General features: G+C 36.4%; 44 protein-coding genes (1 of these 44 running past the window's edge). 37 read left to right on the forward strand and 7 right to left on the reverse strand.

The genetic code is table 11. The annotated features are described in order from the left end of the window. Positions 1 to 135: 135 nt before the first annotated feature. On the reverse strand, positions 136 to 1,389 hold the full coding sequence (gene metK, locus IPZ78_RS02210; protein WP_225551299.1) for a methionine adenosyltransferase: 1,254 nt from the start codon (positions 1,387 to 1,389) through the stop codon (positions 136 to 138). 268 nt (positions 1,390 to 1,657) lie between these two features. Between metK and IPZ78_RS02215 the strand changes: the two genes are divergently transcribed. The 25 genes from IPZ78_RS02215 to IPZ78_RS02335 all read left to right on the forward strand — a co-directional run bounded on the left by IPZ78_RS02215 (position 1,658) and on the right by IPZ78_RS02335 (position 26,840). Then, positions 1,658 to 2,536 (forward strand): diacylglycerol/lipid kinase family protein, encoded by an 879-nt coding sequence (locus IPZ78_RS02215; RefSeq protein WP_225551300.1) that lies wholly within the window; start codon positions 1,658 to 1,660, stop codon positions 2,534 to 2,536. Between the two features lie 12 nt (positions 2,537 to 2,548). Further along, positions 2,549 to 2,896 (forward strand): translation initiation factor, encoded by a 348-nt coding sequence (locus tag IPZ78_RS02220; RefSeq protein WP_225551301.1) that lies wholly within the window; start codon positions 2,549 to 2,551, stop codon positions 2,894 to 2,896. A gap of 401 nt (positions 2,897 to 3,297) precedes the next feature. After that, positions 3,298 to 4,128 carry a MotA/TolQ/ExbB proton channel family protein gene (locus IPZ78_RS02225; protein ID WP_225551302.1) on the forward strand — a complete coding sequence of 277 codons (831 nt, stop codon included), beginning with the start codon at positions 3,298 to 3,300 and terminating at the stop codon, positions 4,126 to 4,128. Positions 4,129 to 4,227: 99 nt separating this feature from the next. Next, on the forward strand, positions 4,228 to 4,884 hold the full coding sequence (locus IPZ78_RS02230; protein WP_225551303.1) for an ExbD/TolR family protein: 657 nt from the start codon (positions 4,228 to 4,230) through the stop codon (positions 4,882 to 4,884). A 13-nt stretch (positions 4,885 to 4,897) separates the two neighbouring features. Further along, complete coding sequence (locus tag IPZ78_RS02235; protein WP_225551304.1) at positions 4,898 to 5,455, forward strand: ExbD/TolR family protein; 558 nt, start codon at positions 4,898 to 4,900, stop codon at positions 5,453 to 5,455. A gap of 33 nt (positions 5,456 to 5,488) precedes the next feature. Then, positions 5,489 to 6,367, forward strand: a complete 879-nt coding sequence (locus IPZ78_RS02240) for an energy transducer TonB (protein ID WP_225551305.1) — start codon at positions 5,489 to 5,491, stop codon at positions 6,365 to 6,367. Positions 6,368 to 6,681: 314 nt separating this feature from the next. Next, positions 6,682 to 7,563, forward strand: coding sequence for a PstS family phosphate ABC transporter substrate-binding protein (locus IPZ78_RS02245; protein WP_225551306.1), 882 nt, complete (start codon positions 6,682 to 6,684; stop codon positions 7,561 to 7,563). 26 nt (positions 7,564 to 7,589) lie between these two features. Beyond that, the gene (locus IPZ78_RS02250; protein WP_225551307.1) at positions 7,590 to 9,326 is read left to right on the forward strand and encodes a tetratricopeptide repeat protein; all 1,737 of its coding nucleotides are present in this window, start codon (positions 7,590 to 7,592) and stop codon (positions 9,324 to 9,326) included. 119 nt (positions 9,327 to 9,445) lie between these two features. Further along, positions 9,446 to 9,817: an NADH-quinone oxidoreductase subunit A gene (locus IPZ78_RS02255; protein WP_225551476.1), complete on the forward strand. Its 372-nt coding sequence runs from the start codon at positions 9,446 to 9,448 to the stop codon at positions 9,815 to 9,817. An 89-nt stretch (positions 9,818 to 9,906) separates the two neighbouring features. After that, positions 9,907 to 10,461, forward strand: coding sequence for an NADH-quinone oxidoreductase subunit B (locus tag IPZ78_RS02260; RefSeq protein ID WP_225551308.1), 555 nt, complete (start codon positions 9,907 to 9,909; stop codon positions 10,459 to 10,461). Then, positions 10,454 to 10,957, forward strand: a complete 504-nt coding sequence (locus tag IPZ78_RS02265; RefSeq protein WP_225551309.1) for an NADH-quinone oxidoreductase subunit C — start codon at positions 10,454 to 10,456, stop codon at positions 10,955 to 10,957. The genes IPZ78_RS02260 and IPZ78_RS02265 overlap by 8 nt, the downstream gene beginning before the upstream one ends. 14 nt (positions 10,958 to 10,971) lie before the next feature. Beyond that, positions 10,972 to 12,207, forward strand: a complete 1,236-nt coding sequence (locus IPZ78_RS02270) for an NADH-quinone oxidoreductase subunit D (protein WP_225551310.1) — start codon at positions 10,972 to 10,974, stop codon at positions 12,205 to 12,207. Further along, positions 12,200 to 12,724, forward strand: a complete 525-nt coding sequence (locus tag IPZ78_RS02275; RefSeq protein ID WP_225551311.1) for an NADH-quinone oxidoreductase subunit NuoE family protein — start codon at positions 12,200 to 12,202, stop codon at positions 12,722 to 12,724. Before IPZ78_RS02270 ends, IPZ78_RS02275 begins: the two co-directional genes overlap by 8 nt. A gap of 5 nt (positions 12,725 to 12,729) precedes the next feature. Continuing rightward, positions 12,730 to 14,085 carry an NADH-quinone oxidoreductase subunit NuoF gene (nuoF, locus tag IPZ78_RS02280; RefSeq protein WP_225551312.1) on the forward strand — a complete coding sequence of 452 codons (1,356 nt, stop codon included), beginning with the start codon at positions 12,730 to 12,732 and terminating at the stop codon, positions 14,083 to 14,085. A 19-nt stretch (positions 14,086 to 14,104) separates the two neighbouring features. Then, complete coding sequence (locus IPZ78_RS02285) at positions 14,105 to 15,121, forward strand: 2Fe-2S iron-sulfur cluster-binding protein (RefSeq protein ID WP_225551313.1); 1,017 nt, start codon at positions 14,105 to 14,107, stop codon at positions 15,119 to 15,121. Between the two features lie 6 nt (positions 15,122 to 15,127). Next, positions 15,128 to 16,168: an NADH-quinone oxidoreductase subunit NuoH gene (gene nuoH, locus IPZ78_RS02290; RefSeq protein WP_225551314.1), complete on the forward strand. Its 1,041-nt coding sequence runs from the start codon at positions 15,128 to 15,130 to the stop codon at positions 16,166 to 16,168. A 7-nt stretch (positions 16,169 to 16,175) separates the two neighbouring features. After that, positions 16,176 to 16,694 (forward strand): NuoI/complex I 23 kDa subunit family protein, encoded by a 519-nt coding sequence (locus tag IPZ78_RS02295; RefSeq protein WP_225551315.1) that lies wholly within the window; start codon positions 16,176 to 16,178, stop codon positions 16,692 to 16,694. A 5-nt stretch (positions 16,695 to 16,699) separates the two neighbouring features. Then, the gene (locus tag IPZ78_RS02300) at positions 16,700 to 17,197 is read left to right on the forward strand and encodes an NADH-quinone oxidoreductase subunit J family protein (RefSeq protein ID WP_225551316.1); all 498 of its coding nucleotides are present in this window, start codon (positions 16,700 to 16,702) and stop codon (positions 17,195 to 17,197) included. Next, positions 17,197 to 17,526 (forward strand): NADH-quinone oxidoreductase subunit NuoK, encoded by a 330-nt coding sequence (gene nuoK / locus IPZ78_RS02305; RefSeq protein WP_225551317.1) that lies wholly within the window; start codon positions 17,197 to 17,199, stop codon positions 17,524 to 17,526. The genes IPZ78_RS02300 and nuoK overlap by 1 nt, the downstream gene beginning before the upstream one ends. Positions 17,527 to 17,546: 20 nt before the next feature. Next, on the forward strand, positions 17,547 to 19,466 hold the full coding sequence (gene nuoL, locus IPZ78_RS02310; protein WP_225551318.1) for an NADH-quinone oxidoreductase subunit L: 1,920 nt from the start codon (positions 17,547 to 17,549) through the stop codon (positions 19,464 to 19,466). 25 nt (positions 19,467 to 19,491) lie between these two features. Then, the gene (locus tag IPZ78_RS02315) at positions 19,492 to 20,937 is read left to right on the forward strand and encodes a complex I subunit 4 family protein (RefSeq protein WP_225551319.1); all 1,446 of its coding nucleotides are present in this window, start codon (positions 19,492 to 19,494) and stop codon (positions 20,935 to 20,937) included. Positions 20,938 to 20,961: 24 nt separating this feature from the next. Continuing rightward, positions 20,962 to 22,347 carry an NADH-quinone oxidoreductase subunit N gene (locus IPZ78_RS02320; protein WP_225551320.1) on the forward strand — a complete coding sequence of 462 codons (1,386 nt, stop codon included), beginning with the start codon at positions 20,962 to 20,964 and terminating at the stop codon, positions 22,345 to 22,347. A gap of 106 nt (positions 22,348 to 22,453) precedes the next feature. Then, positions 22,454 to 24,976 (forward strand): DUF5686 family protein, encoded by a 2,523-nt coding sequence (locus IPZ78_RS02325; RefSeq protein ID WP_225551321.1) that lies wholly within the window; start codon positions 22,454 to 22,456, stop codon positions 24,974 to 24,976. A 3-nt stretch (positions 24,977 to 24,979) separates the two neighbouring features. Further along, entirely contained in the window at positions 24,980 to 25,759 is a 780-nt protein-coding gene (locus IPZ78_RS02330; protein WP_317197565.1) for an enoyl-CoA hydratase/isomerase family protein, read from the forward strand. 31 nt (positions 25,760 to 25,790) lie between these two features. Then, the gene (locus IPZ78_RS02335; RefSeq protein ID WP_225551322.1) at positions 25,791 to 26,840 is read left to right on the forward strand and encodes an AI-2E family transporter; all 1,050 of its coding nucleotides are present in this window, start codon (positions 25,791 to 25,793) and stop codon (positions 26,838 to 26,840) included. Between the two features lies 1 nt (position 26,841). Here IPZ78_RS02335 and IPZ78_RS02340 read toward each other — a convergent pair whose 3' ends face one another. Next, the gene (locus tag IPZ78_RS02340; protein WP_225551323.1) at positions 26,842 to 27,480 is read right to left on the reverse strand and encodes a 4'-phosphopantetheinyl transferase family protein; all 639 of its coding nucleotides are present in this window, start codon (positions 27,478 to 27,480) and stop codon (positions 26,842 to 26,844) included. Positions 27,481 to 27,603: 123 nt separating this feature from the next. On the opposite strand from IPZ78_RS02340, the gene dcd reads away from it, so the two are divergent. Then, positions 27,604 to 28,140, forward strand: a complete 537-nt coding sequence (dcd, locus tag IPZ78_RS02345) for a dCTP deaminase (protein ID WP_225551478.1) — start codon at positions 27,604 to 27,606, stop codon at positions 28,138 to 28,140. A gap of 70 nt (positions 28,141 to 28,210) precedes the next feature. On the opposite strand, the gene IPZ78_RS02350 is transcribed toward dcd, so the two are convergent. Genes IPZ78_RS02350 through uvrA form a run of 3 tightly spaced genes read right to left on the reverse strand, consistent with a single transcriptional unit; the run spans position 28,211 to position 33,164 of the window. Then, positions 28,211 to 28,654 carry an RrF2 family transcriptional regulator gene (locus IPZ78_RS02350; RefSeq protein ID WP_225551324.1) on the reverse strand — a complete coding sequence of 148 codons (444 nt, stop codon included), beginning with the start codon at positions 28,652 to 28,654 and terminating at the stop codon, positions 28,211 to 28,213. Positions 28,655 to 28,694: 40 nt separating this feature from the next. Then, entirely contained in the window at positions 28,695 to 30,335 is a 1,641-nt protein-coding gene (gene pafA, locus IPZ78_RS02355) for an alkaline phosphatase PafA (RefSeq protein ID WP_225551325.1), read from the reverse strand. Positions 30,336 to 30,368: 33 nt separating this feature from the next. Next, a complete protein-coding gene (uvrA, locus tag IPZ78_RS02360; RefSeq protein ID WP_225551326.1) occupies positions 30,369 to 33,164 on the reverse strand; it encodes an excinuclease ABC subunit UvrA in 2,796 nt (931 codons plus the stop codon). Between the two features lie 209 nt (positions 33,165 to 33,373). Here uvrA and IPZ78_RS02365 point away from each other — a divergent pair, with 209 nt between their 5' ends. The 4 genes from IPZ78_RS02365 to IPZ78_RS02380 are packed head-to-tail and all read left to right on the forward strand — an operon-like array spanning position 33,374 to position 41,128. After that, positions 33,374 to 36,094, forward strand: coding sequence for a TonB-dependent receptor (locus IPZ78_RS02365; protein ID WP_225551327.1), 2,721 nt, complete (start codon positions 33,374 to 33,376; stop codon positions 36,092 to 36,094). A gap of 8 nt (positions 36,095 to 36,102) precedes the next feature. Beyond that, a complete protein-coding gene (locus IPZ78_RS02370) occupies positions 36,103 to 37,314 on the forward strand; it encodes a DUF4876 domain-containing protein (RefSeq protein WP_225551328.1) in 1,212 nt (403 codons plus the stop codon). A gap of 2 nt (positions 37,315 to 37,316) precedes the next feature. Then, the gene (locus IPZ78_RS02375; protein WP_225551329.1) at positions 37,317 to 38,873 is read left to right on the forward strand and encodes a DUF6850 family outer membrane beta-barrel protein; all 1,557 of its coding nucleotides are present in this window, start codon (positions 37,317 to 37,319) and stop codon (positions 38,871 to 38,873) included. Positions 38,874 to 38,908: 35 nt separating this feature from the next. Then, entirely contained in the window at positions 38,909 to 41,128 is a 2,220-nt protein-coding gene (locus IPZ78_RS02380; protein ID WP_225551330.1) for a hypothetical protein, read from the forward strand. 157 nt (positions 41,129 to 41,285) lie between these two features. Here IPZ78_RS02380 and IPZ78_RS02385 read toward each other — a convergent pair whose 3' ends face one another. Continuing rightward, on the reverse strand, positions 41,286 to 41,873 hold the full coding sequence (locus IPZ78_RS02385) for an RNA polymerase sigma factor (protein WP_225551331.1): 588 nt from the start codon (positions 41,871 to 41,873) through the stop codon (positions 41,286 to 41,288). A 210-nt stretch (positions 41,874 to 42,083) separates the two neighbouring features. On the opposite strand from IPZ78_RS02385, the gene IPZ78_RS02390 reads away from it, so the two are divergent. The 4 genes from IPZ78_RS02390 to IPZ78_RS02405 all read left to right on the forward strand — a co-directional run bounded on the left by IPZ78_RS02390 (position 42,084) and on the right by IPZ78_RS02405 (position 49,442). Further along, positions 42,084 to 43,286, forward strand: coding sequence for a FecR family protein (locus IPZ78_RS02390; protein ID WP_225551332.1), 1,203 nt, complete (start codon positions 42,084 to 42,086; stop codon positions 43,284 to 43,286). A gap of 145 nt (positions 43,287 to 43,431) precedes the next feature. Beyond that, entirely contained in the window at positions 43,432 to 46,980 is a 3,549-nt protein-coding gene (locus IPZ78_RS02395) for a SusC/RagA family TonB-linked outer membrane protein (RefSeq protein ID WP_225551333.1), read from the forward strand. A gap of 17 nt (positions 46,981 to 46,997) precedes the next feature. Further along, complete coding sequence (locus IPZ78_RS02400) at positions 46,998 to 48,506, forward strand: RagB/SusD family nutrient uptake outer membrane protein (RefSeq protein WP_225551334.1); 1,509 nt, start codon at positions 46,998 to 47,000, stop codon at positions 48,504 to 48,506. A 27-nt stretch (positions 48,507 to 48,533) separates the two neighbouring features. Further along, complete coding sequence (locus tag IPZ78_RS02405; protein WP_225551335.1) at positions 48,534 to 49,442, forward strand: hypothetical protein; 909 nt, start codon at positions 48,534 to 48,536, stop codon at positions 49,440 to 49,442. 31 nt (positions 49,443 to 49,473) lie between these two features. Here IPZ78_RS02405 and IPZ78_RS02410 read toward each other — a convergent pair whose 3' ends face one another. Beyond that, positions 49,474 to 50,667, reverse strand: coding sequence for an MFS transporter (locus IPZ78_RS02410; protein WP_225551336.1), 1,194 nt, complete (start codon positions 50,665 to 50,667; stop codon positions 49,474 to 49,476). A gap of 492 nt (positions 50,668 to 51,159) precedes the next feature. On the opposite strand from IPZ78_RS02410, the gene IPZ78_RS02415 reads away from it, so the two are divergent. The 3 genes in view from IPZ78_RS02415 to IPZ78_RS02425 are tightly spaced (at most 21 nt apart) and all read left to right on the forward strand, a layout consistent with a single transcriptional unit that may run on beyond the window. Beyond that, complete coding sequence (locus IPZ78_RS02415) at positions 51,160 to 54,327, forward strand: SusC/RagA family TonB-linked outer membrane protein (protein WP_225551337.1); 3,168 nt, start codon at positions 51,160 to 51,162, stop codon at positions 54,325 to 54,327. A 21-nt stretch (positions 54,328 to 54,348) separates the two neighbouring features. Next, positions 54,349 to 56,160: a RagB/SusD family nutrient uptake outer membrane protein gene (locus IPZ78_RS02420; protein WP_225551338.1), complete on the forward strand. Its 1,812-nt coding sequence runs from the start codon at positions 54,349 to 54,351 to the stop codon at positions 56,158 to 56,160. 10 nt (positions 56,161 to 56,170) lie between these two features. Then, on the forward strand, positions 56,171 to 57,671 hold the 5' portion of the coding sequence (locus IPZ78_RS02425) for a DUF4957 domain-containing protein (RefSeq protein ID WP_225551339.1). The gene runs 44 nt beyond the window's last position; only the first 1,501 of its 1,545 coding nucleotides appear in the window; the start codon lies at positions 56,171 to 56,173; its stop codon lies off the right edge, out of view.

Genomic DNA, 57,671 nt, shown 5'->3' on the forward strand with positions numbered 1-57,671 from the left:
ATTGTACTTTCATATCGTTTTTTGGGTGCACCTCAATTTACAAAAAATTGAGGACAAAAAACATAAGCCCCGCCATTATTTTTTAATGACGGGGCTCTTTAATTAACAGACCTTTTTAGACAGCCTCTTTTATGCTTAAATATTAAAAGCTTCTTTAATTTTATCAACGTAATCTAACTTTTCCCAAGTAAATAAATCTACTTCTATAGTTTTAGATTCTCCGTTTGAATTTTCAAAAGTCTTAGTTACAGTCTTATTTGTTCTACCCATGTGGCCATACGCGGCTGTCTCTGAGTATATAGGATTGCGTAAACCTAAGCGAGTCTCGATGCCATAAGGCGTCATATCGAATACTTCAGATATTTTGTTCGCTATTTCCCCGTCGGTTGCACTTATTTTGCTTGTTCCGTAGGTGTTCACGTAAATTCCCATTGGGTCTTTAACGCCAATAGCATAAGATATTTGTACTAATATTTCATCAGCAACGCCAGCTGCAACTAGATTTTTCGCAATATGACGAGTTGCATATGCTGCAGATCTATCTACTTTTGATGGATCTTTACCCGAGAAGGCACCACCGCCGTGCGCGCCTTTGCCACCATATGTATCCACGATAATTTTTCGACCAGTAAGCCCCGTGTCACCGTGAGGACCTCCAATTACAAACTTTCCAGTAGGGTTTATATGGAATTTGATATTGTCTGTAAATAAAGCTTGAAGTTCAGGCTTCAGTTGTGCCTTTACACGCGGTATCAAGATGTTTTTGATGTCTTCTGTGATCTTCGCTAGCATAGTTGCTTCCGTGTCAAAATCATCATGTTGTGTTGAAATGACAATAGTATCAATACGTTGAGGCTTATGGTCATCACTATATTCTAGCGTGACTTGTGATTTCGCATCTGGACGCAAATATGTGATTGCATCGTTTTCACGTCTCAAATTAGCCAATTCGTATAATAAACGATGAGATAAGTCTAATGCCAATGGCATATAGTTCTCAGTTTCGTTACTTGCATATCCGAACATGATCCCTTGGTCTCCAGCGCCTTGGTCTTGTCTCGTAGTGCGGTCAACACCTTGGTTAATGTCTGCTGATTGCTCATGGATAGCGGATAATACGCCGCATGAGTTTGCTTCAAACATATATTCGGACTTTGTGTAGCCTATTTTTTCGATTACAGAACGTGTGATTTTCTGAACATCAAGATATATTTTTGATTTTACCTCTCCTGCTAATACAACTTGTCCTGTTGTTACCAATGTTTCTATCGCTACGCGGGCATCTTCGTCCCAAGCTAAGAAATTGTCAATTAGAGCATCTGAAATTTGATCGGCAATTTTGTCAGGATGGCCTTCCGATACAGATTCGGATGTAAATAAGTATGCCATATTTATTTTTTGTTTTAAAACACTAATAAAATGGAGGTGCTATCGAAAAGATAGAAGTGAAAAACGAATAGTAGAATGGTTTTTAGCACTTTTTTTTCGTGGTTGCAATCTCCCTTTTTACTTCAGATTTGTAAAATGCAAATCAGTCCACATTTTTATTTGGTCGCAAAGTTACAACTCTTTTATTATTATCACAATAAATGAATCCTATATTATTAATTTTTGTACGTTATTAAATTGGTTTATATTTACTGTGTTGAATATTGATATGGAAGAACAGAAGAAGATACTTTTTGTAATTAATCCTATTTCGGGGGGGAAGAAAAAGACAGCCTTTAATAAGAAAGTTTTGGAAGTCTTGGATATGGGAAAGTTCAAGCCAACATTTCAACATACATCTGGTCCTAATCATGCGTATGAATTAGGTCAAATGGCAATCAAGGAAGGCTATGATGCCGTGGTAGCAGTTGGTGGTGACGGGACAATTAATGAGTTGGGATCAGCTCTTCTGGGGACTAATATCCCCATGGGAATTATTCCAGAAGGTTCTGGTAATGGTTTAGCCTTGTATTTGGGTATACCTATGAACGAAACATCAGCAATTAATAGGCTGAATCGTTTTGAAACTGTTGACGTGGATTGCGGCCTCATTAATGATAAGCCTTTCTTTAATATTGCAGGAATGGGATTTGACGCCTCTGTATCGGATAGGTTTGCAAATGATTCTGTCAGAGGTCCAATCGGTTATCTTCGTTCGGCCATTAATGTCATAAGTAATTATAAGCCTTGTCGATATGAGTTGGTAATAGATGGTGTATCGTATGAAAGAGAGGCTTTTATGATCTCCGTAGCAAACTCTCCGCAGTATGGAAACAATGCCTATATAGCGCCAAATGCGTCTGTTACTGACGGGGTCTTGGATGTATGTATTGTGCATAAGTTCCCAATGTATACGTTACCCATGATGGTTTTTCATTTATTTAATAGATCGGCTGATCAATCTGAATATGTTGAAATTATTCCAGGAAGGGATATTAAAATAAAACGTAAGGAAGATGGCCCATTGCATGTCGATGGAGAGCCAATTACTATGGTTGGTGATTTGAATATATGTGTAAAGCCACGTTCATTAAAAATAATTTGTTAAGAATAAAATACAATGGCTAAGCAAAAGAAACAAAGGTTTGAAGGTATAGTATATTCGACAGATTCAACTTTTGAGTATGAATCTGATAATACTGAAATAATAGAGAGCTTACCCGCTAAGCAACAAAAACTTCGTGTTGAGCTGGATAAAAAGTCTAGAAAAGGAAAAGTAGTTACTTTAATTTCAGGTTTTATATGTACAGATGACGATTTACAAGATCTAGCAAAAATATTAAAACAAAAATGTGGGGTAGGTGGAAGTGCCAAAGAAGGCGAAATACTGATACAAGGTGACTTTAAACAAAAGATATTTGAATTATTGAAAAGTCTTGACTATCAAGTAAAACTTGTTGGGGGATAACAATATTGTCGTTCTTAAGTCGTTTATATAAAGAATGTTACAAAGTCCGGTTGTTTGTCCGAAGCGTAAGGTGTTAAAATTCAAAGTGAGTGTTTGGTTACTTATTTTTTGGTGTTAACTATTTATTAATTTGGATATGCAAAAAAAAATGGTTTTTATTGCATAATATTCAGTAGATGGATTTGGGTTTTTAATCACGCATGAGGATAGGATTACCGCGCTGATCGTTCTTATCGTAGTCCATAAAAGAATAATAAAAAACGGGTTGAAAAAATTTGAATTTTATATCAAAATAGTATATTTGTTTTGACAATAGTCAGAATGATGTCAATAATTTGCATTATTTTAATAGAATTAAACATAATAATTAAACAACAGTAAAAATCTAAAACTTAGTAAAAATGGCAAACGCACCAAAAACTACTAGCCCAGCACAGCAAGAAAGCGGCAATTCAGGTAATTTATTTGCGAGTTTAGCAATCGTTATTTGTTTCATAGTTGGTTATTTAATCTGGCAATATGTGATGGGAAATCCTTCAAATTTTGTCGATGGAAATCCTGAAAACCAACCTCTTCCAGGTAACTATGGTGGTATGGTTTACCATGCTGGTGTGATCGTACCAGTTCTTATCGGTTTATTTTTGATGGTATTTGTTTTCTCAATTGAGCGTTTTATCGTTATTGGTAAAGCTTCAGGTACAGGAAATGTAGGTAATTTCGTTAGAAAGGTACAATCATTATTAAAAACTGGAAACATTGATTCAGCTATCGCTGAGTGTGACAAACAAAAAGGTTCTGTAGCTAACGTAATCAAAGCAGGTTTATTGAAATATAAAGACGTTGAAGCTAATCCAGGATTAGACGCTGAAAAATCAGCTTTAGCTATCCAAAAAGAAATCGAAGAGACTACAGCATTAGAAATGCCAATGTTAGAGAAAAACTTAAACGTATTAGCTACATTAGTTTCTATCGGTACATTAACAGGTCTATTAGGTACAGTAACAGGTATGATCAAGGCCTTCTCTGCATTAGCAACAGGTGGTGCTCCAGATTCAGCTAAATTAGCAAACGGTATCTCTGAGGCCCTTATCAATACGGCTACAGGTATCGCATGTTCTACTTTTGCAATTGTATTCTACAATATCTTAACTGCAAAAATTGACAAATTAACTTATTCTATCGACGAGGCTGGTTTCTCAATCGTACAAACGTACGCTGCTAACCACAAGTAAGATGTTTTAAAAATTATTTCAATTTTTTTTATGGAAAATGAAATAATAAAGCATCATTAGATTAAGACATAGAGTTGTTAATATATAAAAGGTAAAGAAATGGGTAAAGCAAAAGTAAAAAGAGCCAGTACATCGATCGACATGACGGCGATGTGTGACGTGTCTTTCTTGCTTCTTACATTCTTCGTTCTTACAGCAACTGCTAGGACTCCTGAAACCCTGACGGTTGATACAGCGCCTTCATATTCACAAGCAAAATTGCCTGATGGTAATTTGGCTGTAATTACAGTAGGAGATGAAGGTAAAGTATTCTTCAGTATGAGTGATCCTAATGTACGTGTACAGACATTGCAACAAATGGCTAGCATTTACGGTGTAGAATTCACTCCAGAAGAGTACGGTAAGTTCAAAAATCTTGAGGATTTTGGTGTAAACATGAAGACAATGAAGACATTGTTGGCAGCAGATCAATCAGAAAGAACGGCAGAAAGACAAAGTGGAATTCCTGTTGACTCAACGCAGACTACTTCAAATGAGTTGTTTTCATGGGTTAAGCAGGCTCGTATAGCTTCAGCTACGATTTTGAAAGATAAGGCATTAGAGGATGGTAAAGATCCAGACGATATTGAACTAATGACTGTAGCAATCAAATCTGATGCGGATGAGAAATTTCCAAGTTTGAATTTAATAATTGAGACATTACGTAATCAGAAACAAAATAAGTTCAGTTTCGTTACTGGCCTTAAAGCTGATTAATAATAATATTTAAATGGCAGAATTAAATCAAGACTCCGGTAAAAAGGGTAAAGGTGGAAAGGTAAGAGCCAAGAAAAATGGGGGTAAGGTAGATCTTACAGCCATGGTGGATTTGGCGTTCTTATTGATTACATTCTTTATGTTGACAACATCCTTGAATAAGCCCCAAGCTATGGACGTAGCGATGCCAGACAAAAACGTTGAAACAGATAAAGATACTGATGTAGACGTAGATGAGCATCGTAGTGTAACATTGGTTTTAGGATCAGATGATAAGCTGGTGTGGTATCAAGGAGATGTTAAGAATCCACTTCAAGCTCCTGCAGTGATTGATTATAGCGCAGAAGGATTGCGTGCAGTATTAATGAGAATGCAAAAACTTGTTCCACAACAAGCTGGCGGCAAAGACATTATCGTTGTAATTCGTCCTAGTGAAAAATCAGTTACACGCAACATTATTGATGCGTTGGATGAAATGAAGATTGTAGACATTAAGCGTTATATGATATCTAACCGTATCATGAACGAAGAAATTGAGCTATTGAAAAAAGAAAATTTGTACAACGATTAGTTGTTGTATAGGTTCTCATAAACTAATAATAATATGTTTGGAAAATTAAATATATTTAAAAGTGAGTGGCTTGATGTTGTCTTCGAGAACAGGAATAAAGCTTACGGTGCTTATGAGCTACGTAAGATGGGTCCAAAAGCAACTAATACTGCACTAGCTATTGTAGTAGCTGTGGTGACCGTATTCAGTTTACCAAAAGCTTTGAATTTAGACCTTTTCAAAAGTGAAGAAGGTCCTAAGGAAGAAGTAGCATTTACTGAAGAAGTTACGCTAGAGGATTTGGCTGAAGAATTACCTGAAGAGGAAAAGCCGCCTGTACAAGAAGAAGCACCAAAGATTGCAGAATCTAAGCCCGCTTTAGATGTTGTAGCTCTTCCAGAGATTAAGCCAGTTCCTAAAGAAAAGGCTGTGACGGAAGAAGTAGCAACAGTAGAGGAAGCTACTGATAAGAAAAAACTCATCGGTCCAGTGGCGATGAAAGGTATGAAAGGCGGAAGTATCACTACTGAAGGTAAATGGGGTACAAAAGATGTAGCTGGTGCTGCAACTGGTAGTACGAAAGGCGTTGAAGGTGGTACAGGTACAGGTGAAGAGATTTTCCAATCCGTGGAAATTCAACCAGAGCCACCAGGTGGTCTAAATGCGTTCCGTAAATGGATCGGAGATAACTATCAATACCCTCAGTCAGCAATTGATGCTGGTGTGAAAGGAACAGTACAAGTTACTTTCGTTGTAGAGAAAGATGGTTCATTGACAGACATTAAAGTAGCGCGTGATTTATCATATGGTACAGGACAAGCAGCTATTAACGTTTTGAAAAGAGCGAAGAAGTGGAGTCCAGGTATTCAAAATGGTAGACCGGTACGTGTTGCGTATTCACTTCCTATTCGTTTGGATTTATCAAATATGTAATGAATAATTCAGAAATGAATACCAATAAATTTAGACAGAAATCGCCAACAAAGCGATTTCTGTCTATTTTAGGCCTATGCATGTTTTTCTTTTATTTCATTGTAGGGCTCCTAATAATCTTTTGGAAAGATTTTCCAATTGAAATTGACAAAACATATAAGAATATGTTTGGAATATTACTCATTGTATATTCTTTTATGCGTTTTGCTAGATTGTGGCAAAATAATTTTATACGTTAAAAAATGTTAAGGATTAATCCTTTTTTTCAAAAGTTAATCATATTGGTAATGAATTTGTTCTATAGAATAGTATATATGTTAACAGCTTTTATTTTTTTCATTTCTTGTAGTAACAATTCAAGAGATGAAAATAAGAAGGATGACATTTTATCAGGCAATATATCGGTTTTGGTAGATGAAACGTTAATGCCGATAGCTTTAGAACAAAAGGAGGTCTTTGAAAGCTCGTATTATAATGCGAAGATTGATTTAGTAGGCAAGCCAGAAGTCCAAGCCGTTAATGATTTAATTAAAGGAGACGCAGCCATGATCATATTATCGCGAGAATTGACATCGGAGGAGCGTAAATCGTTTGAACAACGATCTATTACGCCACGAATTTATTCGTTCGCTTATGATGCTGTAGTATTGATAGGTAGTTTGGATGTTGATTCAACAATAAAGAGTCAAGACATTATCGATTTAATGAGCGGTACTAATATCCGCAATACGAAATTGGTTATAGACAATCCGAATTCAAGTTTGGTTAGATATTTTAGAGAATATGGTAAGCTTCAAAAAATAGCTAATACATATTTGGAAGTAGCTAATGACGCTGAGGGTGTTTTGTCTACGGTAGCAGAAGGGAATGGTAAAATTGGATTACTAAGTTTTAATCAATATTTATCTTTGGAAAGAAGCTTTTTAAAAAAGGATAAAATTCGTATCTTGAGCGTGCTGAATGATACTTTGGGTTCACCAAAATATGTTAAGCCTTCGCAGGCATCTCTTTCTACCGGGGAATATCCCTTAAAAAGAGAGTTAAAAGTGTTAAATTACCAACCGAACTTAGGATTGGGGATGGGGTTTTCAGCTTTTATGACAGGAGATAGAGGGCAACGAATTGTATTAAAATCAGGTTTATTGCCTGCTATAATGCCAGGAAGAGAAATTATAATTAGAGATAACATAAATTAGTAAAATAACTAAGAAACATAAATATAATGATAACAAAAAGCAAATTGTTTTTGAGTTTATTAGCGGCAGGAGCTGTTGTAAGCACTGCTAGTGCTCAAAGTTTAAAAGACGCACAAGCAGCTATTGATGCAGAGCAATACGATAAAGCTAAAGGCATCTTACAGAATTTGGTAACAAAGAAACCAAAGGATGGACTGAATTATTTTTATTTAGGTCAAGTTTATCTAGTTAATGATAAATTGGATTCAGCAGCTTTGGCATTTAATAATGGTTTGACAAATGCTCCTAAAGAGGCTTTGAATACTGTTGGTTTAGGTATTGTTGATTTAGAAAAGAACAATGCGTCATCTGCAGAACAGAAATTCACACAAGCGGCTTCGGCATTAGGTAAAAAAGATTATTTGCCATTATATTATATAGGAAAAGCTTATGTTGAGGCGCCAAAGCCGGATTATGCAAAAGCTGTAGATTATTTATCTCAAGCGAAATCGAAAAACCCTAAAGATGCTTTAGTTCCCGTATCATTAGGTGATGCGTATTTAGGATTGGGAGAAAATAGTCAATCATACATTAGCTACCGTGATGCGTTGAATATTGATCCAAATTTGGTAAAAGCTAAAGTTCAACAAGCGTTAATCACTCGTCGTGCATTTGCATTTGACGCTGCATTGGAGTCATACAATTCAATAGCGACTGAATACCCGACTTATGGTCCTGTTTATCGTGAAATTGCGGAGACAGAATTACAAATCGCTAAACGTCTGCCAGATAATACAGATGAGCAAAAGGCTGCATACGAAGCTCAAGTAGCTAAAGCTGTAGGTAGTTATAAAAAATACCTAGAGGTGACAGGTGATAAATCATCTGATGCATTAGTGCGTTACGCTGACTTCTTGGTGTTTGGTCAAAAATACGATGAGTTAAAAACTGTAGCACTTCAATTGGAAAATGTACCAGGTGTGGATGCTAAAGTGTATCGTTATTTAGGTTTAATATCTATTAACCAAGATAAAGATGCTGCTAAAGCTGTAGGCTATTTCGATAAATTGTTTGCTGGAGCAGAAGAAAATCGTTTGATCGAATTTGATTACTTATTTGGTGGATTTGCAAACATTGAAGCAGGTGACAAAGCTAAAGGTCTTAACTATTTAGGTAAGGCATTAGAGATGAATGCTGAATTGATAAATGAAGTTGATGGTTACGGAAGAAATGCATTCAATGCTCAAAACTTCGAGGCTGCAGCTGCAATTTTTAATGTACCTGCTCAGCAAAAAGATAAGCCATGGTATTATGAAGCAAACTTCTTAGTTGGTGATGCAAGTTTCCGTGCTGGTAATAAGAAAAAAGAGGCTGGTGAAGACGCTACTAAAGAATTCAATGACGCTATTAAAGCTTTGGATGTTGTTATTAATTCAACAGATTCAGCTGCTGCAGACTACAAAGTTAATGCTATGTACATCAAAGGGTATAGCAACTATGGGTTAGATGTAATTGATCCTGAAAAACCTGAATTGCATAAAGGTTTGTATATTGCTGATTTTAATAATTTGGCTAAATTTTTAACAGACAAGCAATCTGCAGGTGCACAGTTGACAGAAGATGAGATAGTAAAATTAACTGACGTGTATAATGTTGTAGGTTATTCTTATATCTTAAAAGAAGATTATAAAGCTGCTGCAGAATTGTTTAAAAAGGCGGTTGCTTTAACTCCAACTGATGAGGTTGCGACACAATATTTAGAAGCATTGAAAGATGTAATCTAATTGAGTAACTATAAATACTTTATTAAAAGGGGAAACTGATTTCAGTTTCCCCTTTTATTTTTTGATAAAAGTTATATATTTGTTCCACAACTGATAAACTAAATTATATTATGGAAAATATGCAAGCTCAAAATCTTCCAATTGACTATTTACCGATATTAATTCAACTTTTTGTGGCAGCTGGTTTTGGTATTACAACAATTATTGGAACACATCTAATAGGACCAAAAGTACGTACTGAAAATAAGCTAACTGCATTTGAATCGGGGGTAGAAGTAATCGGTAATGCTAGACAACCATTCTCCATTAAATATTTTCTTGTGGCTATCCTTTTTGTAATATTCGATGTCGAAGTCATCTTTATGTACCCATGGGCAGTTAACTTCAGGGAGTTTGGATTTGAGGGCTTGATTGAGATGTTTATTTTCATGGGATTGCTATTGTTGGGCTTTATCTATGTAATTAAGAAAAAAGCATTAGACTGGGATTAGAACTGTTCTAAATAACATTCCGTTTATCAATTTAAGGAATAAAAATATTAAATTGAGACCTATATAAACTGAGGAAAGAATACTTTATTATGAGCAACGTCACCTTGTCCGAGGCGCCTCCAGGAGTGGAAGGAGCTGGATTTTTTGCCACTACGTTAGATAAAGCAATTGGATTAGCACGTGCTAATTCACTTTGGCCATTGCCATTTGCCACCTCATGCTGCGGTATTGAGTTTATGGCTACGATGGGATCTACTTATGATTTGGCAAGGTTTGGTGCGGAAAGACCAAGTTTTTCACCTCGTCAAGCTGATATGCTTTTGGTAATGGGTACTATCGCTAAGAAAATGGCGCCCGTACTTAAACAAGTTTATATACAAATGGCCGAACCTAGATGGGTCATTGCAGTGGGGGCTTGTGCATCAAGTGGAGGTATTTTTGATACATACTCAGTACTGCAGGGAATCGATGAAATTATACCTGTGGATGTCTACGTTCCTGGTTGTCCACCTAGACCAGAAGCAATTTTGGATGGTGTATTGAAATTACAAGAAATTGTAAAGAATGAGTCTTTAAATAGACGTAATACGCCAGAATACAAAGCATTGTTGGAGAAATATGGAATAGCGACGAGTAATGGATAAGTTAACTAATCAATTTATTGTAGATAATTTGACTGGAAAGTTTGGTCAAGATATTGAGATTTTGGGTGAACCATACGATCTATTGACTGTGTCAACGATTTCATCAAGGATAACTGAATTGTTGATTTATCTTAAGGATGAAGAATCATTACGTTTCAATTATTTGACTGATATTACTGCGGTACATTATCCAAAGCAAGATAAAGAATTTGCAGTAGTTTATCATCTTCATAATTTGTTTCAAAATATACGTATTCGAATAAAGGTATTTTTAGATGGTAGTAATCCTACTATTTCTACTGTTACAAATATTTGGAAGGGAGCAAACTGGATGGAAAGAGAGACGTATGATTTTTATGGAATAAATTTCGAGGGTCATCCTGATTTGCGTCGCATATTGAATATGGATGAGTTAGATGTTTTTCCAATGCGAAAAGAACATCCTTTGGAAGATCCAAATAGAGTAGATAAGAAAGATTTTTATTTTGGCCGATAATTGAATTTACTTAGATGAGCAGCCCGATAACCAAAATAACACCCAATAGACCTGTCTTCGAAGACAACGATCCACAAGACGAATTAATTACCCTTAATATCGGTCCTACGCACCCAGCAACACATGGTGTGTTTCAAAATGTAGTGCAGATCGATGGTGAGCGTATCGTGAGTGGGGTGTCAACAATAGGCTATATTCACCGTGCTTTTGAAAAAATAGCAGAACATCGTCCTTTTTACCAAATTACACCGTTAACAGATCGTTTGAACTACTGCTCTTCGCCAATAAATAATATTGGGTGGCACATGACGGTGGAAAAGTTATTAGGAATTGAGATTCCCAAGCGTGTGCAGTATATGCGTGTAATTGTGATGGAATTGGCACGTATTGCTGATCATATTATATGTAATGGTATTTTGGGGGTAGATACGGGTGCGTTTTCGGGATTTTTATACGTTATGCAAGAACGTGAATTCATCTACGAAATTTATGAAGAAATCTGTGGTGCGCGGTTGACAACAAATATTGGTCGAATTGGTGGTTTTGAACGTGATTTCAATGAAGTTGCTTTCCAAAAGATCGAAGAGTTTTTAGAACGATATCCTCCTGTATTGAAAGAGTTTGAGGAATTATTCGTTCGCAATAGAATATTTATAGAGCGTACAGCGGGTGTTGCAGGTGTTACCCCGGAGGAAGCGTTGGACTATAGCTGGTCAGGTCCCATTTTGAGAGCTACTGGTGTAGATTATGATGTGCGCGTTGTGTCACCTTATTGTTCGTATGAAGAATTTGATTTTGAAGTTCCGGTAGGTACAAATGGTGATGTGTATGATCGATTCATGGTGCGTAATGCAGAAATGTACGAATCTCTAAAGATTATTAGACAGGCATTGGATAAAATTGCTAAAGAACCTGCAGGTGTATTTCATGCTGATGTTCCCGAATTTTATTTACCTCCTAAAGAGCAAGTCTATAACAATATGGAGGCATTAATATACCATTTCAAAATTGTGATGGGGGAATGGGAAACACCGCAGTCTGAAGTTTATCATGCTGTAGAAGGTGCAAATGGAGAATTAGGATTTTATTTAATTCATGATGGTGGTCGTACACCATATAGACTTCATTTCAGAAGACCTTCTTTTGTAAATTATCAAATGTTTGCACCGATGAGTGCAGGAATGTTGCTGTCGGATGCAATTTTAAATATGAGTAGTTTAAACGTAATAGCGGGAGAATTAGATGCTTAGTGTACAAGAGAACCTTCCGGTAGAATTTTCTGCAACGCTCTTGGTAAAATGTGCCGAGATTGTTAGTCGTTATCCTGTAGGTAAGCAAAAGTCTGCTTTGTTGCCCATTCTTCATGAGGTGCAAGCAGAATTTGGATGGCTGAGTACAGATGCTATGGACAAAATAGCTAACTTTTTACAGATTAAACCGATTGAGGTGTATGAGGTAGCCACATTTTATACCATGTATTTTTTAAAACCGCAAGGCAAGTATGCATTGGAGGTGTGTCGAACGGGGCCATGTTGCTTAGTTGGGGCAGAGAAGATTATGAAGCATATCGAACAACGTTTGGGTGTTAAAGAAGGGGAAGTATCAGCTGATGGTTTATTTTCTTGGAGAGGAGTAGAGTGTTTGGCTGCTTGTGGCTATGGTCCAGTTTTGCAAATTGGCCCAGAATATACTTTTTATGAGAATTTAACTGAAGATAGTGTTGATCAATTGATTGATACATTACGTAATAAAGCTAAAGAGGCATAATCACTATGGGACGTAAATTATTATTAGAGCATATCAATGAGCCTGGAATCGAGACCTTTGACGTATATCGTCAAAAAGGAGGTTACCGTGCTGTAGAAAAAGCTTTGAAAACGATGTCTCCTGATGATGTTGTCGAAGAGGTTAAGAAATCAGGTTTACGCGGTCGTGGTGGTGCAGGGTTTCCTACTGGTATGAAGTGGAGTTTTTTGGCCAAACCAGAGGGGGTAGCTAGATATTTAGTTTGTAATGGAGATGAATCAGAACCAGGAACATTCAAGGATCGTTATTTAATGACTCATATTCCCCATGCTTTGATTGAGGGGATGATTGTATCGAGTTATGCTTTAGGTGCGAATACCTCTTATATCTATGTTCGTGGCGAGATGATGCCTCAAATCCGTATTTTGGAGAAAGCGATTGAAGAAGCTAAAGCTGCCGGATTTTTAGGTAATAATATTTTAGGAACAGGCTATAATTTAGAAATATATGTTCAGCCTGGTGGTGGAGCATACATCTGTGGTGAAGAGACAGCTTTGTTGGAATCTTTGGAAGGAAAGCGTGGTAATCCGCGTATTAAACCACCATTTCCGGCTATTGCGGGCTTGTATGGATGTCCTACTGTGGTAAATAATGTAGAGTCTATTGCGTCTATTGTTCCGATTGTAAATGATGGTGGTGAAGAATATGCTAAGATTGGTATAGAGCGTAGTACAGGAACAAAACTGATTTCAGCATCTGGAAATATTAATAAACCTGGAGTGTATGAGATTGAATTGGGTGTGCCTGTAGAAGAATTTATTTATTCAGATGAATACTGTGGTGGCATTGCGAACGGAAAGAGATTAAAAGCATTGGTAGCGGGGGGATCTTCGGTGCCTATTTTACCAGCTAATTTAATTTCAAAAACGGTTACAGGTAATCCACGCTTAATGACGTACGAGTCACTAGCTGATGGTGGATTCCAAACGGGTACGATGTTGGGATCTGGAGGTTTTATAGTTTTTGATGAGGATCAATGTATAGTACGTAATACTTGGAATTTCGCCCGTTTTTATCACCATGAAAGCTGTGGACAATGTTCACCTTGTCGTGAGGGTACAGGCTGGATGGAAAAGGTATTACACAAGATAGAACATGGTCATGGGACTATGGAGGATATTGACTTATTGTGGGATATCCAGCGTAAGATCGAAGGTAATACCATTTGTCCTTTGGGAGATGCAGCAGCATGGCCTGTTGCGGCGGCGATAAGACATTTCCGCGATGAGTTTGAATGGCATGTGTTGAATCCACAGGAATCGCAAACACGTAATTATGGTTTGGCTCATTATGCTGATCCTTTAGCGACTGTAGTTCAATAGATATTTAGAAGCAGATACGATGGCAGACGAAGTTGTAAATTTTAAAGTCACAATAGATGGTATTCCTGTAGAAGTAGCGCCAGGAACTACTATATTAAATGCTGCGCGTCAGATTGGTGGGGATATTGTGCCACCAGCGATGTGTTATTACTCTAAGCTAGAAGGTTCGGGCGGGAAATGCCGTACTTGTCTAGTGAAAGTTTCTAAAGGTTCAGAGAAGGATCCTCGTCCAATGCCAAAACTTGTGGCGTCTTGCCGTACAACGGTAATGGACGGCATGGAGGTCCAAAATATCACATCTCCAGAAGTGGTGGAAGCTCGTAAAGGTGTGGTGGAGATATTGTTAATCAATCATCCTTTGGATTGTCCAATTTGTGATCAAGCAGGTGAGTGTAAACTACAAGATTTGGGCTATGAACATGGTTCTGAAGGCACCCGTTATGAATTCGAGCGTCGTACTTTTGAACGTGTTGACTTAGGCGATAAGATTCAATTGCATATGAACCGTTGTATTCTGTGCTATCGTTGCGTGTATGTTGCAAATCAATTGACAGAACAACGTGAACATGGTATTTTGTATCGTGGTGACCATTCTGAAATAACAACACACATCGAAAAAGCATTAGATCATGATTTCATAGGTAATGTGATTGATGTGTGTCCTGTAGGTGCACTGACCGATAAAACTTTCCGATTTAAAAATAGGGTTTGGTTTACAAAACCAGTAGATGCACACCGTGACTGTCCAACTTGTTCAGGAAAGGTGACTTTATGGTACAAAGGTGAAGAGGTGTTACGTGTTACTGGACGTAAGGATGAATTTGGCGAAGTAGAAGATTTTATTTGTAATACTTGTCGTTTCGATACTAAAAACACTTCAGATTGGGTGTTGGAACATCCGACTGATGTGGAAAAAGAATCTGTAATCGGTGCAAATCATTACGAACAATTTAACCTTCCACCAGTAATTAAGGAAGATGAAGTATTACAACTTGCGAATGCTGAGCAATTGCAAAGAACAGAACGTTTAAAATAATATTCGATGGAAGTTGCTTTTATAGTAGAGAAACTTATACTTGTTGTGATTGTATTCACTGTCACATTGGTGATAGCGATGTATTCCACACTTGCAGAACGCAAAATAGCAGGCTTCATGCAGGATCGACATGGTCCTGATAGAGCGGGTATTTTTGGGATTTTGCAACCCTTATGTGATGGGGGTAAATTCTTTTTCAAAGAAGAGATTATTCCAGCAGGTGCACATAAAAGTTTATTCATTTTAGGTCCTGTTATTGCGATTATAACCGCTTGTATTAGTTCGGCAGTAATTCCTTGGGGGCAAAATTTGGTCATTGACGGAAGAAGCATTCCATTACAAGTTGCGGACGTTAACATAGGCGTTTTGTATGTATTTGGTGTAATTGCATTAGGTGTATACGGAATCATGTTGGGTGGTTGGGCTTCAAATAATAAGTTCTCGTTGATGGGGGCGATTCGTGCCGCTTCACAAAGTATATCCTATGAAATCGGAATGGGCTTATCATTGATTGCTTTGTTGATGGTTACAGGAACGTTGCAGTTGGGAGAAATTGTAGCACAGCAATCCGGTTTTGTAAATTGGAATATTTGGGTGCAACCCTTAGGCTTTTTGATTTTCATTACCTGTGCTTTTGCAGAATGTAATCGTGTTCCTTTTGACTTACCAGAATGTGAAACTGAATTAGTAGGAGGGTACCATACGGAATATTCTTCGATGAAATTAGGTTTATATATGTTTTCGGAATACATCAATATGTTTGTGTCATCGGCACTGATGGCAACATTGTATTTTGGAGGTTACAATTTCCCGTTCATGTATGACTTGGGCTTGTCCGAAAACTGGATTACTATTATAGGCGTACTTGTCTTTTTCTTAAAAATATTTGGTTTCATTTTCTTCTTCATGTGGATCCGTTGGACATTACCACGTTTCCGTTATGATCAATTGATGAATTTGGGATGGAAAATATTAATTCCATTGGCTATAGCCAATATTGTGTTGACAGGTGTGATAACATTAATTAAGGATACTTACTTTCAATAATCGGGATATGCAATCATTAACTAATCGAAAAAAAGTCATCGAGCAAAAGCCAATGAACATATGGGAACGTATGTACTTACCAGCTATTGCGAAGGGACTGGCTATTACAATTCGACATTTTTTCAAGAAAATTCCTACGATCAAATATCCCGAAGAAATCAGACCTTACTCAAAAAATTTTAGAGGTCAGCATTCGCTAAAGCGTGATGAGCAGGGAAGAGAACGTTGTACGGCTTGTGGTCTATGTGCATTGTCATGTCCTGCGGAGGCTATCACAATGACTGCAGCAGAGCGTGAAAAGGGAGAAGAGCATTTATATCGTGAAGAGAAATATGCAGCTGTATATGAGATTAATATGCTGCGTTGTATTTTTTGCGGATTGTGTGAGGAAGCTTGTCCAAAAGAAGCCATTTATTTGGATGGTTCGCATGTCACAGCTGAATATTTACGTAAGGATTTTATTTATGGTAAGGATAAGTTGGTCGAGCCAAAATTTGATATTACAAAACTTAATGTAAACGAATAAGCATAATGGGGATATTTTATTTTGTAGCATTTTTGTCAATTTTCTTTGCGTTGATGACCATCTTCACGAAGAATCCAGTACATAGTGTATTGTATCTTGTGATTACGTTTTTCACGTTTACAATTCATTACATTTTGTTGAATGCCCAATTCTTGGCGGTAGTAAACTTTATCGTTTATATGGGGGCAATTATGGTTTTATTCTTGTTTGTCCTCATGCTCCTTAACCTCAATAAAGATACCGAACCCATGAAATCAACTTTAGTGAAGGTCATTGGGGCGATTGCTGGAATGTGTTTGTTGGCGACTTTCTTAGGCGCATTTCGCGTATTGGAAGGGCAAGGTGAGTTGGTGACAGGCAATACAGATGTCGGGTTGGTAAAGAATTTGGGTAAAGTATTATTCGATGAATTTTTATTGCCATTTGAGTTGTCATCAATCTTGTTGTTGACAGCGATGGTAGGTGCCATATTATTAGCTAAAAAAGAAACTAAAGAAGGATAATGGATTTTATTATTCAAAATATACAAGGAATTCCACTGAATCATTATTTGATTTTCTGTAGTGTGATTTTTGCTATCGGTGTTATCGGTGTATTGATTCGTCGCAATGTGATTATCATTATGATGTCAATAGAATTGATGCTGAATTCGGTTAACTTATTATTGGCAGCATTTTCCGCATACTATGGAGATGCCAGTGGTCAGGTATTTGTGTTTTTTGTCATGGCGCTAGCTGCTGCTGAAGTTGCAGTAGGTTTGGCGATTGTTATTATGGTTTATAGAAACACAAAATCTGTAGATATTGAATCCTTGAGTAAATTACGTTGGTAAAAGAGTAAAACCTAAATTATATGATTGAACTAATCTGGCTGATCCCGTTGATACCTTTATTAGGTTTTATAATTAATGGACTAGGACAGTATAATTTTTCGAAGTTAGAGATTGGACTTATTGGGTGCGGTACTGTATTAGGCTCATTTATTTTGAGCTGTGTGCTATTCGGACAAGTTCTCCAAGCTCGTAGTGCTGGAGACGATGCAACTACAGTATTTCATTTGTTCGAATGGATATCTGTAGGTGGATTTAATTTGAGTTTTTCTTTTCTGCTGGATCCTCTTAGTTCCTTAATGCTTTTGATTATTACAGGAATTGGATTTTTAATCCATCTGTACTCATACTCATATATGCATACGGATGAGTCATTTGGACGATTCTTTGCATATTTGAATCTTTTCATCTTCTTTATGCTATTACTTGTATTAGGTTCAAATTACTTAATCATGTTTATCGGTTGGGAAGGTGTTGGATTATGTTCTTATTTGTTGATTGGTTTTTGGTACAAAAACTCTTCTTACGCAAGTGCTGCTAAAAAGGCATTTGTGATGAACAGAATTGGAGATTTAGGATTTCTAATCGCTGTTTTTGCAATTCTTGCAACATTCGGTACATTGGAGTATACAGAAGTATTTAATAAGGCTTCCCAATTTCCGATTGGAGATGCGACATTATTATTAATAACCTTATTATTATTTATAGCAGCTACGGGTAAATCTGCACAGGTTCCTTTATTTACTTGGTTGCCAGACGCTATGGCAGGACCAACCCCAGTTTCGGCTCTTATCCACGCAGCTACGATGGTCACGGCCGGAATTTACATGATTATTCGTTCGAATATTTTGTTCACCCTATCGCCTTTGACAATGCAAATTATCGCGGGTATTGGTGTTGCTACAGCACTAATTGCTGCATTTATTGCGATAACTCAAAACGATATTAAGAAAGTTTTGGCTTATTCAACAGTGTCTCAACTGGGCTATATGTTCTTAGGTCTAGGAGTTGGTGCATTTACAGGGGCTTTCTTTCATGTCATGACTCATGCTTTTTTCAAAGCTCTATTATTCTTAGGCGCAGGTTCTGTTATTCATGCTATGCATCATGAACAAGATATGCGCAAAATGGGCGGGCTGAAAAAAGCTTTACCTATTACATACGCTACGATGCTCATAGGCACAATCGCCATTGCAGGTATTCCGCCTTTGTCAGGTTTTTTCTCTAAAGATGAAATCTTAGCTTTTACATTTGAGTCTAGTCCAATATTGTGGTGCTTAGGTTTTATTGGAGCATTGTTTACTGCGTTTTATATGTTTAGAATGTTGTTTTTGACTTTCTTTGGTAAATTCAGAGGAACGGAGGTGCAAAAACATCATTTACACGAGTCACCACTTCAAATGACTATTCCATTGATAATTTTAGCTGTTCTTTCAGTGTTTGGAGGGCTTATTAATTTACCAGCAGCACTAGGAGGTGGACATTGGTTGGCAGACTTTTTAAGTCCAATATTTACGCATACTAACTCACGTATTCCAGAAATCCATTTGGATCATAGTACAGAATATGTTTTAATGGGAGCGTCGGCTATCGCAGCAATTATTATGGCGATTTTGGCTTACAATAAATATGTGAAAAGAGCAGATATACCTCAGGAAGATGGTGTCAAACAAGGTGCATTATATAATTTATCTTACCACAAATTGTATATTGATGAGGTATACAATACACTATTTGTAAAACCGATAAATGCTTTGTCAAAAGTACTGTATAAAGTAATTGATAAATCAGTTATTGATGGTTTAGTGAATGGCGTTGCGGATTTGGTAAGTGCGTCAGGCAGAGGAATCCGCCAGTTGCAAAGCGGCTATGTGGGTTTTTATATCTTTATGATGGTATTAGGTGTTGCGGCGATTTTGCTGTACGGACTTTTGAATGTTTAAATAGATTTGAAATAGAAGATAATCAATGAATAACCTTTTTATACTGCTATTACTACCTGTTGCGAGTGCTATTCTGTTAGCCTTTGCAAAGTCTTCTTCCACAGCGAAGTGGATTGCTTTAGTATTGTCTCTCGTTCAAGTTGCATTGACTATACCGTTCCTATGTGCATTTATTCCTGATGCGAGTGTTCAGTTTGAACAATCATTTGAATGGATTTCAAGTCTTAATATTCGCTTTCATGTCGGTCTTGATGGGATCAGTTTGCCTTTAGTCTTATTGACCAACGGTTTATTTCCATTAATCATTTTATCCACGTTTTCAAGAGATTATAAACACAGTTTCTATGCATTAGCAAGTTTCATGCAATTTGGTTTATTGCTTGTTTTTACAGCGCTGGATGCATTTACATTCTATGTAGGGTGGGAAGCGGCATTGATTCCAATCTATTTCATCTGTGCATTGTGGGGAGAGGGCGATCGAATTCGTGTAAATTTGAAATTCTTTATTTATACATTCTTCGGAAGTTTATTGATGTTGATTGCTATTCTTTATTTAGCACAACAAACTCCAAATAAGGACTTCGAATGGGCTTCATTTGCAGCGTTAGAAATCGGGGAGAATGCTCAACGCTGGTTATTTTGGGCATTTTTTATTGCTTTCGCAATTAAAATCCCTGTATTTCCATTCCATACATGGCAACCTGATACTTATACGAATGCACCAACCGCTGGTACAATGCTATTAGCAGGTATTATGTTGAAAATGGGTACTTATGGTGTAATTCGTTGGTTAATTCCAGTGATTCCTTTTGGCACAAGTGTATATGGAACCGTCGCATTAGTACTCTGTATTATTGGTATTGTGTACGCCTCGATTATTGCATTCAAACAGCAAAATGCTAAACGTCTAATTGCTTATTCTTCGATAGCTCACGTAGGGTTAATTACAGCAGGTATTTTTGCATGGAATCAAGATGGGTTACAGGGGGCTTTATTACAAATGGTAAATCACGGCATTAGTGTAATTGGATTATTCCTTGTGTTAGATATTATCAAATCTAGAACTTCTACACTTAACTTAAGTGAATTAGGAGGTTTAGCATACAATATGCCAAAACTTGCTGTTTTCTTTGTAATTATTATGATGGGGGCAGTCGGATTGCCACTTACTAATGGTTTTGTAGGTGAGTTTTTATTGTTAAAGTCATTGTATAGTATTGATATTTGGTACGCCGTATTTGCAGGTCTTACGTTGATTTTTGGTGCAGTTTACATGTTGCGTTTATTTCAAAAATCAATGCTGGGTGTCTTAGATTCAAAGTATGTAAACGTATATGATGTCCGTGGTACAGAAATTATCGTACTCTCTATTGTGTCGGCATTGATAATCTTATTGGGGATTTTTCCGAATGAATTATTAAAGTTATCAGAAGCGTCGGTCAATCAACTAATTCAATCAATAAAGTTTTAAAAAAGTCAAAATACACAATCATTTATGGGAGCGATTATTACACTGTCTCTGTTGGGAATCCTGGTTTTATATTTAGGCTTATACAAAGCAAAATCTTTATTGTTACCCGTGACTATGCTTGGTCTGCTGTTGGCATTAGGTTTCGAAATAGCAGCTTGGAACACAGGTGAAGCACCTATATATAACGGCATGGTGCTGTTCGATAATTTTGCTTTGGCTTTTTCTATTGTTTGTATTTTTATAACAGGTCTTGTCCTGTTGTTATCTAAGGAATATTTTAGTTCGATAAGTAAAAATGTAGCTGAGTATTATTGCTTGATACTGTTCTCATTATCTGGAGCATTAATGGTATGTTCTTATCATAATTTTGCAATGCTTTTTGTTGGTATAGAGGTTATGTCAGTGGCTTTATACATTCTTGTTGGTATCCGTAAGTCAGATTTTTCTTCTAATGAAGCGGCTTTAAAATATTTCTTAATGGGGGCATTTTCAACAGGATTTCTTCTGTTTGGAATTACATTGCTTTATGGAGCGACAGGTACGTTTGATATCACAGGTGTAAAAAATTATTTGTTGTCTAATCCTACGACTATTTCGCCGTTGTTCTACGGAGGTATCTTATTGTTATTGGTAGGTCTTTTGTTTAAAATTGGTGCCGCACCATTTCATTTTTGGACACCTGATGTGTATGACGGGGCTCCAATATTAATTACTACATATATGAGTACAGTAGTGAAGGTAGCATCTTTTGCAGGCTTCATTAAGTTATTCTCTTACGTATTTGCACCTTTACAAGATTTCTGGACACCAGTACTTCTGGTTATCATCGTTGTCACATTATTTATTGGTAATATCACAGCGATGAAGCAGACTAGCTTCAAACGTATGCTTGCTTATTCGAGTATATCACATGCAGGTTATATGCTTTTTGCTATAATTTCCTTGGGGGCAAACGCAAACTCTAGTATTCTGGTTTACGGTTTGGCTTACTCTTTGGCTAGTGTTGCAGCATTTGCGGGGTTGATATTGGTCAAGCGTAGTCATGGCTCAGATCAGTTTATAGCTTTTGATGGCCTAGGAAAGACAAATCCTTTGTTGGCATTGGTTATTACTGTAGCGATGTTGTCTTTGGCTGGTATTCCACTTACGGCGGGTTTTATTGGTAAATTTATGTTGTTTAGTGGAGCGATGGCTGATTATCATGTGATATTATTGGTAATGGCGGTTATTAATGCAGCCATAGGTATTTTCTATTATTTGAGGGTAGTTGTACATATGTATTTCTATCCAAGTACTGTAGGTCAGGACACACTAGTTGTACCCGTTAGTTTTAATGTGGTGCTTATAATTACACTTTTGCTTACGGTGCTAGTGGGGGTATATCCAAATTGTATTATATCCTTATTGTAAGAAATAAATATTTTTACTGTAAAGCTCTTCTTTAGAAGAGCTTTTTTAGTATAATAATTTTGAACTTTATATACAAATTGTATCTTTATGATAGACCTCAATACGAATGAAAAGAGCGGATTACTATCTGATACGATTTATTTATGCTACGATCTTGATGCTTATTTCAGTTTTGACTGTAGAAGGACAGGTACGTATCAAAGGAAGGATAGTAAATGCATCGACCAAGGAGCCTATATCTACTGCTACAATTAAATCTGAAGAGCATAATACCGGTGCATCAGCAACGAAAACGGGTGCATTTGAGTTGATATTAGATAAACCTATCAGTTCAATCTTAGTTACGGCACTTGGTTTTGTAGACAAAAGAGTAGAGATAGATACTTTTATAAGTTATCTTCAAATCGAATTAGACCCCAAAAATTTTGCGATAGAGGCTGTAGAAGTAAATCGAAAGCGTAAGTATAATAACCATAATCCTGCCGTAGAACTTATTGATTTAGTTATAAAAAATAGATCTCTAAATAAGTTGGAGAAAAAGGACAGTTTATATTTTGAATCCTACGAGAAGATTAAATTCGGATTAATGGATCCTAAGAATATTTTTGGGCGTCAAAGCAAGGATTTAAAATTTTTTTACTCTAATGTGGATACATCGATTGTGTCAGAAAAGGAGGCGCTAAGTGTTTTCATGCAAGAGACACTTTCCGATAATTATGTGCAACAAAGTCCAGCACGAACAAAAAAAATTGTCAAGGCAGAAGAAAAGACAGAATTCGATCCTCGATATGTCAATAATCCCAATATTGAATCTTTTATGGGCTTTATGTTTCAGCCTATAGATATTTATGAAGAGAGTATATATTTTCTCAATAAACAATTTTTAAGTCCAATAGCGAGTAATGCCAAACTGTATTATAAGTATTATATTAAAGATACATTACGTACGGAGAGGGACATATATGTTCGTATAGAGTTCGAGCCGAGAAACCCAGTTGATTTATTATTTAAAGGTGAATTGGCCATTTCCATGGATGGACAGTATGCTGTCAAATCAGCACAGATGAGATTGGATGAAAAGGTTAACGTAAGTTTTGTAAATGATTTACAGCTACAACTTTCATATTTTAAAGATGTGTCTGGTGTGATGTTGCAAGATACATCAGCGATCACGGTTACGTTTGGTCGTGGCACGAAGGACGCATTATTTGGCCATCGTATGAATGTGAATCAAAAGTATGATTTGAGGCATATTGCTGCCGATGGTATATTTATGGGATCACCTGTTGAAAAGAGATTGAGTGCAAGAAAAACTTTACAAGAACTTCGACCAATACAATTATCTTCATCAGAACAGAGCACCTATACTAATATCGATAGTCTAAACAATTTGACTTCTTTTCGTACAATGATGGCGATGGGTTATTTGTTGTCGCAGGGTTATTATTCTCTAGGTAAGTTTGAGTTGGGGCCTCTAGAGTATCTTTATCATCAAAATAATATTGAAGGCAACCGTATTCGTATAGGTGGCCGTAGTACTGCAGCGTTCTCAGAAAAAGTTTATTTGGAAGGCTATTTGGCTTATGGTATTAAGGATCAGGATTTAAAATATAATTTGCGAACGGCAGTTTCATTAAATGGCAAGTCCATCGTTGCCTTTCCAGCACATTATTTAGAGGCATCTGTACAGCATGATATATTTGAGCCAGGAAAAGGAATAGGTTTTTTGAAAGGTGATAGCTTTTTTAGAGGTTTTAGGTCCAACCGTCCTGCAAAATTTTTAAATACCGACGCCTATAGAATAGGTCACATGATAGAATTTGGAAATCATGTTAGCTTGTCTTCTAAAGTAACCTTGCAAAGACGTAATCCTGTTGGAGATTTAAGATTTGCTCTTTCGGCTGATTCTACACAGTTTCTGAATACGATCAATACTAGCGATTTGCAATTTGTGTTGCGGTGGGCACCTAATGAGAAATTTTATTATCGCAATTTGAATCGTACTACCATCGTCGAAAAATATCCTGTATTTAATATTCAATATAACAAAGGTTTGAATGGTTTTTTGGGAGGAGATTATAACTATGATGCATTACGATTTTCGGCCTCAAAGCGTTTCTTTTTAAATCAGTTGGGGTTTGGAAATATGACTATATCTGCGGGAAAGATATGGGGAACGCTTCCTTATCCATTGTTAGAAATGCCGAATATTCAAGAGAATAAGGATCGTCATACTATTTCTTATGAACGAGTTAATTCCATGGAGTTTGTGGCAGATCAATATTTGAAATTAGCATATGACCATAGGTTGAACGGATTTCTGCTGAATAAAATTCCATTAATTAAGAAGTTGAAACTACGAGAAGTGTTCGGAGCTCGCATGTTTTGGGGGGATTTATCTCAAAAAAATAATCCATACATGAGCAATGATGTGGTATATTTTGATAAGGATACAGAGGGAAAGATCCTAACAAATGTCATGGGAAAAGATCCATATTGGGAAGGTTATGTCGGGTTGGATAATATATTTCGTGTTTTGCGCGTTCAATATTATGTGCGTATGACATATAATGAAATTAAAGAACCCATAAGGGATAGATTTAGATTATCCTTGCATTTTAGTTTTTAGTGTATGATGACATATGAAAATATACTTGTAGAGAAACAAGGCAAAACTGCAATTGTTACCATTAATCGTGAAGACAAATTGAATGCATTAAATGCATTGACTTTAAGAGAATTGTCTGCTGCGTTAGATGTGATATCTGAGGATACATCGCTACGAGGATTAATCATCACAGGCAAGGGTGAAAAGGCATTTGTCGCAGGAGCAGATATTAAAGAATTCGTAGGAAAATCTGTTGATGAAGCAATGGAATTGTCTCGATTTGGGCATGAAATGGTCATGAATAAGATTCATAACTTTAAGAAGCCAATTGTTGCGTTGCTGAATGGCTTTGCTTTGGGGGGAGGGCTGGAATTGGCATTATCCTGTCATTTACGTGTCGCGGTTGCAACGGCAAAAGTAGGGCTTCCAGAAGTTTCGTTGGGAATTATTCCAGGTTATGGTGGAACACAACGATTGACACAACTTGTTGGGCGCGGAAAGGCGTTGGAGATGATTATGACGGGAGATGTGATTGACGCGCATGAAGCATTACAATGGGGACTGGTAAATCATGTTGTACAAAGCCATGAAGAATTATTACCTAAAGCAAATTTGATTTTAGAGAAAATATATTCAAGATCTTCATCAGCTATTGCGGCAGCTATTGATGCTGTAAATGTAGGTATCATAGATTCGGGAAAAGGTTTTGAAAAGGAAATAGAATTATTTGGTAAAAGCTTTGGATCGGATGATATGCTAGAGGGGGTTACTGCATTTTTAGAAAAACGAAAACCAAACTTTTAAAATATTGTTGTTATTCATATAATCTCATTTTATGAATAATAATGCAGTCTTTTCACAGAAGGAAAGAAATATCATAATACTCCTAATCGTTTTGGTACTAGGGGCGATTTTATTATACGCCATGAGAGGTATTTATGGTGCTTTTTTAGGCACCTTTGTTATGTATGCCCTATTTCGTAACCTTAATATTTTTCTAATTGAAAAATGGCGTTGGCCAAAATCCCTTTCTGCGATTGTTATCATTATTATTTCTGTCTTTATTATTGTATTACCTTTTGTCGGTATAGGTACTATGCTCGTTAATAAGGCGATGGAGTTGCAGAACAATCCAGAATGGATAAATAAGCTTATTGATGCAGTGAATAAATTTGCGGGGGAGAAATTGGGGAAACCAGATCTTATTAAGGAACAATTGGAGTCTAGTGCGGCCTATTTAGGGGAATTATTAACTCTCGTTTTGGGTGGTGCAGCTAATGTTTTTTTGGAAGTTTCGGTCATGTATTTTATTCTCTATTTTCTTTTTATCAATTACAAGGGTTTTGAAAACAGCTTTATTCATTATATGCCTTTTGATGAAGAAAATGCAACTGTTTTTGGTGAAGAATTAAAAAACATTACCTACTCAAATATAATAGGACAGACTTTTATAGCGATTGTGCAAGGGGCTTGTTTGGCGTTAGGATTTTGGATATTTGGTGCAAACGATGCTTTCTTTTGGGGAGTTATCTGTGCCATTTTATCGTTTATCCCTTTGTTAGGTCCTCCATTGATATTTGTACCTGCGGCAGTAATTTTATTATCACAAGGTATGACTTGGCAGGGGCTAGGTTTGCTAATTTGGGGTTTTGGCTTGGTAATCAATATTGACAATGTCTTACGTCTAGTTATTGCTAAGCGGGTTGGTGATATTCACCCAATAATAACGGTAGTTGGTGTAGTGATAGGAATTCCTTTGTTTGGGTTAATGGGATTGGTATATGGTCCGTTGTTGTTGTCGTATTTTCTAATTGCGGTAAAAATATATAAAGCGAATAAGCGACTTTCCTTAAAAAAGCAAATGTTAGAAGAAAGGGTAGAGTAAATTATTCTACAGCGAACCCAAGCATATAGTTTTGAAATTGCTCATAATAAACTTCGTAAGTCGAGGTTATTCCATCTTTAGCTAGGTCTAACAGCATGACACCTTGTGGTTTAAAATTAAAGGGTTTGATGGTCATATCAACTAAGAAAGATACGCCTTTGTTGCCTTGGAGCTTGTAAACGGCTTCTTTGGCGCACCAGCAAGCGTATAATTGCAGTACCTCATGTTCAGGCTGTATGAATGAGAGCTCTTCTGGTTTTAAGAACTTTTCTTTTATACGTACGACTTTTTCCATGATGATTTCCAAATCAATTCCGCATTCACCTTTTGTGCTTAGCATTACACCAGCATAATCAAAGGAATGCGTGAGAGATATTTTGTAGGGATAGTCTGGCAAATAAGGCTTCCCATTAGTGTCTGAAGGACAATGAATATATTCGTTCGTTTGTAATAAATATCTTAATAGTACACGAGTTGCTAACCAATGTAAAGTACGTTTCCCCTTGCTAAGTTGGTGCAATTTTTCTTGCTCTTCCTCATCCAGCTGCAATTTTGCAACTAATTCTTCGGCTGATTCTTCTATCTTCCAAATTGCGAACTTTGTTTGTTCATTTAATTCTCTAAGGTAAACTAAGGCCATGTTCAAATGTACAAAGAAAGAAAAGATAAAAAAACAGATATAGTAGCTTTTACTTGTTTGGGTTGGTGTAATACTGTATTTTTGAAACCTATTTGGTTTAGTGCCAATGTAATATTAATCCGTATGATTTTATCCGATAAAAGAATTCTAGAAGAAATAGAGAATGGAAGCATTGTCATCGAGCCATTTGACAGAAAATGTTTAGGTACGAACTCGTATGATGTACATTTAGGTAAATATTTAGCTACGTACAAGGACGATGTTTTGGATGCCAAAAAGCATAATGAGATTCAACATTTTGAAATACCGGCAGAAGGGTATGTATTAGAACCGGGAAAATTGTACTTGGGTGTAACTGTTGAGTATACTGAAACGCATAGTCACGTACCATTTTTAGAAGGCAAATCTAGTACTGGTCGTTTAGGGATTGATATTCACGCTACAGCAGGTAAAGGTGATGTTGGTTTTTGTAACACCTGGACATTAGAAATTTCTGTAGCGCAGCCAGTGCGTGTATACGCGGGTATGCCTATAGGTCAGTTGATTTATTTCGTAGTAGAAGGAGATATCGAAACATTCTACAATAGCAAAGGAAATGCGAAATATAACAACAAGACTATTCGTCCAGTAGAAAGTATGATGTGGAAGAATGCATTTTAATTGTTGCATTTTCTAGATAAAAATAAAGCCCTTGAAAATCAAGGGCTTTATTTTTATCTAGAAAAGTTTTTTAATTATCAAGGCTAAAACCCAATTCTTTTTCCTTGTTTATTAAGGATGCGATACTTGTGTCGTTTAGAATTTGTAGCATGGCATTACGAACATCAACAAATGTATCGCGTATACCGCAGGCATGTTCCTCTGTGCATTCGTCACAAGAACGATAAAAGTTTAAACTAACACATGGTAGCAAGGCAATAGGGCCGTCGATCAAACGCATTACTTGTGAAAGAAAAATGTCTTCAGGTGCTTTATTCAAGCTATAGCCGCCTCCAGCACCTTTTTTAGAATATAGAATGCCCGCATTACGCATTTCTAACAAAATCTGCTCAAGAAACTTTTTCGGGATACCTTCTTCCTCTGCAATTTTAACAATTTGCATTGGTTCTTTTCCATAGTTTCTTCCCAAAACCATTAAGGCTTTAATGGCGTATTTTGTCTTTTTAGAAATCATAAGATCGTGATTTAACCATCAAAAATACGAAATTTATTGTTTATTGACCTAAGACTTCAACAATTGGTTTTCCAATCGAGGCGTTTGGTTCCATGACATGAAGTAGAGATGCTAGAGTTGGCGCTATATCAGTGCTATAGACTTCTTTGTTGCTAGTTCCGGGCTTGATACCCCAACCCATGAAAATCAACGGAATATGTGAGTCATATGAAGACCATACTCCATGTGTGGTACCCGTGCTGCGAGGTGTGCCAGAATACCATTGTGGTTCGGCAATTATTTGAATAACACCACTATTTTTGCGGTTGTATCCGTTGATGATTTTTTCGCGAAGTGGTGCTGGAATAAACATGTTTTCTGCATTTTCCATATCAACTACATACGCTATACCATCTTGTTTTTTCAAATTCTTAATGATAACTTTTTTAATAGCTTCTGCATCTAACTGCAGAGAATCAATCACCTTATTATTCAGATGGACTTGGTAATTCATCAAGCTATTTACTAGGCCTTTTTGACCGAATATTTTTGATAATTCGGCATCTATATCTTTTTGTATTTGTCGTAAGAATAAATAGCCTCCGTTTCCTTTTTGATCGGTATAGAATAATGGGTTGTAAGAGGCAGCATGATCAGATGTCAAAAAGAAAGTGTAATTCCCTTGCCCCACAGTTTTATCCAAATATTGCAGAAAATCGGCAATATCTCTATCCAGCCTAAGGTAGGTGTCTTCGATTTCTACAGCTGATAAAGAGTATCGGTGTCCTACATAATCCGTGGCAGATAAGCTTACACATAGAAAATCGGTGTGTTTTGTAGGGTTGTTACCTAGAGTTTCACTTTCTATAGCTGATTTTGCAAAATCTAATGTAAATGTATTGCCTTGAGGTGTTGTTTTGATCAATTCAAGACCTGCATCTTTCATTAATTCTGAAGTTTTACGTGGAAAAGTTGGAGATTTTTCTCCCGCCCATTTACCCTCGTATGTATTGTCATCATTGATGCTATTTGTGTAGGTGTCAATTGGATAGAGTGTATTCCAATCTTGCATTAAGTATTTTTCAGCCAGCTTTTGTTTATTAAATTTATTAACCCATTCTGGTAAGTTATTCATGTAAAAAGTACTGGTAATCCAATTTCCCGATTTAGACTCAAACCAGTAAGCGGCATCAGCAAAATGACCAGCAGGTAGTATGCCTCCTCTATCTTTAATAGAAATTCCAACAACTTTAGATTTAAAATTCGTTGCTAATTTTAATTGGTCAGTGATTGTTGATGCTAATAAGTTTCTCGGAGATTGTTTACCCTCAATGGCTTTAGATCCTACGCCTTCTACGTTAATATCCTCCGTACAATACATCTCTTGCCCCGTGGATTGAATAATCCAATCATTACCAGCTATACCATGAATTGAAGGTACCGATCCTGTGTATACTGTGCTGTGACCGATAGCGGTATAGGTAGGGATATATGGGATTATTGTGTTTTCGCAAGAAAAGCCTTCCTTTAGTAATCTTTTAAATCCATAATTACTATATCGGTCTGCAAAAGTATACAGGTAATCCCAACGCATTTGGTCGATCATTAGCCCAACCACGAGTTTTGGCCTTTCGACTTGCGCCTGCATAGTATTTGAAAGACTTAAAAGCGCTAAGATTAATGCTAAAAGCTTTTTTTTCATTTTGGATGGGTAAATTAAAATATTTTATATTAATTATTTAAGATGATTTTTCAAATATTGACCCGTATAGCTTTCTTCACATTTCACTAAATCTTCGGGTAAACCTGTAAATACAATATTACCTCCGCGTTGTCCACCCTCAGGACCGATATCGATAACCCAATCCGCTGACTTAATCATGTCCATATTGTGTTCGATAACTAGAATACTATTGCCTAAAGCTATTAAATCATTAAATGATCGCAATAGTTTTTGTATATCATGAAAGTGAAGTCCTGTAGTAGGCTCATCGAATATGAATAATGTTTTTTTGCTGTTATTTCCTTTAATTAAGAATGAAGCTAATTTTATACGTTGAGCTTCACCGCCAGATAGAGTACTTGATGATTGCCCCATTTTGACATATCCTAAACCTACATCTTTCAAAGGCTTTAATTTTGCCATGATTTTAGGTTGATCCACAAAAAAATCTAAAGCTTCATCTACACTTAAATCTAAAATATCAGAAACAGATTTTTCTTTGTAAGTGACATCTAAAACATGCGTTTTAAAACGTTTGCCGGCACAGGCTTCACATGGTAACACAATATCGGCCATGAATTGCATCTCGATTTTTACTTCACCATCCCCCTGGCACACATCACAGCGTCCACCCTCTACATTGAATGAAAATGCTGCTGGTTTTAATCCGTTGGCTTTTGCAGCGGGCAAACCTGAATATAAAGAACGAATTTCATCCCAAGCTTTTACATAGGTCACTGGATTGGAACGTGAAGACCTGCCAATAGGATTTTGATCCACTAGTTCTATTTGTTCTATTTGGCTGAAATCTCCTTCGATCCCGTCAAATTGTCCCGTCTGTTCTCCAGAATAATTTCCTAAAGTTTTCTGGAGAGCTGGATATAAGACACGTTTGACGAGTGATGTTTTACCTGAACCAGATACGCCTGTCACAACGGTGAATACATTTAATGGAAAATCAACATTGATACCACGCAAATTGTTTTCACGCGCCCCTTTTATTGTGATTTTGTCTGTCCATTTTCTTCGTGATTTTGGTACTTCAATTTGTAACTGTCCACTAAGGTATTGACCAGTCAACGATTTTTTGTCTTTGACGATTTGATCGTAAATACCAGCAAATACCATTTCACCACCATTGATACCTGCTTCTGGACCAATGTCGATGAGGTAATCAGCAGCCTCCATCATTTCTTGCTCATGCTCTACTACAATTACTGTATTACCAATATCACGAAGAGATTTTAATACCCCTATAAGTCTATTCGTGTCTTTTGGGTGTAGTCCAATACTCGGTTCATCTAATACATAAATCGAACCTACTAAAGAACTTCCTAAAGATGTAGCTAAGTTAATGCGTTGAGATTCACCTCCCGAGAGAGTATTGCTTAGGCGATTTAATGTCAAATAGCTTAAGCCTACATCACATAGGAATTGAATACGATTTGTAATTTCAGTCAAAAGACGTTTTGCAATGATTTGTTCACTGGTATTTAAGTCTAGATCTTTGAAAAATTCTAATAGTTGGTCTATTGGTAAAAGCACTAAATCTAAAATTGATTTTTGTGCAATTTTCACATACCCAGCATCACTGCGAAGACGTGTCCCTTTACATTCAGGACAATCTGTCTTTCCTCGGTAACGGGAGAGCATGACACGATATTGTATTTTATAGGTCTGTTCCTCTAGTTCAGTGAAGAAGTCATTCAAACCTTTAAAATATTTATTTCCTGTCCATAGTAATTCTTGCTGAGCAGGTGTTAAATCTGCATAAGCACGGTGAATAGGAAAGTCAAATTTGATTGCAGTACGTACTAGAGTTTCTAACCAAATCCCCATTTTCTCACCTCTCCATGGCGCTATAGCACCATCATAAACAGATTTGCTTTTGTCGGGGACTACCAAATCTGGGTCAATTCCAATGATCTTACCATAGCCCTCGCATCGTTTGCATGCGCCATAAGGATTATTGAAACTAAAAAAGTTTGGTGAAGGTTCTTCGAATAGAATTCCATCTAATTCAAATTTTTCTGAAAAATGATATACTTCTCCATTGATATCAATATAACATTCTCCTTTGCCTTCAAAATATGCTGTCTGAATAGAGTCCGCTAATCTTGAAGTCGTTTCGTCATCACCATCCAATCGTACCCTATCGATGACAATTCGTATGTCGCTGTTTTTGAAGTCTTTGTTTGAAACTGCTTTATCCTCAAGAATGCTTTCGATTTTCTGAATGCTATTTTCAAAAAGAATCCTAACAAAACCTTTATGCAGAAGAAGGGATAATTCTTCTTTTAATTTTCTATTATTCCCTAATAATGGGCTATATATTGTAATAGTCGAATCTGTTTCATGTGAAATGATTTTGTCAACAATATTTGAAATAGAGTCTTTGGTTACAATATTTCCAGAAATTGGAGAATATGTTTTACCGACACGCGCAAAAAGCAATTTCAAATAATCATATATTTCTGTAGAGGTACCTACTGTAGAGCGCGGATTAGAAGTAATCACTTTCTGCTCTATAGCAATTGCAGGCGCAATTCCTTTGATGTAATCTACTTCTGGCTTATTCATGCGCCCCATAAATTGTCGTGCATATGACGATAGGCTTTCTACATATCGACGCTGGCCTTCGGCATATAATGTGTCAAAGGCTAAAGAAGACTTTCCTGAGCCAGACATGCCAGTAATCACGACTAACTTATTTTTAGGTATTTCGACATCAATATTTTTCAGATTATTGACGCGAGCACCCTTAATTTGGATATATGATTTGGGATTAAAATCCTTATTTTTTTGCATAACCCACAAAGTTAATCATTTCTAGGTAGTTGATGAGTTTTGTTTGTGATACTTATTGAGGTGTATTTCTAAATTTAGTGTAATTTTTTTGCGTGTACATGGCAATGTCGGATTCTAAGTGTCTTAAATGAATAATTATGCTGGATTTGTTCAAAAACTTATTTAGTTTTATTCTAAATAGCGTATATTTGCCTCAATTCAAGCTGCATATGAAAAAAGTGTTTCTATCAATTACTCTCTTGGGTAATTTATTAATTACAAGTAAATCACTAGCAAATTCGAATGCTACAAATATTATTCAAAATCAATCTTTTGTAGAGATAAAGGGGAAAGTGCTATCTGGGCAAAAAGCTTTAGTTGGAGCAACAGTTTCAATTGTTGAGTTGCAATTGGTAAGTGCGACGAATAATAAGGGTGAGTTCCAATTTAAAAATATTCCTAAGGGTGAATATACGCTGAGCATACAGTATACTGGTATGAAATCGACACAAGTTAAAGCTGTAATAGGTGAGACAATTATTGTTGATTTAAAGGAGAATTCTATTGCCATTGAGGGGGTACAAGTCGTAGGAGAGCGCTCTAATGTAAAGGGAGCAACATCTACCTTTATATCTCGACAAGCAATCGAACACTTACAAGCCACGAGTATAGCTGAGGTTTTGCAATTGTTGCCTGGACAGACCATAGCTAACCCATCTTTTTCGGGGGTAAATTCACCAAGCATTCGTCAAGTATCCGACAGTAGAAGCGGTAATGTAGCTGCATTGGGTACTTCTGTTTTGGTGAACGGTGCTCAATTATCGAATAATGCGGATATGCAGGCTGTAAATACAGCTACTGGAGGTATCTCGTCAAGTTTTTCTAATGCGACAGGTAAAGGAACAGATTTAAGACAATTGACTGCAGATAATGTTGAGTCTATAGAAATCATCCGTGGTATTCCATCTGTAGAATATGGTGATTTAACATCAGGTGTTATTGATGTGAAAACGAAAGCTGCGGTTCAACCTTTGCAAGCCAAATTTAGATTAAATCCAACATTGAAACAAGCTTGGGTAGGACAAGGATTTGGGGTAGGAAAAGATGCAGGCGCTTTATTTGTTGATTTTGATTATACGCATGCTGCGAATAGACAGATCCAATCAAGTGAATCCTACCAACGTTTTAATACTTCGATTCAATACACGAATACTATTGGTCACAATAAGAATTTATATACAAATACTACCTTGGCGTTTGGTGGCTATTATGATGATAGCAAGATTGACCCAGATTTAGCCGTGAATCAAGTCATTAACCAATCAGAGAATTATGATTTGCGTTTTTCAACAAATGGTCGTTGGAACTTAGATAAAAAGTTTGCCCGTAATATTAATTATGTTTTATCTGCACAATTAGGTTTTCAAAATGGTTTTCAGCAACAGCAAACGCTAGGTGAACTATCTGCTGTATCAACCAGTTTAACTGATATTACGCAAGAAGTAGGTTATTTGCCGTCTAGCTACTTGCAGAAGCTATATTTAAAAGGAAAGCCACTTAATTTGCAAGCACGTCTTTCTGATAACTTTTATTTCTCGACAGGATCTGTTAAACATGCATTCGTGGTAGGAGGAACTTATACATTAGATAAAAACTTTGGTGAGGGTAAATATTTTACAGACGGACTGCCTCCGAAAGTAAATGGGGGACTAGGGTTTAGACCTCGTAAATTCTCTGATATACCGGCGATGCAGCAGGTCGCTTTTTACGTAGAAGATAAATTGTCTACAGATATATTTGGAAGACCATTAGATGTTGTTGCTGGATTACGCTATGATGTGGTACAACCTTTCCGTTCTGATAAGAAGAACGCATTATCACCTCGTATTAATGCTTCTTATGAGCTATTTACTGATCTCAAGATTCGAGGTGGTTATGGGTTGAGTGCAAAAGCGCCTTCCTTAATATATATGTATCCTGATCCGGTTTATGTGGACGTATTTAGTTTAAATCATTATAAACAAGATCCGAGAGAGCAATTGGCGATGATGACAACGCGTGTTTTCTCTGCCGAAAATCCTAGTTTGGAGATGGTGAAATCTAAAAAATCTGAGCTTGGTTTAGATTATAAGAAGTTCTCATTGACATTCTATCAAGAAAAAGTGGATAATGGATTGGATATGTACCAATATTATAATTTCACAACTATTCCTATGTATTCTGTTTCATCACAAAATGCAGGGGAAAAGCCTGTGTTAAGCTCAACAGTCAAGGATTCATTATTTGTGGTAGATTATAATGTTCCGCGCAATAATGTAAGTGTGGTCAATAAAGGGGTAGAATTCGATTTTGATTTTGGCAGAGTTCAGCCTTTGCGTACTTCTTTTACATTCAATGGAGCATATAATTACTCAAAAAGTGTTGAAAATAATCCATTTGTATATGCACGTCGTTTACCCAACCAACCTTACAATAAACTTGGTGTATTTGAGGGGCGTGGTGCCGAAAGTTCACGTTTCGTGACTACTGTACGTGCAATTCATCAGATCCCAGAGATTCGTTTGTTAGTGACATTAACGGCTCAAACTATTTGGGTAGATCAACATGAATATATCAATTACACTAGTAAACCTTATGGGTTGATTGATATTGCTCCTAGTGCTGCTGGCAAGGTAACAATGTTGTCAGATCAAGAAATAGCAGATATACCAGCATCATCAGGTTTGTACTTACCTGTAGCCGATGCTTATTATTTAACAGAATCGTGGAAGCCACTATGGTTATTCAATACTAAAGTAACCAAGGAGTTTGGGAAAAATTATGGCTTCTCATTTTATGTCAATAACATTACCAACAATCGTCCATATGTAGAAAATACACGTTATCCAAATCAATATGTGAAACGTAATATTCCTATTTTCTTTGGAAGTGAATTGTCTATCAAGTTCTAGAATGTATTATGAAAAATATAAAAAAAATCAGTCTTTATTGTCTTACAATAATTACAATTTTCACAAGTTGTAGAAAAGATTTTGAAGAGATAAATTCGGTTCAGCTTCAATTGCAATTGGAATTTCCAGATACGTTTGTGGATGGTAAAGTACCATCAGGTATTGATGTTACTTTACGAAATAATATTACTGGAGATCAAACAAATCTTACTTCTGATGAAAGAGGACAAGTTGTCGCAAACGTGATTCCGGGAACCTATACAGTTACGGCTTCAAAGGCTTATGAACCAACTGTTGCTTTTGAGATAGCTGGATATGATCAAGAGATATTTGTAAATGGTAGTCTGTCTCCGCTAGTGGTAGATGGTTCTAAATCTGCAATTCTTAAATTGAATAGTAGTAGAGCTGGCGGATTGGTGATTCGAGAGTTTTATTACAGCGCAGTTACGGGATATATTTATGACGGTTTTACAGAAATCTATAATAATTCAAACGAAGCTATTCGCGTAGACAGTTTATTTATTGGAGCAACACGTTCGGCAGCTTCTAATAATACGGCAGCTTCGTCTCCATATAATTTTTTGACAGTTCATCCGAATGAAGTGTATTTAAATCAGGTGTTTATGATCCCATCAAATGGTGCTGCTAAATATCTTCAGCCTGGAGAATCTTTGGTTGTTGCATTGGATGCTTTTAACCACAAGTCAGATCCTAATGGTAATAAGAATTCACCTGTGGATCTTGGGGATGCGGATTATGAGGTGTATTGGAGATTCCCTTCCAATCAACCAGATATAGATTTTCCTGACGTACCTAATATGCTTCATGTTCATGCGGGTAGTACAGCCGGCTTTGACTGGAATATTGGTATAAATGGAGCTGGAATGGTGATTTTCAAGGTTGATGATACTTCTAAATTACCAGTTATATTTGAGCCAGACGCAAGGACAGCTGGGACAACACAATATATGGGAGTGCCTGTTGAAAAGATTATAGATGGTGTAGATGCTACGGCCAATTCATCTATCTTTTTAAGTAACAAGCGACTGCCAGCTACAGTAGATGCCAGTATGGCATACACCGGAGCCACATTGAAGGGGTATTCTGTTCGTCGTAAAGTGAAATCAGTGGTAGAGGGAAGAACAATATTTATGGACACCAATAATTCTGCTGTGGATTTTGAAATGAATCCAGTGGCATCACCTCGAAAATGGAATTAATTATGCGTAATAAGTTATTATATAGTTTTGTTTTTTTATCAAGTGTAGGAGGTGCATATGCACAAAATTCTTCTACAGTTCTGGAGCAATATAAAATTCAAGAAGTGGGTTTGAGAAGTTCAAATGCGTCATTGTTAAATACCAATGATCCCATTGAAGCAGGAGACTCTAAGATATTTTTTAATCAAACAACTGGAAATTTCAAACATCCATTATTGGCTGGAAAAAGAAATTTTGGAGGTTTTGAAACAGAGCGATATCAAGATTTAAAAAATTGGAGATTGTACGGCAAGTTTGGGTTGAATTTTGGTGCAGAAAAGGAGGTGAACAATACAACGCAATTAAACCCACTACGTCTAAATCCTTTTATTATCGTTGACTCGTTGTCCGGAGATTGGAACAAACAAAATTATGCATTAGAAGCCAAAATTGCTTCTCCTATCGTAGCAAATGAGTTTATATTTGGTCTGGGCGTTAAGTATAATGTAGCTACAGGAGCAAGACAGCGTGATCCAAGACCGTTAAATACAAATAATAATTTAGTATTGACGCCTTCTGCAACTTATCTTATTAATGAAGTCAATGCTATAGGTATCAATGGGTTGTATCATAATTTTGTGGAAGATTTTTCGGTAGAAAATGTAAATTCGTACACCGTGCACAATATGTACAAGTTAATTGGACTAGGTGAATATATTGGCTCTGTCCCAAATTTTATTGGAAGTTCAGGTATCACTAGAAGATATGAAGGCAACAAATATGGAGGGGCATTGCAATATGTTTTCAAAGGTGAAAAATTAAGGTTTTTTGCCGAAGGATTTACCAACTATAACTCTGAAAGTGCTAGAGATGGTTCTAGTAATCCGCAAGAAGCCGGCAAGCATGAGTACTTGGAGTATGGTGCAAATGCAGAGGCTGTCTTGAAAAACGGAAATAATGCACATCGTTTTGACTTAGCGTGGTCTCAACAAAACATAGATAATACGGAATATCATCAATACCAAGACAATGATACACGTCAGTTTGTGACTCTATTCGCACAAGTATTTAATACGAATTTGGTTACAAATGCCAATTTGAATTATACTTTCTCTAAATCTAAAGAAGAGGTTTTGGATTGGAATTTAGGTGGATCTTTGGCTTATTCTGGATGGGATAATAAATATGCCGCAAATCAAAGCCAGCAAACTGTTGACAGATTGACTTATGGTCTGAATTTTAAAAAGTATTTTCATTTTAATAATGGTTCTGCATTTTTGGTAGAGTTGAATCCTTCCATCAGCCAAAGTATAGACGCTGAATTCGCTTACTCTGAAAAAAGCTATTCAACAAATTTTGTTGCTCATAATATATTGTACCCAACGAATTCATTCCTTAGCGCAGATTATTTCAATATAGCGGCATCGATACAGTATAATTTTAAACAATCTAAGAACAATACAAATCTTTACATTAGGCTATCGGAGAATTATACGAAACCAGGAAAGAGTGTAGAATATTTTAGTAAATCAATGCATCGTTTGGATTGGCAGTTGTCATTGGGTATTCTTACATTTTAGTAATTGGTTTTTATTTTAGAAATTTGGGTTTAGATATGAGAAACATAAAGGGAATTGTAGGGGCATTATTAGTCGTAGGAGGCTTTACTGCGCATGCTCAGGAAATTGAAAAGCCAACGATTAAATCAAAAACAAGCTTTGCTATAATCGTTGATAAGGCGACTTATTCATCAGCTAAAGATGAGATAAATGCGTACAAAAAGTCTGTAGAGAAAGATGGTCTAGGTACTTATGTAGTATATGACAATTGGACATCTCCTGAGAAGATTAAAGAAACTTTAAAAAAGCTTTATTCGGATAAAAAATCACCATTAGAGGGTGCGGTATTTGTTGGAAATATTCCAATTCCAATGGTTCGCGATGCACAATCTTTGACGTCAGCATTCAAAATGAATCAACGAATCCGTTGGGATAGATCATCTGTGCCTTCAGATCGCTATTATGATGATTTTGATTTAGAATTTGAATACCTAAAGCAGGATACAGCAAAAGGTCGTGAGTTGTATCATTATTACTCTTTGAAAGCTGAATCTCCTCAATTTATTGGAATGGATATATACACTGGACGTATTAAGCCTCCAGTAGTAAAAGGTGAGGATATGGTACAAAAGATCAAGGATTATTTGATTAAAGTTGTTGCTATACGTTCACAGGATCAAAAACTTGATGATATGGTTATGTCTCATGGACATGGTTATAATTCAAATGCTGTAAATTCAGTTTTAGGGGAATCAAGTTCTTTAAAATCACAATTTCCTAACTTATTCAAACCAGGAGGGTCAATTAAATTCTTAAGCTACCGTAATGCAGAGTTTATGAAATTTAACCTACTGACAGAATTAAAGCGTGAAGGTCTTGACTTTGCTTATATGACAGGCCACGGGACTACTACGTTGCAAATGATAAACGGATATCCGTATGCTACGGCTCCCCAACCTTCAATGGAAAATGTTGCTCGTTATTTACGCTCTAAGATGCGTTCAGCAAAGGAAGATGGACGTGATGTAGAGAAGGTAAAGGAAGGTTTTAAAACTTCTTTGGGTGTATCAGATAAATGGTTCGAAGATTCATTTGATGAAAAATCAATTCTGGAAGATTCTATTTATAATGCAAACTTGGATATACAGATGGAAGATCTGAAAGATGCAAATATTCAAGCCAAATTAGTATACTTGAACTCATGTTTGATGGGATCGTTTCACCTGGATAATTATATCGGAGGGTATTATCCATTTTCTAATAACCAAAATGTGGCGGCCATTGCTAGTTCAGTGGGTATCTTACAAGATATGTGGGCTTCTGAATTGTTAGGCTTATTGGGTAATGGGTTTCGAATCGGTAATTGGTTGAAGCATACGGCATACTTAGAAACACATGTCCTAGGTGATCCAACATATCATTTTGCATCGGCGAAATCGAAAGAATTAAATGAAGCAAGTTTCTTAAACAAATCAGTATCATACTGGAAAAATGTCTTGAAGGAAAATGATGCCGACTTACAATCTTTAGCAATGGTGAAATTAAGTCAACTGCTATCAGAGAAGGAAGTGTCACCAATCTTGAAAGATTACTATTTCAATTCTAGTTTTGAACCGACACGAATGATGTCATTCAAGTTATTGAGTCATTTTGAGAACAAAGATTATATCGAAGTACTTCATGCGGCTAAAAATGATTCTTATGAGTTTATTCGTCGTATGGCTACTTATGATTTGACCGATTTTGGTTCGGATGAATTTGTAAAGGATTTAATTAATTTATATGTTTCAGATCCACATTCAGAGCGTTTAATGTATCGCGCTAATTGGGCGTTGCAATTTTTGAATACGGAATTAGCTAAAAAAGAGATTGATAGCCAGATTCGCAATAACCCATCTGTAGTAGGAGGGAAAGAATTGGCAGAGAGGTTGACTAAACAAGTAGATTCTTATGCGAAGAAAGTTGATGGATTAGCTAAGGATTTAGTGAATAAAGATATGCCTGAGAAGGAAAGATTGAGTGAAATTACTTCGTTACGATTGTACAGACATCATTCGGTAATTCCTCAAGTGATTGAAGTGGTGACAGATAGCGAAAATTCGGATGCCATTAGAGTGGCTGCTTTAGAAGCTATGGGATGGTTTAAGTTGTCTTATCAACGTGACACTATTGTAAAAGCTTGTGAAGAAGTTATAAAATCTAATGCACCAATAGCAGTGAAAAATGAAGCACTGAAAACGAAAAACCGTATTATAGGTAATTCACACAAAATATAATGTAGTAAGGCTGAGTCGTGGCACAATGATTCAGATTATTCGATAATTCAACATCGATAAAAAGCAGTAGCAACATCAAAGTAGCTACTGCTTTTTATTTTATAAATATTTTTTGACGATAGAAAAGCTTAATTAGGTGCGATGTCAGTATTTTCAGCTATGATTCATTAAAGAATACGTATATAAGGATTAGGTATAGATTATTGTATTGCGTTAGGTATTCCTTTATTTGTTTGTTAGCTTTTACCATATGATCATTGATCGTAGATGTAGATATATTTAAAATAGATGAGATTTCAGCGTAACTTTTGTTCTCTTCTTTGCATAGTTTATATATTTCTTTACGTTTAGTAGAAAGAGAATCTACAGCTTTGTCCATTAATTCAGATGTTTCCTTGTGTATGATGGCTTCTTCAATGTGTTGATAGTACTCAGAATTTGCATGTTTTAAGTACTTTTCTGCTTTCTCGGATACAATCTTCCTTCTCATCAAATTGAAAACCATATGCTTCGCAGTTATAAGCAAATAGGTTTTGAATGACGTGTGAATCTCTATTGACTCTCGCTTATCCCAAAGCGAAATAAATATATCATGTAATAAGTCTTGTGCAGCTTCTTTGTCTTTAGTTAATTTAATAAGGTTGTTATATAGGATAGGGCTGTATACTGTATACAGTTGCTTAAAGGCCTGCTCATCACCGCTTTTAAGTAATAGGAATAATTTTTCTCCATCCTTTAGGTTCATTATTGATTTGTTTATTAATAATAAAAATAATATAAGCTAAATTAGTAATAATTCTCAAAGTATCTGATTTACAATTACTATTGTATGCGTGGTTTCCAATATTTTCTTGCTAAAAATTAGAGATAATACTACATGACTAATAATTTTTTAATAAAAATAAAAAGTAGAGCAGATATTTCAATTAACCAAAGTGTCTTAATATAAACGGGTATGCAAAATAGAAGTCACATAAAAGACCTTATTCAATCATTAAAGGATAATAATCTTTCTGAAAAGGATTTTGGGCTGCTTTATGCTTATTTCAAAGATGTGTCTAACAAGGATATCATTGAAGAGGAATTATGTGAAAGTCTATTTGAAGAATTTGATGGAATGATGCAAACTGATAATGAAAGTCAACACGAATTAGACGTCGTATTCAATCGAATTCAGAATACAAAAGCTAGGAACGAAACTACTTTGCAGCCTCTAAAGAGAAAAGATTTAGGGTTTTCATTTCTCTTGAAAATAGCTGCTTTGCTAGTTGCGGTGCTAGCTATTAGCTTAATATTTTACAATGTAATTAAGCCATCTAAAGAAACATATGTTGTTGAATCAAAGGATATATCTCCTGGTTCAAACATTGCTTATCTAAGTGTTGATGGTGAGAAAGACATTGTTTTGGATAATTCTGAAGATGGAATAATTACAAAATCAAATGGTATCTCGTATTTAAGTGGAGGAATGGTAACAGAACTTGGAGACGTCATGACTGATACTGAGCTGCACGTAAAACAATTGACTCTTCATGTGCCAAAAAGAGGTAAGTATAAAGTAGAGCTCCCCGATGGGACTAAAGTATGGTTAAATTCAGACTCTAAGTTAAAATATCCGTCGCACTTTAGTAGTAAGGGGAGACAAGTTCATTTAGAAGGTGAAGCATATTTTGAAGTGACCAAATCTGCTGAAGCGCCATTCGTTGTGGAGGCAAATGGACAGCGTATAAAAGTATTAGGTACCCGTTTCAATGTACAAGCTTATGCCGACGACGCTGAGGTTGTTACATCCTTGTTAGAGGGGAAAGTTGAGGTTAGTTCAATTGCTGAGTCTACTAAAATAATATTATCTCCTGGTGATCAGAGTGAATATAATCTACAAACAGGATTTATGAACAAGCGATCATTCGATCATAAGGATGGCATTGGTTGGGTGCAGGGTTATTTCGTTTTAAAGGGGCAGAAATTGGACAATGTAATGCGTCAAATCTCGAGATGGTATGCTGTCGACATTCAGTACAATAGTACGGCTTCAATGGAGTTGAAACTAGGTGGAGTGATATCCCACGATAATAGTTTGCAGAAAGTATTGGATGCAATAGAAGCGATTGGCCCAGTTAAATTTAAAATACAGGGGAATAAAGTGATTGTTTATTAAAAGAAAGAAAATGAATAAGAGTCCTTAAGAATTGAAGTTTTTATTAGCCTTTAGTCAATGACTATGGATGATAAATATACACTATAATCTAATCATTAAATATGTGGACATCCCATATGTCCAAGCCTAATTAAATTATTAATATATGAAGTATTATTATTTCTTATTATTTCTATTGGCAGGTTTTGTTGCTAATGCATATGCACAAAAGATGTCTTTGAATATGAAGAATGTATCGCTTGAGTCTGTGTTTGGAGAAATACAAAAGCAATCAAAGTATGATATAGTCTATGACCAATCTTTAATCTTGAGCAAAGGCAAGATTAATGTTGATTTCAAAAATGCCACTTTGCAGCAAGTACTAGATTTTTGCTTGAAAAACAACAATTTGGATTATGCTATCAACGATAATATAATTATTATCAAATCAAAGAATCTGAACATATCTACGCAAGCTAAATGGGTGCTAAATGGTAAAGTTTTAAATAAAAGTGGAGAGCCTATTGCTGGAGCTGTTGTAATGAATTCAACCACAAAAAGCTCTGCAGTAACAGATAATTCAGGAGCTTTCTCTTTAGCGAATGTTAATGATGGGGATAAAATTACCGTATCACATTTGAGTTTTATTCCTTATTCAGTCATAGCGAAAAAATCAAATAGCTATATAAACGTAACATTAGAAGAAGTAAATAACGAGATAGAGGATGTAATCATCTCTACAGGTTATCAATCTCTCTCTAAAAGAGAACTCGCGAGTGCCGTAACACAGATAAAAATGAAGGATGTCGAGTTAAATTCAAAATTTTCTGTGGACCAAATGTTAGCAGGTCAAGTACCAGGACTAATGTCCTTACAATCTTCTGGAGAGCCAGGTGCTACGCCTAAGATTCGTATACGCGGAACCTCCTCGATCTTTGGAGGAAGTGCTCCCCTTTGGGTTTTGGATGATATTATCTTGGAGGATCCAGTCAATGTTGACTTATCAAATATTAACTCTCCAGATGCAAAGTATTTAGTAGGTAATGCCATTGCTGGTATCAACGCTAGGGATATTGAGACTATTACAGTTTTGAAAGATGCTTCAGCGACAGCAATATATGGTGCACGTGCTGCTAATGGCGTAATCGTCATTACGACCAAAAGAGGTGCCGTAGGGAGACCACAAATTAATTACTCAGGTAGTTTAAGTATGAGTGAGCGGATCGGTTATTCGGATCTGAACTTAATGAATTCTGGTGAGCGTATAAAGCTGTCTCAAGAGATTATTCAAGATTATGATGTATTTAGTCGTTCTCCAAGTAACTATGGTTATGAAGGTGCTTATATCAAATACCTTAACAAGCAGTTGACCTATGATGAATTTCAAAATGAAGTCAATAGTATGGCAAAAGTAAATACCGATTGGTATGATATACTTTTTAGAAATCCAGTTACGAACAATCATTCTGTGAACTTAAGTGGTGGAGCTAATAAAACGACGTATTATGTCTCTTTAGGGGCATCAGATATGATGGGGACAGCTAGAGGAAGTAAGCAAGATCGCTTTTCGGGAATGGCAAAGCTAAATAGTTGGCTAACAGATAAGTTTTTTGTGGGTGTACAAATCAATGCGTCTAACGGTCATGGTGTAGGTTTCCATTCTTCAGTAAATCCTAATAAGTATGCTTATGAAACTACCAGGACTCTGCCTGTATACCACCCAAATGGTGACTATTTTTTCTATGAGACGCAACAAAAAAATCAGGAAATGGGTGGGTTTAGTGCTCCTAGAGAAGAATTGCTGTACAACATACTTAATGAGACAGAATTGACATCAGCTTCTAGTAAGAATACAAACCTGACAACTCAACTTCGTTTAGAATATAAGCTTTTCCCATTCCTAAAGTATAGATTTTTGGGAGGTTACGATTTAGGACTTAACAATGCTGTAAGTGGCGCTAAAGAAAAATCTAATTATGTTGCCACTATTCGTCAATATAACGCAAATACCTTGGTTCAGGGTTCTCCAGATTTTCAAAGATCACCTCTTCCATGGGGAGGTATATTGTCAAATAGTGATTCCCGAAAAGCATCTTATACAGTAAGAAACAGTTTAGAGTTTAATAAGCTATTTAACAATAAGCACTATGTAAGTGCGATGGCTGCTCAAGAGATTAGGAGTTTGAAATATACAGGACTTTCTGGTGTGTATTATGGTTGGCAGCCAGATCGTGGAAATACAATCTCACCTGCTATGACAACAGCATATGTGACAGCAGTTCAGTCACTAAGACCTGTTGTGACAGATAATATCAATAATACACTTTCGTGGTTAGGGACAGCTACGTATACCTATAACGATAAATTGACATTCAATGGGAATATTAGGGCTGATGGTACCAATAATTTCGGTCGTAATCCGAAATATAGATTTCTTCCTATTTGGTCTGTAGCGGGTAAGTATACATTTTCGAATGAAGAATTTTTAAGGGATTCAAAAATTATATCCGCATTGGCAATACGTGGTTCGTATGGTATACAAGGAAATATCGATAAATCAAGTTCTCCAGACTTAATAATAAAAGTGCAGCCAATTAATCCAATAACAGGAATGAACGAGTCGCAATTCCAATATCTTGCTAATGAAGATTTGCGTTGGGAGAAAACGAAATCATATAATATTGGATTAGATTTTTCCTTCTTTAGAAGGTCGGAGTCAACTTCTTTAGATTATATATCAGGTACATTGGACATTTATAAAAAACGCGGAACAGACATTATTTTAAATAAGCAGGTGTCTCAAGTAATGGGTGTTAATACAGTAAAAATTAATGGTGGAAAAATCGATAATTCAGGTGTTGAAGGTAATTTGCGAATTGTACCTTATCAATCCAAAGATTTTACAGCATCTGTTAATTTGATAGCCTCATATAATAAGAATGTGCTGGTAGAAGCAAATAAGGAACTTAATATAACAAACGCTGGAAAATTGGCTGGTACAGCACTAGTAGAAGGTGAACCAATAGGTGCATTATATTCTTATAGATTTGCGGGATTAAATCCTGAATCTGGATTTGCTATGTATTACAATAAGGATGGTGAAAAAAGATATAGTCTATATCAAGATGAGATTGGCTTAGTTTATTCAGGTGTAACAGATCCTAAATTTTCTGGTGGTTTTGATCTTTCTTTGCGCTATAAAAGAATATATGCATCATTAGGATTTCAGTATGCATTAGGTGGAGCTTCGAGACTTCCAAATTACTATAGAAAAAATTATTATCGAGTATTTGATCCTTTTGTTAATGTGTCTAGAGATGTGATGAATAGATGGAGAAAGCCAGGGGATGAATTGAATACAACCATTCCTGTAATGTATAATAGAGATAGATTTAATGAGGCTGAAAAAAAATTGGAGATTGACAGAGAAATATCTTTGCTAGATTTTCCTGAAGATAATTTGGAATTATACGATTATTCAGACTTAAGAACAGCTCCCACCAAAAATATTAGGATGAGAAGCTTAAATATAAACTACTTATTTTCTGAAAACTTCACCCGCAAGCTGAAAATGCAGACTTTCAGTATTAATTTCCAAGCAGAGAACTTATTTCTATTTGCAGATAAAAGGTGGGAGGGACGTGATCCTGAAAGTGGTGATTCGAATACAACAATTCCGAAAAATTACAGCTTAGGGATTAATATAGGTTTTTAATTATTTAGAAGAGAAATATGAAAAAGATATTTAGTTTATCATTGGTACTATTATTACTCATGTGTACCTCTTGTGGCAAATTTTTGGAAGAATCATCACAAGATCTTATACGTCCACAAAATGTAGAACACTACAAAGAGTTATTACGTGGCGAAGGGTATTACAAGACGATTCAACGTGAAGGATGGTTCTTTGATGTAATGACAGATAATATTCATTTAATGGATTTGAAATATCCTAGTACAACGACTAATTCAGTCGATCAGCGCGCGAGGAATCCATACCAATGGGCACAAAATCTGGAAATAACTACAGGAACTTTTAAAGATGGATTTTATCAATTTGTCTATAAAAATATACTGGCAGCAAATAGTTGCTTAGAGGGAGCAGAAGAAGCCACTGGCACGACTCAAGAGATTAGTTCTTTAAAAGGTCAAGCGTATTTTATACGTGCATACGGCTATTTTTTATTAGCTAATGCCTATGCGCAAGCTTACAATGAGTCAAACGATGAAGACCTGTCTGTTCCAATAAAATTGACCTCTACTCCAACACTTGAACAATTTGCTAGAGCTACTAGAAAGGAAGTGTGGAGTTTAATAGCCTCAGATATCGAAGATGCAATTTCTGAACTTTCAACGGCAAAAGACGCTAAGAATCTTTATGAAGTAAACTATAAAGCGGCTTTATTACTAGCTTCTAGAATATATTTATTCATGGAGGATTATGAAAAGGCAATAAAATATGGAGAAAAATTTATTGATTTACATCCAAATCTTCGTAATATCTCTAATTACACGAGCGTTCCGAACTTGTTAGGGGCTAGTCGTGGAGATAAGGTCTTTTTGTATGTTCCTGATAATCCAGAGGTAGTTTTTGCTTTTGGAACGACCTGGGATTATGCTTCTTGTGGTAGCCATTTATTTTATTCTTACCAATCTGTAGGTGCATCAAATTTGAATTATAGTGTATCAAAAGGTGTTAAGGGTGCACTTTATGACATGTATGACGTAAAGGATAAAAGAAGATCTACATGGTTTGGCGCTCCATTCCTAACCGCTGGTATGTATTTAGCGAGACCATACCATACTATTATGAAAATAAGTGATTTGGATGGGTGTAAATCAACGCATAATTTTCGTTCAGGGGAGGTATACCTTACTTTAGCAGAGGCGTATGCGCGCAAATCAAATCCTGACGTAGCAAAATCTATTCAATATTTGAATGTCTTACGTCAGAATAGAATTAACCAATATGTTAATTTGGCACCTTCTGATTTTTCAAATGATCAAAAGCTTATTGAATTCATTTGGGATGAGCGACGTCGAGAACTTTGCTTTGAAGAATTTCATAGGTGGTGGGATTTAAGAAGAATAGGTCAGCCTCGCTTGGAGCATGAATATTTTGATGATGTATATGTTTTGGCAGAAAAAGATCCTGCATATATTTTGAATTTTCCGAAATCAGAGGTAGAATATAGTCCAAAATTGGTTCAGAATCAAAGGCCCGTTCGAAATCCTGAATAATCGATTTATCCAATAAATTTATAAATTATGAAATTTAAAGATATAATTTTTAGTGCGCTTCTTACCATACTAATGGTTGGTTGTGATAAAAGTGAACCCTTTGACGGAGAAGTGGAAGTGTTTGAGCGTCCTAAATTTAACACATCAATAGCTTCTGGGAAAAAGATGCAAGAGATGTATGAAAAATACAATGTGCTTTTTATATCAGAATATAAACTAGAAGATATTCGATATGATTGGAATGAAATATTGGAATTTAATACTTCTGAAACATCTTATTATACTATAAGTCCAGCAAATGAAAGTTATGTTGTCGCAACTATTGATTCTGTAGAATCATGGGTTTTATCAGCTTTTCCTCTTGAATTTGCTAAAAAATATTCACCATTGAATATTGTGCTAGCTGATACTATGTCTAGAAAGTATGCGACAACTTTTAATACTGTAACGCAAAAGTACAATGTTGTACATCAGCTTTATGAAGGCTTTATAACCAAGAATAATACAATATTGTCTAGCGTATCACCTCGTTTTGATGAAGTTAAGTCTAAAAGAATTCTCCGAGAAGCTTGGATGTCTTTATTCATTGAACGAATGTTTAATCAACTTCCTGCTGTATCTGATTTTGCGCCAATAAGTCAAGAAGCCTATGCAAGGTCTTCATTTCCTAATGCAGACGATGTAATGGCGAAGTATGCACTAGTAAAGCGGTCGAGACTGAAGCAAACAGGTAGTAGTGCTACCTCAACTTGGGGTAAAGTAACGTTAGCTCAGGATTTCGGAGATTTTGTTGCTTTTATAGTATATACCCCTGACGCCGAAAAGCAAGTAGCATATTCTAAAAATGCTAATATATTTAAGAAGGTGAATATAGTTAAAGCTTATTTTAAGGAAAATTTTAATATAGAATTGCCTTATAGACCCATCGCCAACTAATTGGGTAGATATAATTCAGTGTAGTTTTGTGCTACACTGAATTATCTTTAGTCTCTCTAAATATCTTCAATTTACTCGTCATAATAAACATAAGTAACCCAAAGAAAGCGAAGACCCCGTATGAATAGCGCAAACTAGATATTTCAGCAATATAACCAATCAATGGTGGACCTAACAAGAAACCCAAGTAACTTACGCTTGAAACCATGGCTAGGGCTACTCCAGAAGGGATATTCTTATTTTGTCCCGCCAAGCTATAGACCGTAGGAATATTACAAGCTACACCTATCCCAACCAGCATAAAGGCTAGTGTACATAGCCAAAATTGAGGAAAGAGTACAGATAGCATCATCCCCAAAAACATCAAAATACCACTAATTTGTAAGGTTCTTTTACGACCGATTCGACTGATTATATAATCTCCGACAAAACGACCTATAGCCATCATAACCATAAAAGAAGCGTAGCCTACTATAATTAGATTCTCTGGCGCACCTACAATATCTTTAAAATATACGCCACTCCAATCAAACATAGCGCCCTCAGTCGCCATGCTAAAGAAACCAATAATACCTAATTGCACTAAAGTGCTTTCTGGTTTGGTGAACATCGATCTCTTTTCTTGATTGTCTGATTTTCCAGGTATTAAATATTTGTAATTGATTAGTGTATTCAATAAGATCAACACAAAAATTATAATGAAATGTGTTAATGTATCAATGCCTATATTCATTGTGAGTAGACCTATCAAAGCACCAGTAAACCCAGCTATACTCCATGCACCATGAAATGATGACATAATGGACTTTTCATATATTTTTTCAACGGCAACTCCTTGTGTATTTACAGCAATATTGCACATATTGCCTACAATACCGAAAGAAAACAATACAGCGCCTAATTGATATGCATTGTTTGCAAAACCAATAGAACACAGTATTAATGCATATATAATGGCTACTATACGCATAACTTTCGCACTTCCATACGTCGTTACAAGTTTTCCAGAAAATGGCATGGTAAGAAGTTGTGCTACAGGCATCATAAGTAGTAGCGTACCTAGTTGGGCTTCACTGAGTTCCAACTTATCTTTTATAGTTGGGATACGACTCGCCCATGAGGAAAAGGCCAATCCTTGACAAAAGAAGAATAGTGAAACAGCTATACGTATGCGTTGGCGACTGGGGGAATTAGGCTCATGCATAGAGCTATCTATTTTATTCATCTAAAAAATTTTGGTCTGCAAAGGTACGTATTCATACCCGTTATTTATATTCCAGAATTATCCAAACCTGATACTAAATTTTCTAGTGTATCTTATAAAGTGAATAAAATTAGAATGTGGACAATTATTTTATTAATTCAATTTGACATTTTTATATGAGTGCATAGTTTATGCCGTAATATGTCATCTCAACTAGATCGTTCAGTTTTTGTTGAAAAAGGCCATTTAAATGGTTAAAATCAATGTTTTTTTGTTTTACAGCTTGCAATCGTTGTCGGCATCGTTTGCGCAATTTTTGCCGTAAACGTTGCTAAAACAGGGGGCTATTACGTTATACTTGTATATAATATTATCATTTACCTATGAAATATTATGCCAACCTCAGTATGAGGTGATAACCATTTAAAACAAGTTATAAACTATTTTTTGACAAGGCTATGTAATGAGTAAAATCAGATAGTATTTGTCTTTAACCAATTAAAACTATTCACTATGAGGGTAATGTTTACTGTGCTCATGCTGATTTTGACATGGCAATTCTCATTTGCTCAACAAAGATCAGTTAATGGTGTTGTATCGGATGGCAATAACCAGCCTTTATCTGGTGTGACTGTAAGTGTAAAAGGGAGTAATCGGCAAGCAATGACCGATGCACAGGGCAAATTCAAAATTCAAGTTAATTCCACTAAAGAGATTATTGTAGCAACACTAATGGGGTATACTACCCATGAAATCGTAGTTGGTAGTCAAAATAATCTAGCTCTTACGTTGGCCAATACGGAGGAGAGTCTTGAGGAGGTAGTGGTTATAGGTTATGGAACTGTAAAGCGTAAAGATTTGACGGGAGCAGTTTCTTCGGTAGATGCTAAAACTATTGCAGCAGCGCCAGTAGCTTCAGCATTGGAGGCTATTCAAGGGCGTGTTGCCGGTTTGAATATTGCGAGCACTGAAGGATCTCCAGACGCTGAATTGACGGTTCGAGTACGTGGCGGAGGCTCAATTACACAGGACAATTCACCCTTGTATATTGTTGATGGATTTCCGGTAAATTCCATTTCTGAGATTGCACCTCAAGATATTGAGACAATAGATATTTTGAAAGATGCCTCTTCCACAGCTATTTATGGTTCTCGTGGCGCCAACGGTGTAATTTTGGTGACCACTAAAAGTGGCAAGGCTGGTCGAACAAGTATCAGTCTAAACGCATTTACAGGTGTTCGAAATTTAGCTAATAAGCTGGACGTATTGGATCCCTTGGATTATGTAACTTGGCAATACGAACAAGCATTATTAGCCAATAAATTAAATAACTACACAGACTATTTTGGCAATTTTCAAGATATCGACTTGTATGCTAATGTACAAGCAAATGACTGGCAGGACATCATATTTGGTCGTACAGGAAATACCTATAACCAAAATATTAGCTTCAATGGTGGTAGTGAAAAAACAAAGTTTAGCGTAAGTCACTCTTTTGTGAAGGACAAAGCGATTATGCAGATGTCCGACTATCAACGTCAAAATGCCAATTTCAAATTAAACCACAAATTATATGAAAATTTGACGTTGGATCTTGGAGTTCGTTATTCGGATATGCGTGTCAATGGGGGAGGTATGAATGAGCAAAATGAAAAATCATCTGCTGATTCACGTCTTAAATATGCCATGTTATATCCTCCATTCCCTGTTGAAGGACTAACGACCTCCACAGAGACAGATGATGACTTTAATTTATATAGCCCAATTATCGCTATTTCGGATAATGACCAATATTTTCAACGTAAAACATACAATCTGAATGCTGGTTTGACCTATGAAATCGTAGATAATTTGCGTTTGCGTAGTGAATTTGGGTACGATAGCTACCGCAATGATCAAGATCGTTTTTATGGGGGAACGACTTATTATGTACGTAATGTTCCTGCTAGAGAAAACCAAAATCTTCCAGCATTGGGAATTACCAATTCTAATCGTAACGGGTGGCGAAATACCAATACATTAAATTATGATTTCAAAAAGCACATTTCTGATGATCATTCTTTAAATATGTTGCTTGGTCAAGAATATTTAATTATTCAAAATCAAGTTTTGAATAATATGATGCATGGTTTTCCATCTGAGTTTTCATTCGATGAGGCACGCAAGTTGACTACACAAGGCAAGCCATTTTCTGTCGACAACAACTTTGCTCCTGATGATAAATTATTGTCATTTTTTGGTCGAGCAAACTATGGCTACAAAGAAAAATATTTGTTGAGTGCTACGTTTAGAGCGGACGGTTCCTCTAAGCTGTCAACAAATAATCGCTGGGGGTATTTTCCTTCAGTATCAGGGGCTTGGCGTATCTCGGGGGAAGAGTTTTTACAAGATGCGGCATGGTTGAGTGATTTGAAAATCAGAGCGAGTTATGGCGCTGCGGGAAATAATCGTATTCCTTCGGGCCTATTGGTTCAGACCTTTAATAATTCAGTCACTTCTTGGGTTAATGGGTACAGTAATTATTGGGCAGCATCTAAAACAATGGCTAACCCAGATTTAAAATGGGAAACTACCATTACGCGCAATATAGGTTTGGATTTTTCATTGCTTAAAAATAGGCTGAGTGGTACTGTCGATGCCTATTTAAATAAAACTAAAGATTTATTAATAGCATATCCAGTTGCAGGGACGGGGTATGATATTCAATTTCGTAATATAGGTAATACGCAAAATAAGGGACTAGAGTTCTCATTAAATTATACTGCGGTGCGCAAGACGAATTTTGATCTGACGCTTAATGCTAATATCGCATTCAATAGAAATGAAGTATTGGATTTGGGATCATTAGAAAATATTCCGGGAACTTCTGGTTGGGCTTCGACAGCAATCAATATGGATTACCTTGTTCAAGTAGGGTCGGCTGTAGGCAGGATGTATGGCTACCAAAGTGATGGTCGTTATGAAGTGTCAGATTTTGAAGGTTTTATAGGTAATCAGTGGAAGCTTAAAGAAGGTGTTGCTACAGCTTCGGATGTGGTTGGTACCATACGCCCAGGATCTATGAAATTGAAGGATTTGAATGGAGATAAAAGAGTTTCAGTTGACGACCGTACATTTATAGGTAATGCAAATCCTTTAAATACTGGTGGATTCTCTATTGCTTCACGTATTTACAATTTTGATTTAGCCGCATATTTCAATTGGTCTTACGGTAATGATGTGTATAATGCCAACAAGATTGAGTATACAAGTACAAGTCAATACTTCTCTCGAAATATGTTGAAGGAGATGGAGTCCGGAAAACGTTGGACGAATTTGAGAGCTGATGGTACAATCAGTAATGATCCCGCTGAACTAGAGCAAATGAATGCCAATACAACCATGTGGTCTCCATACATTGGTCGATTTGTATTTAGTGATTATGCAATTGAGGATGGTTCTTTTTTACGTATGAGTACGTTAACATTGGGCTATACTTTGCCAAAACATATTTCAACACGTTTGCGTATGCAGAATTTGAGGATATATGCATCTGGATATAATTTATGGTTGCTCACTAACTATTCTGGGTTTGATCCAGAAGTGTCTACACGTCGTCAGACACCAATGACTCCTGGGGTAGATTATTCGGCCTATCCAAAGAGCAGATCTTTCCTAGTTGGCCTTAACGTAAATTTTTAGTGAGATTTAAATTGACTGATTATGAAAAAAATTATAACACTTAGTTTAATACTAACAGCAACTTTTACAACTTGGAGTTGTAATGATATATTAGAAGCTCCGACAAAATCGTCACTTGATGAGTCTGTTATTTTTTCAACGCCCAGCCTTGCTGAAGGGGTGATTCCAGGAATTTTACAGTCTTTTGGTGAGACAAACTCGTATAGAGGAAGGTATCTGGTGTTTTATGGGACCAATACCGATGTAGAAGTTTACAGCTCGCTCAAGACAATTAATGACGATAGATCACTATTGACAAATTATAATACTAATGTCCAAAATGCTCAAATGAATACCGACAATAATGCTTGGGCAAAGTTTTATGAAGGCATTGAGCGTGCGAATATGGCTATACGGGGACTTCGCAATTATGGCAATGTGGCGAATAATACGGCTATGGCTCAGGTTCTTGGTGAAGTTTTAGTCTTACGTGCGGTATTGTATAATGATTTGATCAAAGGCTGGGGGGATGTTCCAGCGCGTTTTGAACCGATTAACACCGAAACAACTTACTTACCAAGATCTGATCGAGATGTGATATATAAACAACTGCTAGCAGACCTCGAAGAAGCAGCGAATTTATTGCCTTGGCCTAATGAAAGTAATGTGACACGTTCAGTAGAGCGTGTGAGCAAAGCTTTTGCGAAAGGCCTAAGAGCACGATTAGCGTTGGCTGCTGGAGGGTATGCACAGCGATTGGATGGAGCGGTAAGGTTAAGTACAGATCCTGAATTATCTAAAGATAAGATGTATGCTATAGCTAAGAAAGAATGTTTGGAAATCATCCAAAGTAACACAGTTCGACTGTTAGGATTTGAGGAGTTATTCAAACGTTTCAATAGTGAAAATACTATGGCTGGTGGAGAATCTATTTGGGAGATTCCATTCAGTGAGGGGCGTGGACGTGTGATCTTTGATCTAGGAGTGCGTCATATCAAAACAAATAAATACACAGGGCAAAATAGAGGAGGGACTACTGTCGCGAACCCATTAATTTGGTACGAATTCGACCGTGAAGATGTGCGCAGAGAGGTTTCTGTAGTTCCTTATGAGTGGGATCGAGCATCAGCTGATGCTGCCGATGCTGGTGGTTTTCAGGTACCGACAACGCTTGGTAGAATGTATTTTGGTAAATATCGTTACGAATGGATGAGTAGACGTGTTACTTCTACTAATGATGATGGACTTAATTGGATGTATATGCGTTATGCTGATGTCGTGTTGATGGCTGCTGAAGCTATCAATGAATTGGACGGTCCGCAAGCAGCAGCACCATATTTGAAAATGATAGCAGATCGGGCTTTCCCTTCTAATTCAACGAAAGTAAATGCATTAATGACAACAGCTACAGCTTCAAAAACAGACTTTTTTAATGCCATTGTAGATCAACGTGCTTTAGAATTCACTGGAGAAATGTTGCGTAAAGGTGATTTAATCCGTTGGAATTTGTTGGGTACAAAATTAGTTGAAGCTAAAACAAAGCTACAACAGCTAGAAAATAGAACAGGTAAGTATGCAAATCTACCAACTAAAATTTACTACAAAACATCAGCTGATGGTGAGAGGGTCGAGATCTATGGGCTGAACTTTGGAAACACAGACGCTGAAGGTGCAACGTTAGGTTATACAGCTAATAAAAATTGGACGATGTCTTCTACTGGTGATCAGAGTACCTATTGGGATGCATTGGTTTATCCAGGCAAGGATCCTAACAAACAACAATACTGGCCAATTTGGCAATTCTTTATTGAAGGGTCGAATGGTCAATTAAATAACAGTCATTTAAACCTATAAACTGAATATTATGAAAACAATTAAATTATTCGGTCTAATGGCAATTACAATGTCTCTTACTTTCTCGGCATGTGATAGTAAGTTGACAGAAGAAATTACGGCGCTTAATCTAGATAGAGCACTTTCTCCCACAGATGTCATTGCTCAGGTGGTGGAGCGTACTAATGTACGTTTGAATTGGAAGAAAGTAAATAAAGCGGTATCATATTCTATCGAGTTTTATGATAATCCAACAGGAACCGGAACAGCTACAAAACGTATTGATAATATTCAGTATGATCAGCTACCATACACTGTTGAAGGGCTAGATGGTGAAACAGAATATCTCGTAAAAGTTCAAGCAATTGGTGAAAATACTGCGGATTCCAAATGGTCTTCAGTTCTATTTACGACAGGAACAGAACAAATTTTGCGAGCAGTTAATCCAGAGGAGACGACATCTTCATCTGCTATTTTACGTTGGCCAGCGGGATTAAATGCGACTTCAGTGGAAGTGTCTCCAGGTAATAAAACTATTCCTGTGAATGCAACTCACATTACTAATGGTGCGATTACTATTGAGGGCCTAGGTAGCGATATTAGCTACACTGCAAAGCTAATGAATGGAGCAAAAATACGTGGAACAATCACATTTACTACAATGCTAGGTGATAATGTAACTAAGGTTGGTCCTACGGATGATTTTGTAGCAACTTTGGCGAGCCTTCAAGATGGTGATATCGTGGCACTAGAACCCGGAGAATACAATGTTAATGCTGACGTCACTATTGACAAATCGATTACAATACAAGGATATAGACCTGCTGATAAGCCTGTTTTAAAAGGTTTAATAATCAAATTAAAGGCAGGTGCTGGACTAAATATTAAAGATGTAGTGATGGATGGTACTGGAAATTCATCAGGAAATCAATCTGTTTTCTATGATGATGACATGAGTTATGGTGAATTAACTATCGAAAACTCAGAGTTTAGGAACTATGTAAAGGGGTTGTTGTATGTCAATAAAAAAGCACGAATTTCAAAAGTAACTTATTCCAATAATCTAATCTATAATATAGAATGTAACGGAGGAGATTTTATAGATTTTAGAAGTGGATTGGCAGATGAATTTAATTTCCGTAATAATACGGTATATAATTCAGCGTTAGCTAGGGATTTCTTTAGAATGGATGCTGGTGGGTCAACAAATTTCCCTGGTGTTCAATCAAAAATTTATATTGAAAATAATACATTCCACAAAATATTAGCAGGAACCTCTAATCGTTTATTGTATGTACGTTTGGCTTCACATCAGATTTACTTCAATAAGAATATTGTCTCAGAAGCAAATGGTGTACATAGTAACCAAGCCTCCACTACAATTACGCAGATGAATCAAAATAATTATCATTTGTCACCAAACTTTACAGCAGGCACTGCATCAAATGTTAGAAATGATACAGGCAACTTTACGCTGCTAAATCCACAATTTACGAATGCCTCTTCTGGTAATTTTACCGTTGGTAATTTGG

Source organism: Sphingobacterium bovistauri (assembly GCF_020295405.1).
In the GTDB taxonomy this organism is placed as follows: domain Bacteria; phylum Bacteroidota; class Bacteroidia; order Sphingobacteriales; family Sphingobacteriaceae; genus Sphingobacterium; species Sphingobacterium bovistauri.

Coding starts and splice junctions, on each gene's coding strand:
- IPZ78_RS02400 (WP_225551334.1), top strand. CDS start 46,998: ATGAAAAAGATATTTAGTTTATCATTGGTACTATTATTACTCATGTGT.
- IPZ78_RS02405 (WP_225551335.1), top strand. CDS start 48,534: ATGAAATTTAAAGATATAATTTTTAGTGCGCTTCTTACCATACTAATG.
- IPZ78_RS02220 (WP_225551301.1), top strand. CDS start 2,549: ATGGCTAAGCAAAAGAAACAAAGGTTTGAAGGTATAGTATATTCGACA.
- IPZ78_RS02265 (WP_225551309.1), top strand. CDS start 10,454: ATGGATAAGTTAACTAATCAATTTATTGTAGATAATTTGACTGGAAAG.
- IPZ78_RS02225 (WP_225551302.1), top strand. CDS start 3,298: ATGGCAAACGCACCAAAAACTACTAGCCCAGCACAGCAAGAAAGCGGC.
- IPZ78_RS02275 (WP_225551311.1), top strand. CDS start 12,200: ATGCTTAGTGTACAAGAGAACCTTCCGGTAGAATTTTCTGCAACGCTC.
- IPZ78_RS02340 (WP_225551323.1), bottom strand. CDS start 27,480: ATGGCCTTAGTTTACCTTAGAGAATTAAATGAACAAACAAAGTTCGCA.
- pafA (WP_225551325.1), bottom strand. CDS start 30,335: ATGAAAAAAAAGCTTTTAGCATTAATCTTAGCGCTTTTAAGTCTTTCA.
- nuoK (WP_225551317.1), top strand. CDS start 17,197: ATGGATTTTATTATTCAAAATATACAAGGAATTCCACTGAATCATTAT.
- IPZ78_RS02420 (WP_225551338.1), top strand. CDS start 54,349: ATGAAAAAAATTATAACACTTAGTTTAATACTAACAGCAACTTTTACA.
- nuoF (WP_225551312.1), top strand. CDS start 12,730: ATGGGACGTAAATTATTATTAGAGCATATCAATGAGCCTGGAATCGAG.
- IPZ78_RS02260 (WP_225551308.1), top strand. CDS start 9,907: ATGAGCAACGTCACCTTGTCCGAGGCGCCTCCAGGAGTGGAAGGAGCT.
- dcd (WP_225551478.1), top strand. CDS start 27,604: ATGATTTTATCCGATAAAAGAATTCTAGAAGAAATAGAGAATGGAAGC.
- metK (WP_225551299.1), bottom strand. CDS start 1,389: ATGGCATACTTATTTACATCCGAATCTGTATCGGAAGGCCATCCTGAC.
- IPZ78_RS02245 (WP_225551306.1), top strand. CDS start 6,682: ATGTTAACAGCTTTTATTTTTTTCATTTCTTGTAGTAACAATTCAAGA.
- IPZ78_RS02410 (WP_225551336.1), bottom strand. CDS start 50,667: ATGAATAAAATAGATAGCTCTATGCATGAGCCTAATTCCCCCAGTCGC.
- nuoH (WP_225551314.1), top strand. CDS start 15,128: ATGGAAGTTGCTTTTATAGTAGAGAAACTTATACTTGTTGTGATTGTA.
- IPZ78_RS02235 (WP_225551304.1), top strand. CDS start 4,898: ATGGCAGAATTAAATCAAGACTCCGGTAAAAAGGGTAAAGGTGGAAAG.
- IPZ78_RS02335 (WP_225551322.1), top strand. CDS start 25,791: ATGAATAATAATGCAGTCTTTTCACAGAAGGAAAGAAATATCATAATA.
- IPZ78_RS02270 (WP_225551310.1), top strand. CDS start 10,972: ATGAGCAGCCCGATAACCAAAATAACACCCAATAGACCTGTCTTCGAA.
- IPZ78_RS02390 (WP_225551332.1), top strand. CDS start 42,084: ATGCAAAATAGAAGTCACATAAAAGACCTTATTCAATCATTAAAGGAT.
- IPZ78_RS02395 (WP_225551333.1), top strand. CDS start 43,432: ATGAAGTATTATTATTTCTTATTATTTCTATTGGCAGGTTTTGTTGCT.
- IPZ78_RS02255 (WP_225551476.1), top strand. CDS start 9,446: ATGCAAGCTCAAAATCTTCCAATTGACTATTTACCGATATTAATTCAA.
- IPZ78_RS02325 (WP_225551321.1), top strand. CDS start 22,454: ATGAAAAGAGCGGATTACTATCTGATACGATTTATTTATGCTACGATC.
- IPZ78_RS02315 (WP_225551319.1), top strand. CDS start 19,492: ATGAATAACCTTTTTATACTGCTATTACTACCTGTTGCGAGTGCTATT.
- IPZ78_RS02230 (WP_225551303.1), top strand. CDS start 4,228: ATGGGTAAAGCAAAAGTAAAAAGAGCCAGTACATCGATCGACATGACG.
- IPZ78_RS02215 (WP_225551300.1), top strand. CDS start 1,658: ATGGAAGAACAGAAGAAGATACTTTTTGTAATTAATCCTATTTCGGGG.
- IPZ78_RS02350 (WP_225551324.1), bottom strand. CDS start 28,654: ATGATTTCTAAAAAGACAAAATACGCCATTAAAGCCTTAATGGTTTTG.
- IPZ78_RS02330 (WP_317197565.1), top strand. CDS start 24,980: ATGATGACATATGAAAATATACTTGTAGAGAAACAAGGCAAAACTGCA.
- IPZ78_RS02320 (WP_225551320.1), top strand. CDS start 20,962: ATGGGAGCGATTATTACACTGTCTCTGTTGGGAATCCTGGTTTTATAT.
- IPZ78_RS02295 (WP_225551315.1), top strand. CDS start 16,176: ATGCAATCATTAACTAATCGAAAAAAAGTCATCGAGCAAAAGCCAATG.
- IPZ78_RS02380 (WP_225551330.1), top strand. CDS start 38,909: ATGAGAAACATAAAGGGAATTGTAGGGGCATTATTAGTCGTAGGAGGC.
- IPZ78_RS02300 (WP_225551316.1), top strand. CDS start 16,700: ATGGGGATATTTTATTTTGTAGCATTTTTGTCAATTTTCTTTGCGTTG.
- IPZ78_RS02385 (WP_225551331.1), bottom strand. CDS start 41,873: ATGAACCTAAAGGATGGAGAAAAATTATTCCTATTACTTAAAAGCGGT.
- IPZ78_RS02365 (WP_225551327.1), top strand. CDS start 33,374: ATGAAAAAAGTGTTTCTATCAATTACTCTCTTGGGTAATTTATTAATT.
- uvrA (WP_225551326.1), bottom strand. CDS start 33,164: ATGCAAAAAAATAAGGATTTTAATCCCAAATCATATATCCAAATTAAG.
- IPZ78_RS02240 (WP_225551305.1), top strand. CDS start 5,489: ATGTTTGGAAAATTAAATATATTTAAAAGTGAGTGGCTTGATGTTGTC.
- nuoL (WP_225551318.1), top strand. CDS start 17,547: ATGATTGAACTAATCTGGCTGATCCCGTTGATACCTTTATTAGGTTTT.
- IPZ78_RS02370 (WP_225551328.1), top strand. CDS start 36,103: ATGAAAAATATAAAAAAAATCAGTCTTTATTGTCTTACAATAATTACA.
- IPZ78_RS02250 (WP_225551307.1), top strand. CDS start 7,590: ATGATAACAAAAAGCAAATTGTTTTTGAGTTTATTAGCGGCAGGAGCT.
- IPZ78_RS02415 (WP_225551337.1), top strand. CDS start 51,160: ATGAGGGTAATGTTTACTGTGCTCATGCTGATTTTGACATGGCAATTC.
- IPZ78_RS02375 (WP_225551329.1), top strand. CDS start 37,317: ATGCGTAATAAGTTATTATATAGTTTTGTTTTTTTATCAAGTGTAGGA.
- IPZ78_RS02285 (WP_225551313.1), top strand. CDS start 14,105: ATGGCAGACGAAGTTGTAAATTTTAAAGTCACAATAGATGGTATTCCT.